This is a genomic window from Blastococcus sp. SYSU D00669 (genome assembly GCF_054050715.1).
Window position 1 is genome coordinate 1 of the sequence record NZ_JBJGZV010000042.1, and the last position, 44,409, is coordinate 44,409.

50 protein-coding genes and 2 pseudogenes are annotated in these 44,409 nt (G+C 75.6%); 34 read left to right on the plus strand and 18 right to left on the minus strand.

Translation table 11 applies throughout. The features are described from left to right. Positions 1-311: 311 nt before the first annotated feature. Genes fdxA through ACI8AF_RS22695 form a run of 3 tightly spaced genes read left to right on the plus strand, consistent with a single transcriptional unit; the run spans position 312 to position 2,643 of the window. The gene (gene fdxA, locus ACI8AF_RS22685) at positions 312-638 is read left to right on the plus strand and encodes a ferredoxin (protein ID WP_456542027.1); all 327 of its coding nucleotides are present in this window, start codon (positions 312-314) and stop codon (positions 636-638) included. A 32-nt stretch (positions 639-670) separates the two neighbouring features. Then, positions 671-1,756, plus strand: a complete 1,086-nt coding sequence (dapC, locus tag ACI8AF_RS22690) for a succinyldiaminopimelate transaminase (RefSeq protein ID WP_456542073.1) — start codon at positions 671-673, stop codon at positions 1,754-1,756. After that, positions 1,753-2,643 carry an aminoglycoside phosphotransferase family protein gene (locus ACI8AF_RS22695; protein ID WP_456542028.1) on the plus strand — a complete coding sequence of 297 codons (891 nt, stop codon included), beginning with the start codon at positions 1,753-1,755 and terminating at the stop codon, positions 2,641-2,643. The genes dapC and ACI8AF_RS22695 overlap by 4 nt, the downstream gene beginning before the upstream one ends. A gap of 10 nt (positions 2,644-2,653) precedes the next feature. Here ACI8AF_RS22695 and ACI8AF_RS22700 read toward each other — a convergent pair whose 3' ends face one another. The 3 genes and pseudogenes from ACI8AF_RS22700 to ACI8AF_RS22710 form a co-directional block, all read right to left on the minus strand. Then, positions 2,654-4,045, minus strand: coding sequence for a zinc-ribbon domain-containing protein (locus ACI8AF_RS22700; RefSeq protein ID WP_456542074.1), 1,392 nt, complete (start codon positions 4,043-4,045; stop codon positions 2,654-2,656). A gap of 66 nt (positions 4,046-4,111) precedes the next feature. Beyond that, positions 4,112-4,255 (minus strand): annotated as a pseudogene (locus tag ACI8AF_RS22705) (zinc-ribbon domain-containing protein); the annotation flags it as partial. A 270-nt stretch (positions 4,256-4,525) separates the two neighbouring features. Continuing rightward, positions 4,526-5,188, minus strand: a complete 663-nt coding sequence (locus ACI8AF_RS22710; protein ID WP_456542029.1) for a hypothetical protein — start codon at positions 5,186-5,188, stop codon at positions 4,526-4,528. A 121-nt stretch (positions 5,189-5,309) separates the two neighbouring features. Between ACI8AF_RS22710 and ACI8AF_RS22715 the strand changes: the two genes are divergently transcribed. Next, entirely contained in the window at positions 5,310-6,416 is a 1,107-nt protein-coding gene (locus ACI8AF_RS22715) for an alpha/beta fold hydrolase (RefSeq protein WP_456542030.1), read from the plus strand. A gap of 57 nt (positions 6,417-6,473) precedes the next feature. On the opposite strand, the gene ACI8AF_RS22720 is transcribed toward ACI8AF_RS22715, so the two are convergent. Together ACI8AF_RS22720 and dapD are read right to left on the minus strand one after the other, a co-directional pair. After that, positions 6,474-7,841, minus strand: a complete 1,368-nt coding sequence (locus ACI8AF_RS22720) for a TrpB-like pyridoxal phosphate-dependent enzyme (RefSeq protein ID WP_456542031.1) — start codon at positions 7,839-7,841, stop codon at positions 6,474-6,476. A 90-nt stretch (positions 7,842-7,931) separates the two neighbouring features. Continuing rightward, positions 7,932-8,915 carry a 2,3,4,5-tetrahydropyridine-2,6-dicarboxylate N-succinyltransferase gene (gene dapD, locus ACI8AF_RS22725; RefSeq protein WP_456542032.1) on the minus strand — a complete coding sequence of 328 codons (984 nt, stop codon included), beginning with the start codon at positions 8,913-8,915 and terminating at the stop codon, positions 7,932-7,934. A gap of 73 nt (positions 8,916-8,988) precedes the next feature. On the opposite strand from dapD, the gene dapE reads away from it, so the two are divergent. Genes dapE through ACI8AF_RS22745 form a run of 4 tightly spaced genes read left to right on the plus strand, consistent with a single transcriptional unit; the run spans position 8,989 to position 11,752 of the window. Continuing rightward, entirely contained in the window at positions 8,989-10,095 is a 1,107-nt protein-coding gene (dapE, locus tag ACI8AF_RS22730; protein ID WP_456542033.1) for a succinyl-diaminopimelate desuccinylase, read from the plus strand. Beyond that, the gene (locus ACI8AF_RS22735; RefSeq protein WP_456542034.1) at positions 10,092-10,940 is read left to right on the plus strand and encodes an LOG family protein; all 849 of its coding nucleotides are present in this window, start codon (positions 10,092-10,094) and stop codon (positions 10,938-10,940) included. The genes dapE and ACI8AF_RS22735 overlap by 4 nt, the downstream gene beginning before the upstream one ends. A gap of 1 nt (position 10,941) precedes the next feature. Further along, positions 10,942-11,301, plus strand: a complete 360-nt coding sequence (locus ACI8AF_RS22740) for a DivIVA domain-containing protein (protein ID WP_456542035.1) — start codon at positions 10,942-10,944, stop codon at positions 11,299-11,301. Continuing rightward, positions 11,294-11,752, plus strand: coding sequence for an SRPBCC family protein (locus ACI8AF_RS22745; protein WP_456542036.1), 459 nt, complete (start codon positions 11,294-11,296; stop codon positions 11,750-11,752). Before ACI8AF_RS22740 ends, ACI8AF_RS22745 begins: the two co-directional genes overlap by 8 nt. Positions 11,753-11,771: 19 nt before the next feature. Here ACI8AF_RS22745 and ACI8AF_RS22750 read toward each other — a convergent pair whose 3' ends face one another. The 3 genes from ACI8AF_RS22750 to ACI8AF_RS22760 are packed head-to-tail and all read right to left on the minus strand — an operon-like array spanning position 11,772 to position 13,157. Further along, a complete protein-coding gene (locus ACI8AF_RS22750) occupies positions 11,772-12,266 on the minus strand; it encodes a Clp protease N-terminal domain-containing protein (RefSeq protein ID WP_456542037.1) in 495 nt (164 codons plus the stop codon). Positions 12,267-12,280: 14 nt separating this feature from the next. Continuing rightward, the gene (locus ACI8AF_RS22755; RefSeq protein WP_456542038.1) at positions 12,281-12,505 is read right to left on the minus strand and encodes an RNA polymerase subunit sigma-70; all 225 of its coding nucleotides are present in this window, start codon (positions 12,503-12,505) and stop codon (positions 12,281-12,283) included. Between the two features lie 4 nt (positions 12,506-12,509). Further along, positions 12,510-13,157, minus strand: a complete 648-nt coding sequence (locus ACI8AF_RS22760) for a TetR/AcrR family transcriptional regulator C-terminal domain-containing protein (RefSeq protein ID WP_456542039.1) — start codon at positions 13,155-13,157, stop codon at positions 12,510-12,512. Between the two features lie 37 nt (positions 13,158-13,194). Here ACI8AF_RS22760 and ACI8AF_RS22765 point away from each other — a divergent pair, with 37 nt between their 5' ends. Next, positions 13,195-14,214, plus strand: a complete 1,020-nt coding sequence (locus ACI8AF_RS22765; RefSeq protein ID WP_456542040.1) for an ATP-binding cassette domain-containing protein — start codon at positions 13,195-13,197, stop codon at positions 14,212-14,214. After that, on the plus strand, positions 14,211-15,059 hold the full coding sequence (locus ACI8AF_RS22770) for an ABC transporter permease (RefSeq protein WP_456542041.1): 849 nt from the start codon (positions 14,211-14,213) through the stop codon (positions 15,057-15,059). The genes ACI8AF_RS22765 and ACI8AF_RS22770 overlap by 4 nt, the downstream gene beginning before the upstream one ends. Before the next feature lie 5 nt (positions 15,060-15,064). Here the strand turns inward: ACI8AF_RS22770 and ACI8AF_RS22775 are convergent, their stop codons facing one another. Genes ACI8AF_RS22775 through ACI8AF_RS22785 form a run of 3 tightly spaced genes read right to left on the minus strand, consistent with a single transcriptional unit; the run spans position 15,065 to position 16,028 of the window. Further along, a complete protein-coding gene (locus ACI8AF_RS22775) occupies positions 15,065-15,187 on the minus strand; it encodes a hypothetical protein (RefSeq protein ID WP_456542042.1) in 123 nt (40 codons plus the stop codon). 12 nt (positions 15,188-15,199) lie between these two features. Continuing rightward, the gene (locus tag ACI8AF_RS22780; protein ID WP_456542043.1) at positions 15,200-15,691 is read right to left on the minus strand and encodes a LysE family translocator; all 492 of its coding nucleotides are present in this window, start codon (positions 15,689-15,691) and stop codon (positions 15,200-15,202) included. 10 nt (positions 15,692-15,701) lie between these two features. Beyond that, positions 15,702-16,028, minus strand: a complete 327-nt coding sequence (locus ACI8AF_RS22785) for a hypothetical protein (RefSeq protein WP_456542044.1) — start codon at positions 16,026-16,028, stop codon at positions 15,702-15,704. A 73-nt stretch (positions 16,029-16,101) separates the two neighbouring features. On the opposite strand from ACI8AF_RS22785, the gene ACI8AF_RS22790 reads away from it, so the two are divergent. The 14 genes and pseudogenes from ACI8AF_RS22790 to ACI8AF_RS22855 all read left to right on the plus strand — a co-directional run bounded on the left by ACI8AF_RS22790 (position 16,102) and on the right by ACI8AF_RS22855 (position 27,794). Next, positions 16,102-16,998 carry a DMT family transporter gene (locus ACI8AF_RS22790; RefSeq protein WP_456542045.1) on the plus strand — a complete coding sequence of 299 codons (897 nt, stop codon included), beginning with the start codon at positions 16,102-16,104 and terminating at the stop codon, positions 16,996-16,998. Between the two features lie 33 nt (positions 16,999-17,031). Beyond that, positions 17,032-17,586 carry a DNA-3-methyladenine glycosylase I gene (locus tag ACI8AF_RS22795; RefSeq protein WP_456542046.1) on the plus strand — a complete coding sequence of 185 codons (555 nt, stop codon included), beginning with the start codon at positions 17,032-17,034 and terminating at the stop codon, positions 17,584-17,586. A gap of 118 nt (positions 17,587-17,704) precedes the next feature. After that, a complete protein-coding gene (locus tag ACI8AF_RS22800; RefSeq protein WP_091115270.1) occupies positions 17,705-17,872 on the plus strand; it encodes a DUF3117 domain-containing protein in 168 nt (55 codons plus the stop codon). Between the two features lie 86 nt (positions 17,873-17,958). Next, positions 17,959-19,443 (plus strand): leucyl aminopeptidase family protein, encoded by a 1,485-nt coding sequence (locus ACI8AF_RS22805; protein WP_456542047.1) that lies wholly within the window; start codon positions 17,959-17,961, stop codon positions 19,441-19,443. Beyond that, entirely contained in the window at positions 19,440-20,210 is a 771-nt protein-coding gene (locus ACI8AF_RS22810; RefSeq protein ID WP_456542048.1) for a crotonase/enoyl-CoA hydratase family protein, read from the plus strand. The genes ACI8AF_RS22805 and ACI8AF_RS22810 overlap by 4 nt, the downstream gene beginning before the upstream one ends. Further along, positions 20,207-21,682 (plus strand): hypothetical protein, encoded by a 1,476-nt coding sequence (locus tag ACI8AF_RS22815; protein ID WP_456542049.1) that lies wholly within the window; start codon positions 20,207-20,209, stop codon positions 21,680-21,682. The genes ACI8AF_RS22810 and ACI8AF_RS22815 overlap by 4 nt, the downstream gene beginning before the upstream one ends. A gap of 5 nt (positions 21,683-21,687) precedes the next feature. Further along, positions 21,688-21,888 carry an antitoxin gene (locus ACI8AF_RS22820; protein ID WP_456542075.1) on the plus strand — a complete coding sequence of 67 codons (201 nt, stop codon included), beginning with the start codon at positions 21,688-21,690 and terminating at the stop codon, positions 21,886-21,888. 365 nt (positions 21,889-22,253) lie between these two features. Beyond that, a pseudogene (locus tag ACI8AF_RS22825) lies at positions 22,254-22,940 on the plus strand (DUF222 domain-containing protein); the annotation flags it as partial. A 229-nt stretch (positions 22,941-23,169) separates the two neighbouring features. Further along, entirely contained in the window at positions 23,170-24,012 is an 843-nt protein-coding gene (locus tag ACI8AF_RS22830) for an alpha/beta hydrolase (RefSeq protein ID WP_456542050.1), read from the plus strand. A gap of 121 nt (positions 24,013-24,133) precedes the next feature. Then, on the plus strand, positions 24,134-24,541 hold the full coding sequence (locus ACI8AF_RS22835) for a YciI family protein (protein WP_456542051.1): 408 nt from the start codon (positions 24,134-24,136) through the stop codon (positions 24,539-24,541). Next, positions 24,538-25,695 (plus strand): RNA polymerase sigma factor, encoded by a 1,158-nt coding sequence (locus ACI8AF_RS22840; protein ID WP_456542052.1) that lies wholly within the window; start codon positions 24,538-24,540, stop codon positions 25,693-25,695. Before ACI8AF_RS22835 ends, ACI8AF_RS22840 begins: the two co-directional genes overlap by 4 nt. A gap of 44 nt (positions 25,696-25,739) precedes the next feature. Continuing rightward, positions 25,740-25,928 carry a hypothetical protein gene (locus ACI8AF_RS22845; protein ID WP_456542053.1) on the plus strand — a complete coding sequence of 63 codons (189 nt, stop codon included), beginning with the start codon at positions 25,740-25,742 and terminating at the stop codon, positions 25,926-25,928. A gap of 85 nt (positions 25,929-26,013) precedes the next feature. Beyond that, positions 26,014-26,970 (plus strand): ATP-binding cassette domain-containing protein, encoded by a 957-nt coding sequence (locus ACI8AF_RS22850; protein WP_456542054.1) that lies wholly within the window; start codon positions 26,014-26,016, stop codon positions 26,968-26,970. Next, on the plus strand, positions 26,967-27,794 hold the full coding sequence (locus ACI8AF_RS22855; protein WP_456542055.1) for an ABC transporter permease: 828 nt from the start codon (positions 26,967-26,969) through the stop codon (positions 27,792-27,794). The genes ACI8AF_RS22850 and ACI8AF_RS22855 overlap by 4 nt, the downstream gene beginning before the upstream one ends. Here ACI8AF_RS22855 and ACI8AF_RS22860 read toward each other — a convergent pair whose 3' ends face one another. Together ACI8AF_RS22860 and ACI8AF_RS22865 are read right to left on the minus strand one after the other, a co-directional pair. Continuing rightward, positions 27,795-30,995: a BTAD domain-containing putative transcriptional regulator gene (locus ACI8AF_RS22860; RefSeq protein WP_456542056.1), complete on the minus strand. Its 3,201-nt coding sequence runs from the start codon at positions 30,993-30,995 to the stop codon at positions 27,795-27,797. It lies immediately after the preceding gene. 13 nt (positions 30,996-31,008) lie between these two features. After that, a complete protein-coding gene (locus ACI8AF_RS22865; RefSeq protein WP_456542057.1) occupies positions 31,009-32,502 on the minus strand; it encodes a phytoene desaturase family protein in 1,494 nt (497 codons plus the stop codon). 127 nt (positions 32,503-32,629) lie between these two features. Here ACI8AF_RS22865 and ACI8AF_RS22870 point away from each other — a divergent pair, with 127 nt between their 5' ends. Then, positions 32,630-33,019 carry a hypothetical protein gene (locus ACI8AF_RS22870; protein ID WP_456542058.1) on the plus strand — a complete coding sequence of 130 codons (390 nt, stop codon included), beginning with the start codon at positions 32,630-32,632 and terminating at the stop codon, positions 33,017-33,019. An 85-nt stretch (positions 33,020-33,104) separates the two neighbouring features. Further along, on the plus strand, positions 33,105-33,797 hold the full coding sequence (locus ACI8AF_RS22875) for a DUF6766 family protein (protein ID WP_456542059.1): 693 nt from the start codon (positions 33,105-33,107) through the stop codon (positions 33,795-33,797). Here ACI8AF_RS22875 and ACI8AF_RS22880 read toward each other — a convergent pair. Beyond that, positions 33,794-34,861 (minus strand): spore photoproduct lyase family protein, encoded by a 1,068-nt coding sequence (locus ACI8AF_RS22880; RefSeq protein WP_456542060.1) that lies wholly within the window; start codon positions 34,859-34,861, stop codon positions 33,794-33,796. The two genes, ACI8AF_RS22875 and ACI8AF_RS22880, sit on opposite strands and share 4 nt — an antisense overlap. A gap of 235 nt (positions 34,862-35,096) precedes the next feature. Here ACI8AF_RS22880 and ACI8AF_RS22885 point away from each other — a divergent pair, with 235 nt between their 5' ends. Genes ACI8AF_RS22885 through ACI8AF_RS22900 form a run of 4 tightly spaced genes read left to right on the plus strand, consistent with a single transcriptional unit; the run spans position 35,097 to position 37,003 of the window. Continuing rightward, the gene (locus ACI8AF_RS22885) at positions 35,097-35,381 is read left to right on the plus strand and encodes a hypothetical protein (RefSeq protein WP_456542061.1); all 285 of its coding nucleotides are present in this window, start codon (positions 35,097-35,099) and stop codon (positions 35,379-35,381) included. Beyond that, positions 35,374-35,649: an SH3-like domain-containing protein gene (locus ACI8AF_RS22890; RefSeq protein WP_456542062.1), complete on the plus strand. Its 276-nt coding sequence runs from the start codon at positions 35,374-35,376 to the stop codon at positions 35,647-35,649. Before ACI8AF_RS22885 ends, ACI8AF_RS22890 begins: the two co-directional genes overlap by 8 nt. After that, positions 35,649-36,239: a nitrile hydratase subunit alpha gene (locus ACI8AF_RS22895; RefSeq protein WP_456542063.1), complete on the plus strand. Its 591-nt coding sequence runs from the start codon at positions 35,649-35,651 to the stop codon at positions 36,237-36,239. The genes ACI8AF_RS22890 and ACI8AF_RS22895 overlap by 1 nt, the downstream gene beginning before the upstream one ends. 2 nt (positions 36,240-36,241) lie before the next feature. Next, a complete protein-coding gene (locus tag ACI8AF_RS22900) occupies positions 36,242-37,003 on the plus strand; it encodes a LamB/YcsF family protein (protein ID WP_456542064.1) in 762 nt (253 codons plus the stop codon). 3 nt (positions 37,004-37,006) lie between these two features. On the opposite strand, the gene ACI8AF_RS22905 is transcribed toward ACI8AF_RS22900, so the two are convergent. Both ACI8AF_RS22905 and ACI8AF_RS22910 read right to left on the minus strand, forming a co-directional pair. Next, entirely contained in the window at positions 37,007-37,738 is a 732-nt protein-coding gene (locus ACI8AF_RS22905; protein ID WP_456542065.1) for a GAF domain-containing protein, read from the minus strand. Between the two features lie 63 nt (positions 37,739-37,801). Then, on the minus strand, positions 37,802-38,998 hold the full coding sequence (locus tag ACI8AF_RS22910; RefSeq protein ID WP_456542066.1) for a PP2C family protein-serine/threonine phosphatase: 1,197 nt from the start codon (positions 38,996-38,998) through the stop codon (positions 37,802-37,804). A 225-nt stretch (positions 38,999-39,223) separates the two neighbouring features. On the opposite strand from ACI8AF_RS22910, the gene ACI8AF_RS22915 reads away from it, so the two are divergent. After that, positions 39,224-39,844: a 5-oxoprolinase subunit B family protein gene (locus ACI8AF_RS22915; RefSeq protein WP_456542067.1), complete on the plus strand. Its 621-nt coding sequence runs from the start codon at positions 39,224-39,226 to the stop codon at positions 39,842-39,844. A 1-nt stretch (position 39,845) separates the two neighbouring features. Continuing rightward, positions 39,846-40,697: a 5-oxoprolinase subunit C family protein gene (locus ACI8AF_RS22920; protein ID WP_456542068.1), complete on the plus strand. Its 852-nt coding sequence runs from the start codon at positions 39,846-39,848 to the stop codon at positions 40,695-40,697. Here the strand turns inward: ACI8AF_RS22920 and glgA are convergent. Next, a complete protein-coding gene (gene glgA, locus ACI8AF_RS22925; RefSeq protein ID WP_456542069.1) occupies positions 40,681-41,856 on the minus strand; it encodes a glycogen synthase in 1,176 nt (391 codons plus the stop codon). The two genes, ACI8AF_RS22920 and glgA, sit on opposite strands and share 17 nt — an antisense overlap. 72 nt (positions 41,857-41,928) lie before the next feature. Between glgA and glgC the strand changes: the two genes are divergently transcribed. Next, on the plus strand, positions 41,929-43,149 hold the full coding sequence (gene glgC, locus ACI8AF_RS22930; RefSeq protein WP_456542070.1) for a glucose-1-phosphate adenylyltransferase: 1,221 nt from the start codon (positions 41,929-41,931) through the stop codon (positions 43,147-43,149). A 7-nt stretch (positions 43,150-43,156) separates the two neighbouring features. On the opposite strand, the gene ACI8AF_RS22935 is transcribed toward glgC, so the two are convergent. After that, a complete protein-coding gene (locus ACI8AF_RS22935) occupies positions 43,157-43,819 on the minus strand; it encodes an O-methyltransferase (protein WP_456542071.1) in 663 nt (220 codons plus the stop codon). A gap of 201 nt (positions 43,820-44,020) precedes the next feature. On the opposite strand from ACI8AF_RS22935, the gene ACI8AF_RS22940 reads away from it, so the two are divergent. Next, positions 44,021-44,409, plus strand: a 389-nt coding sequence (locus tag ACI8AF_RS22940) for a sigma-70 family RNA polymerase sigma factor (protein ID WP_456542072.1), incomplete at its 3' end; no start/stop codon positions are given.

Below are 44,409 nucleotides of genomic sequence, written 5' to 3' on the forward strand. Positions count from 1 at the left end.
GGGTGGCGCCCAGCGCCACCCGCAGCCGGTGCAGCAGGGAGTCCAGCGCGGCCTGCGCGTCGTACGGCGAACCGGGCAGGACGGCCCGGCGGCCGGGCAGGGCGGCACGCGGCACCGGCGGGCGGAGGAACGCCCCCGGTGCGCCGTCGTGCCGGGCCCTGGTCACGCGGACCGTTTCGGCAGTGGCGCGCGCCACGTGAAGCCGGTGCGGCGCAGGCCACCCCTCCGGGGGAGACGCGGACCGGTCGTGCCGGGGCGGTACGCGCAGGTGATACTTATGGCGGCAACAACGCGCCCCGGGAGGACCCACCGTGACCTACGTCATCACCCAGCCCTGCGTCGACGTGCTCGACAAGGCGTGCATCGACGAGTGCCCGGTGGACTGCATCTACGAGGGCGACCGGATGCTCTACATCCACCCCGACGAGTGCGTGGACTGCGGCGCCTGCGAGCCGGTCTGCCCGGTGGAGGCCATCTACTACGAGGACGACGTCCCGGACAAGTGGAAGGACTTCTACAACGCCAACGTCGAGTTCTTCTCCGACCTGGGCAGCCCCGGCGGTGCCGCCAAGACCGGCAAGATCGCGAAGGACCACCCGCTGGTGGCCGCGCTGCCGCCGCAGGGCGAGGGCCACTGACCAGGGCTGACGCCGGAGCGGCCGCCCGCCGGCTGCCCGACTTCCCCTGGGACGCGCTCACCGAGGCGCGGGCCCGCGCGGCCCGGCACCCCGGCGGGGTGGTCGACCTGTCCATCGGGACGCCGGTCGACGACACCCCCGCGGTCCTCGAGCACGCCCTCGGGGCGGGCGCCAACGCGCCCGGGTACCCGACGGCGCTCGGGACCACGGCGCTGCGCACGGCGGCCGCCGACTGGCTGCGCCGGCGGCTCGGGGTCGTCGTCGCCGACCCGCAGGGCCCCGACCCCTCGGTCATCCCCACCGTCGGCTCCAAGGAGCTGGTCGCGCTGCTGCCCACGCTGCTCGGGCTGCAGGGCAGCGGCACGGTCGTCGTCCCCGAGGTCGCCTACCCGACGTACGAGGTCGGCGCGGTGCTGGCCGGGCTGGCGGTGCGCCGCTCCGACGTCCCGCCGGACGACGCGACGGGCGTGGTGCTCGTCTGGCTGAACTCGCCGGGCAACCCGCACGGACGGGTGCTCGGCGACGACGAGCTGCGGGCCTGGGCGGCCTGGGGGCGGGCGCACGGGGTGCCCGTCGTCGCCGACGAGTGCTACGTGACGCTCGGCTGGGACGTCGAGCCGCGCTCGCTGCTGCACCCGTCGGTCGCCGGCGAGGACCACAGCGGCCTGCTCGCGGTCCACTCGCTGTCGAAGCAGTCGACCGCCGCCGGGTACCGCGCCGGCCTGCTCTCCGGCGACCCTTCCCTGGTGCGGCGGGCCTGGGAGGTGCGCCGCCACCTGGGGCTGCTCGTACCCGGCCCCGTGCAGACGGCGATGACCGCGGCGCTGGCCGACGACGCGCACGTGGCCGACCAGAAGGAGCGCTACCGGGCGCGCCGGTCGAAGCTGCTGGCCGCGGTGCGGGCGGCGGGCGCGCGGGTCGACCACTCCGAGGCCGGGCTCTACCTGTGGGTCACCCGCGACGAGGACTGCTGGACGACGATCGGCTGGCTGGCCGACCGCGGCATCGTGGCCGCGCCCGGGACGTTCTACGGCCCGGCCGGCGCCCGGCACGTCCGCCTGGCGCTGACCGCGACCGACGAGCGCATCGACGCGGCCGTGGAGCGCCTCACCGCGTGAGCGTCGTCGTCCCGCCCCGGCTGCGGACGGCGATGACCGCGCTGCACGGCGCGCACGGCGCGGAGTGGTGCGACCGCCTGCCGGCGCTGGTGCACGAGCGGGCCCGCGCGTGGGGGCTCGCCCTCGACGAGCCCTTCCCCGCCGACTACCACTGGGTCGCCCCCGGCCGGCGCGGGACCGAGGAGGTCGTGCTCAAGGTCGGGATCCGCAACGCCGACCGCGACGTCGAGCGGGAGGCGGGCATCCTGCGCGCCTGGGGCGGGTCGGGAGCGGTGCGCCTGCTGGTGGCCGGCCTCGACTCCCCGGACGCCGTCGCGCTGCTGCTCGAGCGGGTGCGGCCGGGCTCGGACCTCGACGGCGAGCCGGACGACGAGGCGTTCCCGCTGCTCGGGGCGGTGGCGCGCGCCCTGCACGCGGCGGTCGGGGTGCGGCCGGCCACCGCGGTCGAGCCCGCCGAGCTGGCCGACCTCGCCGCCGGGCACCCGCTGCTGCCGGCCCGGCTCACCGCGGCGGCGGCCCGGCTGCGCGAGGAGCTGCTGGCCACCGCCGGCACGCCGGTGCTCTGCCACGGCGACCTGCACCACGGCAACGTGCTGCGCGGTCGCGACGGCGCGGTGGCGATCGACCCGCGCGGGGTGTGGGCCGAGCCGGCGCTGGACGTCGCCGTCGCGATGCTCAACCCGCTGGGCACGCTGCCGCGCGAGCCCGCCCGGCTGGCGGCGCTGCTGGAGCGGCGGCTGGGGCTCGTCTGCCCCGCGATGGGCGTCGACGCCGACCGCGCCCGGGCCTGGACGGCGGTCTACGCGGTGACGTCGGCGCTCTGGTCGGCGCAGGACGGGCTCGGCGTCGAGGAGGAGAGCCTCGCCGTCGCCGCCGTCCTGCTGTGAGTCGGGTTCGTCAGCGCCTCCTGGCGTTAGAGCTCGTCCGCCGACGTGCGAGGGCACAGGGACGGCAACCAGCCGTCGGGTTGCTCGTCCTGGCGGTCGCCCGCGCCTGCCACGGCCTCCCGCAGTGGGGGCAGCGCCAGAGGCACATGGCGCGGCTGCTGGGGCGGAGTTGGTCGAGGCCGACACCAGGGTGGGTGATGTTCTCGAGGAACTGATCGACGAGCCCTGGGTTCCGGTCGGCGAAGCTTTCGCCCGGATCGGGCGGTCTGGGCCTGCCGCGTCGCCCCTCCGCGCTCCTGGAGGGACCGCCCTCCCGGCATCCGGCTCGAGGCTTGTTGTGCAGGGTCTGCGGGGTGGCGGTCCACGGGCGCCCGCAGTGCGGGCACGTCCACCGGCACCGGTCGATGCTGTTGGGCTTGAGATCGTAGGGGCCGAGCCCGGGATTGGTCTGGTCCTCGACGAAGTGCCGCACGAGGTCGGGATGCAGGTCTCCGAAGCTCCGGCCGGGGGCTGGCCGTGCTCCCTTGGTTGCACCGCGGCGGTACGAGCACGGGGGGCAGCCGGTCCCCAGAACCGTGCGGTTGGCGATCCTGGCCTCCCACTCGTGCCCGCAGTCCGGGCAGCGCCAGAGAGCCCGGTCGTCCCCGGAGGGAGCCACCTCGGCCGCGGTGAGCTCCGGGCGGTCCACGACCTGGACGAGCTGCGCCGCGATCGACGGGTGCTCGGAGAGCAGACTTCGCTCGCGACTTCCTGACCGGAGCCGTCGCCATCGCAGGTCTCCGCGGACGAGGGCAGCGGCTCGTGCCTCCGCGTCTGGAACGTCCAGTCGGACCTGCGGCCAGAACCGCTGCAGGGCTTCGATCACCGCCGTCGCCCAGAGCCAGGGGTCCTCCTCGGTGTCGGAGGTGAGCAGCACCTGCTGCCCGGCGGCGGCACGAGAAGCTGGGAGCAGGCCGAGGACCGGTGGACGCACCCGGACGTACCGTTCGCCGGCGAAGCGCTCCAGTTTGCGGAGGTCTCGGCGCACGGAGTCGTCGTCGCCGTGCCACCTGGTCGGGTCCAGATCGCACAGCAGGTCGGCTCCGGCGATGAGGAGGTCGACGTTCTCGACGGCTGAGCGGTCGAACCTCGGGCGGCGCGCACCCACGACGACCTCGAGGCCGGTCGCGAGCTGCACGAGCTCGGCCACCTGGTGCTCCAGGCGGCTGCTCCAGAGCCCGGCCAGGCAGACAGGGCACTGCGTCCGGTACTTCACGCGCTGTCGGGCGACCGTCTGCCACTCGTGCCCCTGTCGGCACCGCCACACGATCCGGTCGTGGGATCCGCTCGGGGTGCTGTGCACGTTCCTGTCCGGCCGCGTCAGGTTCGCCACGAACTCCCGGACCAGGTGCTCCGAGATCACGCTGAGGGCCGGCGTCTTCGCCGGTCGCTCCCGAGCCGCGCGGATCCCTCGTCGGTGCGCGCATGCCGGACACCCTGAACGACGCTTCGTTCGATTCGCCACCGAGGTCACCCACTCCTCGGAGCAATCGGGACAGCGCCAGCGGCAGCGTGCTCCGCTACCGGCGAGAAGGTCCTGAGGCCCGTAGTGCGAGGGCGCTCCATCGACCACCGAGACGAACGAAGCCGCGATGTCCGGGTGCTGGGCAGCCAGTCCGATCGCGCGAGCTCTCAAGGCGCGCGGGTCCAGATCCCACCTGCGTGCGAGCAGTCACACCGAGTCCGCGCTGCGCCCGTAGAGGGCTCCGACCTGCTCCGGGGTCAAGCCGCTCGAGAGCAGGCGGACCAGTTCATCGCGATCGAGAGAAGTTCGACCAGCGTGCTCGCTGTCGCCGACCCCGCTCACGAGGCGATGCTGCGCCGAGCGTCCGACAGTTCCGGGTCAGGGGTTGCACGGCAGATCGCCTCCCTGGAGGCCGGCGGTCAGCTCTTCTGCCAGCGTGGACCACTTGCCGTAGGCATACGGGAACGCGCTGCGCTGAACGGCGTCGGCGACCAAGGTCAGCTCGCCGGTCTGCCAGTCGGGGACCTGGACGAGGCCGTCGTAGAACTTCCCGGCCGCGTAGACCGGGTCCTGCACCTGCTCCGGCGTGCCCCAGCCCATCGACGGCCGCTGCTGGAACAGGCCCAGGGAGTCGCGGTCGCCGTAGTCGAGGTTGCGCAGCCGCGACTCCTGCATGGCGGTGGCCAGCGCGATGACGACGGCCCGCTCGGGCAGGCCGCGGTCCCAGCCGACCTGGGCGATGGTGCGCGCGTTGGCGATCTGCTCGGCGGTGAGCGTGATGCCGGTGGCGGGGAGGGTGCACTGGGCGGTGGCCACGGGCACGTCCTGCCCGTCGGCGTCCCAGGCGAACCCCACGAGCACGACCAGCGCGATGAGCAGCGGCGGCCACCACTGGGCGGGCTTCAGCCTGCGGAGCGAGAAGCCCTTGCCGCGGCCCTTCGCCGCCCGGCGCACCGGACGGCGGCGGACCCCCGGTCGCGCCGCCGTCCTCCTGCGGGGGCCGGCCGAGCTGCGGCGGGTCACCGTGCGTGCGGGGCTCATCACCGTCGACTGTAGGTGCGGAAGCTGTCAGTCCCGGGCACCGAGGAGGTCGCGCCGGACACCTGTCGCCCGGCGCCGGCGGTCGTTACGGTGGGCCGCCGTCCACCGACGAGGAGCCCGCATGAGCGACCACCTGCTGCCCGGCATCACCGCGACCCGGATCGAGACCCCCCGGCTGACCCAGCAGGTGCTGGCCGCCGAGGGCACCGAGATCGCGGGCCCGGGGGAGGCGGTGCTGTTCGTCCACGGGAACGTCAGCTCGTCGCTGTTCTGGCAGCAGCCGCTGCTCGCCCTGGCCGAGACCGGCCGGGTGCGGGCGCTGGCGGTCGACCTCCGCGGCTACGGCGACACCGACCCGCTGCCGATCGACGCCCGCCGCGGGCTGCGCGACTGGGCCGACGACGTCGCCGCCCTGGTCGACACCCTCGGCCTGGACCGCGTGCACCTCGTCGGCTGGAGCATGGGCGCCGGCGTCGTCCTCCAGCACCTGCTCGACCACCCCCAGCAGGTCGCCTCGGTGGCGCTGGTCGCCCCGGTCTCGCCCTACGGCTTCGGCGGCACGGCGGGCGCCGAGGGGCGGCGTGTGCACGAGGACGGCTGCGGCTCCGGTGCCGGCGCGGCCAACCCCGACTTCGTCGCGGCCATCGCGGCCGGCGACACCACCGCCGACAGCCCCACCAGCCCGCGGTCGATCCTGCGCGCGTTCTACGTCGCGCCGGGCTCGCTGCCGCTGGACCCCCAGCTCGAGGACGTGTTCGTCGCCTCGATGAACAGCACGCGCACCGGCGTCGACCACTACCCGGGGGACGCCGTCGCGACCGGGACGTGGCCGGGCGCGGCCCCGGGGGAGCGGGGCGTGCTCAACACGATGGCGCCGACGGTCTGCGACCTCTCGGGCATCGTCGACCTGGAGCTCAAGCCGCCGGTCCTGTGGATCCGCGGCGACGCCGACCAGATCGTGTCGGACACCTCCGCCTTCGACCTGGCCTTCCTGGGCTCGCTCGGCGCCGTCCCCGGGTGGCCGGGTGCCGAGGAGTTCCCGCCCCAGCCGATGGTCACCCAGACGCGTGCCGTGCTCGACCGGTACGCGGCCACCGGCGGCGCCTACCGCGAGGTGGTGCTCCCCGACGTCGGCCACTCGCCGCACGTCGAGCGCCCGCAGGAGTTCGTCGTCGCGCTGCTCGAGCACCTCGACGTCCCCGCCCAGCAGCCCGCCCACCTCACCTGAGTGCTCCATCGCGATCAAGCACCCGTGCTCGATCGCGATGGAGCACCGTCAGGCCCCTCAGAGCGGGACCTTCGGGAGTTCGCTGAGGGGGCCGGCGAAGCGCTCGTCGGGCACGTCCTCGTCGACCATCCGCCCCGACAGGTAGGCGTCGTAGGCGGCCAGGTCGAAGTGGCCGTGCCCGCACAGCGCGGTGAGGACGACCTTCTCCTCGCCCGACTCCTTGCAGGCCAGCGCCTCGCGGATGCAGGCCGCCAGCGCGTGCGTCGGCTCGGGCGCGGGCACGATCCCCTCGGTCCGCGCGAACTGGAGCGCCGCCGCGAAGCACTCCGTCTGCGGCAGGGCGAGGGCCTCGATCAGCCCGAGCTCGTAGATGTGCGACAGCAGCGGCGACATGCCGTGGTAGCGCAGCCCGCCGGCGTGGATCGGGTCGGGGACGAACCGGTGGCCGAGGGTGTGCATCTTCATCAGCGGCGTCATGCCGCTGGCGTCGCCGAAGTCGTAGGCGTAGGTGCCGCGGGTCAGCGACGGGCAGGACGCCGGCTCGACCGCGCGGATCGTCGGCGACATCCGGCCCGCCATCTTCTCGCGCAGGAACGGGAAGGCCAGGCCGCCGAAGTTCGAGCCGCCGCCGGTGCAGCCCACGATGACGTCGGGCCGCTCGTCGACCGCGGCCAGTTGCAGCAGCGCCTCCTCGCCGATCACCGTCTGGTGCAGCAGCACGTGGTTGAGCACGCTGCCCAGGGCGTAGCGGATCGACGGGTCCTGCGCGGCGACCTCGACCGCCTCGCTGATCGCGATGCCCAGCGACCCGGGGTGCTCGGGGTCGCCGGCGCGGATCGCCTTGCCGGCCTCGGTGAGGTCCGACGGCGAGCGGTGCACCTGCGCCCCGTAGGTCTGCATCATGATCCGCCGGTAGGGCTTCTGGTCGTAGGAGGCGCCGACCATCCACACCTCGCACTCGAGCCCGAACAGCGAGGTGGCGAACGCCAGCGCGGTGCCCCACTGGCCGGCACCGGTCTCCGTCGTCAGCTTCCGGACCCCGGCCTGCGCGTTGTAGTACGCCTGCGGCACCGCGGTGTTCGGCTTGTGCGAGCCGGCCGGCGAGACGCCCTCGTACTTGTAGTAGATCCGCGCCGGGGTGCCGAGCGCCTTCTCCAGCCGGTGCGCCCGGTACAGCGGCGAGGGCCGCCACAGCTTGTAGACGTCGAGCACCTCGCCGGGGATGTCGACGTAGCGGTCGCCGGTGACCTCCTGGGCGATGAGCTCCATGGGGAACAGCGGCGCCAGGTCGTCCGGTCCGACCGGCTGCAGCGTGCCGGGGTGCAGCGGTGGCGGTGGCGGGCTCGGCAGGTCGGGGACGACGTTGTACCACTGCGTCGGCAGCTGCGACTCGTCCAGCAGGATCTTGTGCTGCATCCCGGCCATGGGTGCCCTCCGTCCACGAGTGGCGGCGAGCCTAGGGCCACTGCTTTCGGTGCGGAAAGCGGTTCCGCTTTCCGCACCGAAAGCGGGGGTTCAGTTGGCGTGGAGGGCGGCGTTGAGCTCGCCCCAGCTGCCGGTGCGCGGCAGCACCTCCAGCGCGCCGCTCACGCTGTTGCGGCGGAACAGCAGGCCGTCGCGGCCGGAGAGCTCCAGCGCCTTGACCACCGACCCGTCGGGCAGCGTCACCCGCGACCCCGCCGTCACGTAGCAGCCGGCCTCGACGACGCAGCCGTCGCCTAGGGAGATGCCGATGCCGGCGTTCGCGCCGAGCAGGCAGCCGCTGCCGATCGAGACGACCTGCTTGCCGCCGCCGGACAGCGTCCCCATGATCGAGGCGCCGCCGCCGATGTCGCTGTCCGGGCCGACGACGACGCCGGCGCTGATCCGCCCCTCGACCATCGACGGGCCGAGCGTGCCGGCGTTGTAGTTGACGAAGCCCTCGTGCATGACCGTCGTCCCCTCGGCCAGGTGCGCGCCGAGCCGCACCCGGTCGCCGTCGGCGATCCGCACCCCCGCCGGGACGACGTAGTCGACCATCCGCGGGAACTTGTCGACGCCGAAGACGGTCACGTGGCCGTGGGCGGCGCGCATGCGGGCCGCGCGGGCCTGCACCTCGGTGGCCGGCACCGGCCCGGCGCTGGTCCAGGCCACGTTGGTGAGCAGCCCGAAGACGCCGTCCATGTTCGCCCCGTGCGGCCGGACGAGCCGGTGCGAGAGCAGGTGCAGCCGCAGCCACACGTCGTAGGTGTCGGCCGGGGGAGCGGAGAGGTCGGCGATGCTGGTGTGCACCGGGATGACCTGCACGCCGCGGGCCTCGTCGCTGCGCACGAGCCCGGAGTAGTCCGGCCCCAGGGCGCTCCCGAGCTCGAGGGTGCCCATCTGGTGCGTGCCGGTCGGGCCGTCGTCGGCGCCGAGCCGGGGGGAGGGGTACCAGACGTCGAGGACGGTCCCGTCGACGGTCACGGTGGCCAGGCCCACGCCGGAGGCGGAGGCGGTCGCTGCGGCGGCGTTCGTCACGGGGGACGACGCTACCCAGGCGCACCGGGAGTCCTCCGGCCGGAGCCCGGCGGCGCCCGTAGGCTCGGCGGTCGTGGGTGACATCGCGAAGCTCGACCTCTCCGCCGACGTCCTCGAGCTCACCCGCGCCCTGGTCGACGTCCCGTCGGTGTCGGGCAGCGAGCAGGCGCTGGCCGACGCCGTCGAGGCGGCGCTGCGCGACCTCGGCGGCCTGGAGGTCGAGCGGGTGGGCGACGCCGTCCTCGCCCGCACCGACCTCGACCGGCCCACCCGCGTCGTCCTGGCCGGGCACCTCGACACCGTCCCGATCGCCGACAACGTGCCCAGCCGGCTCGCGGACGGCGTCCTGCACGGGTGCGGGACCTCGGACATGAAGTCGGGGGACGCCGTCATGCTCCGGCTGGCCGGCCGCTTCGGGGTGCCCGGCGCCGAGCCGGCGCACGACCTCACGTTCGTCTTCTACGACAACGAGGAGGTCGAGTCGGCGCGCAACGGCCTCGGCCGGGTGGCCCGCGAGCGGCGGGGCTGGCTCTACGGCGACCTCGCCGTGCTGCTCGAGCCCACCGACGGCGAGGTCGAGGCCGGTTGCCAGGGCACGCTGCGGGCCGTGCTGGAGGTGCCCGGCCGGCGCGCGCACAGCGCCCGCAGCTGGCTGGGGGTCAACGCGATCCACGGCGCCGCGCCGGTCCTCGCCACGCTGGCCGCCTACCAGGCCCGCTGGGTCGAGATCGACGGCTGCACCTACCGCGAGGGGCTCAACGCGGTCCGGATCGAGGGCGGCGTGGCCGGCAACGTCGTCCCCGACGTCTGCCGGGTCACCGTGAACTTCCGCTACGCACCCGACCGCGACGAGGACGCCGCCGAGGCGCACGTGCGCGAGGTGTTCGCCGACGCGCTCGCCGCCGGGGCCACCCTGGAGGTCGTGGACAACGCCGGCGGGGCGCTGCCCGGGCTGGGCGAGCCCGCGGCCGCCGCGTTCGTCGCGGCGGTCGGCCGCCCGGCGCGCGCCAAGCTCGGCTGGACCGACGTCGCCCGGTTCGCCGCCTTCGGCATCCCGGCGGTCAACTACGGCCCCGGCGACCCGCAGCTCGCCCACACCCGGGAGGAGCACGTCCGCGTCGACGCGCTCCAGCCCGTCGAGGACGCCCTCACCGCCTACCTGTCCGGGAGCAGTGCATGACCGATTCACCCGACGGCCGCCGTCCCCGCCCGACGCGGCACCGCGGCCCGATCATGCTGCGGGGCGGTGAGCCGGACCCGACGATGCAGGGGACGACGACCGACCAGCGGCTGCTCGACCGGCGCGGGCCGACCGACTGGGTGCACACCGACCCGTGGCGCGTGCTGCGCATCCAGTCCGAGTTCGTCGAGGGCTTCGGGCTGCTCGCCGAGCTGCCGCGGGCGGTGAGCGTGTTCGGCAGCGCCCGCACACCGCGCGACCACCCGCACTACGCGGCCGGGGTGCAGCTGGGCGCCGCGCTGGTGCAGGCCGGCTACGCGGTCATCACCGGCGGCGGCCCCGGTGCGATGGAGGCGGCCAACCGCGGCGCCTCGGAGGCCGGCGGGCTGTCGGTCGGCCTGGGCATCGAGCTGCCGTTCGAGCAGGAGCTCAACGAGTGGGTCGACGTCGGCATCTCGTTCCGCTACTTCTTCGTGCGCAAGACGATGTTCGTCAAGTACGCGCAGGCCTTCGTGATCCTGCCCGGCGGGTTCGGCACGCTCGACGAGCTGTTCGAGGCGCTCACCCTGGTGCAGACCCGCAAGGTCACCCGGTTCCCGGTCATCCTCTACGGCTCGGAGTACTGGACCGGGCTGGTCGACTGGGTGCGGACGACGCTCGTCGAGCAGGGCACGATCAGCCCGGGGGACGTCGACCTGCTGCACGTCACCGACGACGTCGACGAGATCGTGCGGGTCATCCAGGAGGCCGAGTCCGCCCGCGCGGCGGCCGGCGACAACGGCGGCGGCATGCGCGCCCCCGCGCGGATGGACGAGATGCCGGCCGGGGGGCCGGTCGAGGCCTGACGTGCTCTCGTTCGTGCTCTTCGTCGTCGGGGTGCTGCTGGTGGGCGGCCTGCTCTTCCTCGGCGGCTCGGTGCTGCTCGGCCGCGGCGAGACGCAGCCGCCGGCCGAGCTGGACCGCTCGCCGGTGGAGCTGCCCGACGACCGGCCCGTCGTCGGCGACGACGTCCGCGCGCTGCGCATCTCGGTCGCGCTGCGCGGCTACCGGATGACCGAGGTGGACTGGCTCATCGACCAGTTCGCGCAGACCCTCGACGAGCGCGACGAGGAGATCGCCGCGCTGCGGGCCCGGCTGGCCGAGCGGGACGACGACGGCGAGCAGCCCGCGGGCGGCGGCGACGACGAGGAGCACGCCGGTGCCTGAGCTGGTGGAGAGCATCGACGTCGACGCGCCGCCCGAGCGGGTGTGGGCGGCGCTGACCGACTGGGTGCGGCAGGGGGAGTGGATGCTCGGCACCGACGTCCGCCCCGTGGTCGGGCCGGCGCGGGGCGTCGGCGGGCGGCTGGTCGCGGTGACCGGCCCGCGGCTGCCCCGCGGCCGGCGGGTCGGCGTCGTCGACACGTTCGAGATCACCCGCTGGGAGCCGCCGACGCGGGTCGACGTGCTGCACACCGGCCGCGTGGTGCGCGGGCCCGGCAGCTTCGAGGTGCACCCCCGCGGCGAGCACTCGACGTTCGTGTGGTCGGAGCAGGTCGACCTGCCCCTCGGGGCGCTGGGCCGGCTCGGCTGGCCGCTGGTCGCGCCGGTGATCCGCGCCGGGTACCGGGCGTCGCTGCGCCGGTTCGCCGAGCTGGCCCGCACCTACCCCGGCTGAGGCCCCGTCCGCCGCCGGGTCAGCCCAGGCCGACCTCGGCGAGGGCGGCGGCACGCAGCTGCGCGCGGTCGACGCCGAGCTCGGTGAGCGCCCGGGCTGCGGTGCCGCGCTCGAGGTCGCACACCGCCGCGACGACGTGCGCCCCGCGCAGCCGCGCCGGCCGGGCCGACTTCGCCAGCCGGACGGCCTCCTGGAAGACCTGCTGCGCCTGCGGCGTCGACCGGAACGGACCGGCCGCGGGTGCCTGCAGCCCGTCGTCGACCGGACCGGCGTCGACCCCCACCGCGGCCAGCGCGCGCTCGTGCGCCCGCTCGACCGCGGCGCGCAGCCGCGCCTGGTCGACGCCCACCTGCACGAGCGCCCGCGGTGCGGTGCCGTCGGGCAGCGCGGCCGCGGCGAGGAGCAGGTGCTCCGGGCCGGGCAGGTCCTCCCCGGCGGCGCGGGCCTCGGCCTCGGCGCCGGTGAGCAGCTGCTTGATCGTGCGCACGTCGCGGACGGCGTCGACGAGTCCCATGGGAACCTCCCGGTTCATCGGCCGCGGCGCGCGCGGACCTCGGCGGCGAACTTCTTGTGGGCGGCCTGGGCGCTGATCCCGAGGGCCTCGCCGACCTGCGCCCAGGTCCAGCCCCGGGCGATCGCCTCGGCGACCGCGGCCGACTCCAGCCGGCCGGCCAGCCGCCGCAGGGCGACCACCGCGGCCAGCGCGGTCTCGGGGTCCTCCGGGCCCGGCAGCGCTCCCGGATCCACGGTCATCAACTTAGGTTGATGACGGGGATTCGTCAACCTGGGTTGATGAGGCGCGGCGCTCCAGGCGCACCCGCAGGCCGTCGAGCATCAGCGCCAGGCCCTCCTCGAACCGCTCGTCGTCGTCGCCGACCGTGCACGCGGCCGCGCCGATGAGCGGGAAGCGGGTGCGGTCGCCGGTGGGGAAGTCCTCGGCCGGGCGGTCCTGGGCCGCCTGCGTCTCGAGGGCGTCCCCGAGCAGGTAGGAGCCGAGCGCGGTGAGCACGCGCACGGCCTCGCCCGGCTCGAGGCCGGCCGCCACCAGCACGCGCAGCGTGCTCTCGATCCCGGGCAGGGCCTCGTCGGTGGGCCGGTTGCCGGCGACCACCTGCACGCTGTCGCGGTGGGCGAGCAGCAGCGCCCGCCGCAGCCGGATGCTCTGGGCGAGCCACTCCCAGACCGACTCGCCCTCCCGCGGGGCGCGGGCGCTGTCCGGCACCTCGGCCAGCACCTGCTCGGCGACCAGGTCGAGCAGGTGGCGCTTGTCCTTGACGTGCCAGTACAGCGTCGGGGCGCTCACCCCCAGCCGGGCGGCCACCGCGCGCAGCGTGAGCCCGGGCAGCCCCTCGTCGTCCAGCACCTCGACGGCGGCGCGGACGACGTCCTTCCGGGACAGTGGCACGGTTGACACTCTAACGGTGTTAGAGGACGCTGCGGGAGTGACTCTAACGGCGTTAGGGAGCCCGACGGGTGATGCCGCGGTCGACCGGCCACCGGCCGTCGAGGCCAGCGGGCTGGTCAAGACCTACGACGAGGTGGAGGCGGTCCGCGGCATCGACCTGGCCGTCCGGGCCGGGGAGGTGTTCGGCTTCCTGGGCCCCAACGGCGCCGGCAAGTCGACCACCATCAAGATCCTCTGCACCCTGCTGCGGCCCACTGCCGGCACCGCCCGGGTGGCGGGCTTCGACGTCGTCCGGGAGCGGGACGACGTCCGCCGGCACATCGGCCTGGTCTTCCAGGAGACGACGCTCGACGACCACCTCACCGCCGAGCAGAACCTCCGCTTCCACGCCGACATCTACGGCATGCCCAAGGCCGCCGTCGGCCCGCGGATCGACACGGTGCTGGAGATGGTCGGCCTGACCGACCGGCGCGGCTCGAAGGTGCGCACCTTCTCCGGCGGCATGAAGCGGCGGCTGGAGATCGCCCGCGGGCTGCTGCACTCGCCGCGCGTGCTGTTCCTCGACGAGCCGACGATCGGCCTCGACCCCGAGTCCCGGGCCACGCTGTGGCGCTACGTCGACCAGCTGCGCGCCGAGGAGGACATCACGGTCTTCCTCACCACGCACTACATGGACGAGGCCGAGCGCTGCGACCGGATCGCGATCGTCGACGCCGGGCGGATCGGTGCGCTGGACACGCCGTCGGCGCTCAAGGCCAGCGTCGGCCACGACCGGGTGCGGGTCGTCACGTCGGACGACGACGCGGCGGAGGCGCTGGTCCGGGAGCGGCTCGGCGTGGAGACCACGCGCGAGGGCGGCGCGCTGGTCGTCCTCACCCCCGACGGCGAGGAGTTCGTGCCGCGGCTGTTCGAGCTCGGCCTGACCGTGCGCTCGGTGAGCGTCTCGCGGCCCACGCTGGACGACGTCTTCCTCGCCTACACCGGCGCGCGGATGGCCGACCGCCAGGCCGCCGCCGGCCCGCACTGGATGGCCCGGGCCATGGGAGGACGGCGATGACGACGACGATCGCACCGGTCCAGGTCGCCGCCCGCGGGCTGCGGCACGAGCTGCGCGCGGTGAAGGTGGTCTGGTACCGCGACCTGCTGCGCTTCCGCACCGACCGCGGGCGGATCCTCTCCTCCTTCGCGCAGCCGCTGCTCTTCCTGTTCGTGCTCGGCCAGGGGCTGGGCGCCACGCTCGGCGCCCGAGGGTTCGGCGGCGCCGACTACTCGACGTTCCTGTTCCCGGGCGTGCTGGCCACCTCGGTGATGTTCACCGCCGTCTTCTCGGCCATCTCCATCGTGTGGGACCGCGAGCTGGGCTTCCTCCGCGAGATGCTGGTGGCGCCGGTGAGCCGCACCAGCATCGTGCTGGGCAAGGCGCTCGGCGGCGCGACCGTGGCCACGCTGCAGGCGCTGGTGCTGCTGGCGCTGGCCCCGCTCGTCGGCGTCCCGTACGCGCCGCTGGTGGTGTTCGTGACGGTGCTGCTGCTGTTCCTCGTGGCGTTCACGATCACCGCGCTGGGCCTGGTGCTCGCCGTCCGGGTCGACCAGATCCAGACGATCATGCCGCGGGTGCAGCTGCTGCTCGCGCCGCTGATGTTCCTGTCCGGGGCGTTCTTCCCGGTGAGCGCGGCGCTGCCGGCCTGGCTGCACGTGCTGGCCCTGGTCAACCCGGTCACCTACGGCGTGGACGCCGTGCGGCGGGTGGTGCTCAGCTCGGTCGACGGCACGCAGGAGGCCGACATCGCGCTGCAGTGGGGCTCCTGGACGGTGCCCGTCTGGCTCGACGTCGTCGTCGTGGCCGGCACCGGCGGGCTGCTGCTCGCGTTCGCCGCCTGGCTGTTCAGCCGCCCGGAGTAGCACCGTCAGGTGCGCTCGGTGGCCAGCCGGGCGCCGAAGCCGAGCAGGGCGACGCCGGTCGCGGCGTCCAGCGACCGGCGCACCCGCCGGCGGGCCAGCCAGCGCCGCGCCCGCGCGATGACGGCCACCAGCAGGACCAGCTAGGCCAGGCTGAGCGCCGCGTGCGTCACCGCGTACAGCAGCAGCGACCACACCGGGGCGTCCGGGCCGAGGAACTGGGGCAGCACCGCCAGGTAGAAGACCAGCACCTTCGGGTTGGTGACGTTGGAGAGGAAGCCCTGCCGCCAGCCGGCGAGCGCCGCGCCCGAGGCGGGCTGCTCGTCGGGGGTGTCGGGGTAGACGCCGCGCACCGCCGAGCGCAGCGCCTGGACGGCGAGCCAGACCAGGTAGGCGATGCCGGCGCAGCGGATGGCCTGGAACAGCGGCTCGACGGCGACGATGACCGCCGCCAGCCCGGCCGCCGCGGCCGCGCCCTGGACGACGTTGGAGCTGGCGACCCCGGCCGCGGACCACCACCCGCGCCACCGGCCGCCGACGAGCGCGTTGCGGACGACGACGGTGAAGTCGGCGCCGGGCACGAGCACCAGCAGCGTCGCGAGGACGACGAAGGAGGCGTAGGCCGGCCAGTCCACGCGGACCAGCCTAAGAGCCCCCGACGAACGCCAGCGCCTCCTCGGCCAGGGCCAGGTCGGACTCCGGGGTGCCGTGGTCGAGGGCGACCCACTCGCGCATCGGGGTGCCGTTGGCCGCGGCGAACGGCAGCCCGGTCCCCGCCGCGACCAGGCCCTCCACCCGGTGCCGCGGCAGCTTCAGCACCACCGCGCCCCCCACCACCATCGCGAAGATCGAGCCGTGCACGGTGAGCGCGGCCGAGCCGAACCCCCGCCGCCCGCTCGAGCCGGGCGGCCCGACGCCCGGCCGGGTGGACAGGGCCTCCACCAGGGCGGCGAAGCGCTGTTCGGGGTCCACGGGCACGATCCCAGCGCTTTCCGGCAGGAATGCGCAACGTGGACCGGGGCTCCCGGTTGCGAGGATCGGGCCCGTGAGTCGTCGGGGCTGGGTGCTGTTCGTCGCCATGTCGGTCATCTGGGGCGTGCCGTACCTGCTGATCAAGGTGGCCGTGGAGGAGCTCTCGCCGGTCATGGTCGTCTTCGGCCGGTGCGTCGTCGGCGCCGCGCTGCTGCTGCCGTGGGCGCTGGCGAAGGGCTGGGTCCGCCCGGCGCTGCGGCACTGGAAGCCGCTGCTCGCCTTCACCGTGCTGGAGATGACCGCGCCCTGGCTGCTGCTCTCCTACGCCGAGCAGACCCTGACCAGCTCGCTCACCGGGCTGCTCATCGCCACCGTGCCCTTCGTCGCCGCCGTCGCCGCGCGGGTGGTCGGCGACGAGGACCGGCTGACCCCCGTCCGGCTGCTCGGCATGGCCATCGGCGTGGTCGGCATCGTCGCGCTGCTCGGCCTCGACGTCGGCGGCGCGCACCTGCTGCCGATCGTCGCGGTCGCCTTCGTCGTCGTCTTCTACGCGGTCGCGCCGATGATCGTCAGCCGCCGGCTCCCGGAGGTGCCCGGCGTCGCGGCCAGCGCGATCGCGCTGACGGTCACCGCGGCCGTCTACGCCCCCTTCGCCGTCCCGCAGCTGGGCGAGGCGGTGGCCGCGCCGCCGTCGGCCCTGTTGTCGGTGGTCGCGCTCGGCGTCGTCTGCACCGCGCTGGCGCTGGCGGTGTTCTTCCTGCTCATCCGCGAGGTCGGGCCGCAGCGGGCGCTGGTCATCACGTTCGTCAACCCGGCGGTCGCCGTCCTGCTCGGCGTGCTGCTGCTCGACGAGCCGTTCACCCTCGGCATCGCCCTCGGCCTGCCGCTGGTGCTGGTCGGCTGCGTGCTGGCCACCCGGCGCAACGCGCCCCGGCCGGTCGCCGAGCCGGTGGAGGCGGCGGTGCCCTGAGTCCCGTCGCACCTACTGGCTAGCGTGCCCGGCGTGGACGACGGACGAGAGCGCTGCGCCTGGGCGACGAGCACCCCGGAGTACGTGGCCTACCACGACCAGGAGTGGGGGACGACGCTGCACGGCGACGACGCCCTCTTCGAGCGGCTCTGCCTCGAGGCGTTCCAGTCGGGCCTGTCGTGGATCACCATCCTGCGCAAGCGCCCGGCGTTCCGCGCCGCGTTCGCCGGCTTCGACATCGACGCCGTCGCGGAGTTCACCGAGGACGACGAGGCGCGGCTGATGGCCGACGCGGGCATCGTCCGCAACCGCGCGAAGATCACCGCCGCCGTCCGCAACGCCCGCGCCGCCCGGGAGCTGCCCGAGGGCCTCGACGCGCTGCTGTGGTCCTTCGCGCCGTCCGCTCCGCGGCCGCGGCCGGCCACGCTGGCCGACGTCCCGGCGACCAGCCCGGAGTCCACCGCGATGGCCAAGGAGCTCAAGAAACGGGGCTTCGTCTTCGTCGGGCCGACCACCGCCTACGCGCTCATGCAGGCCACGGGCATGGTCGACGACCACGTGGCGTCCTGCTTCCGGGCGACCCCCTGAGGGGGCTCGTGTTGGACGGAAGCTCCCGATACGGGATCATTGACCCGGAGCACTGCAGCGACGGACGCCGCCCGCTCTCCTTCGGAGGAGATGCGGACGGCCGGCGAAGGAGGCACGCATGGCGGCCATGAAGCCGCGCACGGGTGAGGGTCCCCTCGAAGTCACCAAGGAGGGCCGTGGGCTGGTCATGCGCGTACCGCTCGAAGGCGGCGGTCGCCTGGTCGTCGAGCTGTCGCCGGACGAGGCGCAGGCGCTGTCCGAGGCCCTGAAGGGCGCGACCAGCTGACTCCCTCCGCGAGCCTGCCCCCGGGCAGCCCCGCGCAGGACGACACGGCCCCGGCCGCCGGTACTCCGGCGACCGGGGCCGCGCCGTTGCCGCGGGTCGAGGTCCAGAGCACCCTCCCGGCCCTGACCGGGGACGACGTCCTCGCCGTCCCGGTCGGGACGCGCGGCGCGCTGCCGGCCTGGCTGCCGGCCGACGTCGACCGCGGGTTCCTCGCCGGCGTGCTGGCCGACACCGGCAACGGCGGCAAGCCCGGCGGCCTCACCGACGTGCCCGTGCCCGGCCGCCGGCCGCGCTCGGTCGTCGCGGTCGGCGTCGGCGACGCCACGCTGCCCGACGTGCGCGGCTACGCCGCCGCCGCGGTGCGCCGTGCGCAGACCCTCGCCGAGCACGGCGCCCGCCGGCTCGTGCTGCCGCTCGACACGACCGTCGCGCCGGCCGGTGCCGACGAGGTGCGCGTCGCCGTCGAGGCCGCGCTGCTGGCGAGCTACCGCTTCCGCGAGACCTCGAAGCCGCACCCGCCGCGGCTGCCGGAGGTGGTCGTGGTGGCCACCGACGCCGACGACCCGGCCGTGGTCGCCGCCGCCCGCGCCGGGCAGGTCGCCGCCGAGGCGGTCGCCTGGGCGCGCGACCTGGTCAACACCCCGAGCAACACGAAGAACCCCGGCTGGCTCGCCGCCGAGGCGGGGGAGCGGCTGGCCGGCCTGGACGACGTCACCGTGCACGTGCTCGACGTCGACGACCTGCGCGCCGGCGGGTTCGGCGGGGTGCTGGCGGTCGGCGGCGGCTCGGCCACACCGCCGTGCGTGGTGGTGGCGTCCTACCGGCCCCCGGGCGCCCCCGCGGCCCACCCGGTGCTGGTCGGCAAGGGCATCACCTACGACACCGGCGGGCTGTCGATCAAGCCCAACGCCGGCATGCGCGAGATGAAGACCGACATGGCCGGGGGCGCCGCCGTGCTCGCCGCGGTCGACGCGGCCGCCCGGCTGCGGCTGCCGGTGGCGGTCACCGCCGTCGTCCCCGCGGCCGAGAACGCGGTGTCCGGGTCGTCGTACCGGCCGGCCGACGTCGTCCGGCACGTCGGCGGCCGGACGACGGAGGTGCTCAACACCGACGCCGAGGGGCGCATGGTGCTGGCCGACGGGCTGGCCTACGCGCGGCTCGAGCTCGGCGCCACCGCGCTGGTCGACATCGCGACCCTCACCGGGGCCATCCGGATCGCGCTGGGCGCGAAGACCGCCGGGCTGTTCACGAACTCCGACGGGCTGGCCGAGGCGCTGACCACGGCCGGCGGGCACGCCGGCGAGGCGATGTGGCGGATGCCGCTGCCCGAGGAGCACGTCGACCTGCTCGAGAGCCCGGTCGCCGACGCGAACAACGCGCCGGGCAACCCGGGCAGCAGCACGGCGGCGCTGTTCCTCCGGCCGTTCGCCGGCGACCTGCCCTGGGCGCACCTCGACGTCGCCGGCACCGCGCGGGCCGGCTCCGACGACGGCGAGATCGTCAAGGGCGGCACCGGCTACGGCGTGCGCACGCTGCTGCGCTGGCTCGAAGCGGGGGCGCCGGCCGCATGACCGACGCCGTCACCGTCGAGCGCGACGGGCCGGTCACCACGGTGCGGCTGTCGCGGCCGCACGCCCGCAACGCCGTCGACGGGCCGACCGCGGCGGCGCTGGCCGACGCGTTCCGGGCGTTCGACGCCGACGACGGCGCAGCGGTGGCCGTGCTGCACGGCGAGGGCGGCACGTTCTGCGCCGGGGCCGACCTGCGCGCGGTCGGCACGCCCACCGGCAACCGCACCGAGCCCGACGGCGACGGGCCGATGGGGCCGACCCGGCTGCGGCTGTCCAAGCCGGTGATCGCGGCGGTCGCCGGGCACGCCGTCGCCGGCGGGCTCGAACTCGCGCTGTGGTGCGACCTGCGGGTCGCCGACGAGACGGCGGTGTTCGGCGTCTTCTGCCGGCGGTGGGGCGTGCCGCTGATCGACGGCGGCACGGTGCGGCTGCCGCGGCTGATCGGCGCGAGCCGGGCGATGGACCTGGTGCTCACCGGCCGCCCGGTCGACGCGGCGGAGGCGCTCGCGATCGGGCTGGCCAACCGCGTCGTCCCGGCGGGCGAGGCGCTCGCCGCCGCGCAGGGGCTGGCCCGGCAGCTCGCCGCGTTCCCGCAGACGTGCCTGCGCGGCGACCGGGCCTCGCTGCTCGAGCAGGAGGGCCTCGACGAGGCCGCGGCGCTGGCCGACGAGTTCCGCCACGGGCAGGTCGCCCTCGCCGTCGACGCGCTGCCCGGGGCAGCGCGGTTCGCCGCCGGCGAGGGACGCCACGGAGAGGGAGTCGCATGACTGACGACACCGGCGTCGTGTTCCCGGCCGGGTCGGACGGACGGCGGAGCACCGCCGCGCTGGGGCGGGCGGTGGTGGCCGACGCGCTGCGGCCGGTCGACCCCGCCGGCGCGCTGGCCGCCGAGCAGGAGACCAACTGGCGGGCGGGCTACCTCGTGCACTTCCGGCGGCTGGTCGAGGCGGGGCTCGCCTCCGGCGACGCCGCCCGGACGATCGCCGCGGCAGGGTTGACGTCCCTGCACGAGCGGATGTGCGTCGTCCTCCCCGACGGGGAGGAGACCGTGCTCGACCGCTGGGCGGCCACGCCCTCGCCGCGGTCGCTCGACACCGTCGAGGTGCGCGGCACCGGCGCCCGCGAGGAGGAGTTCTCGCTGCCCTACGGCGGCACGCGGCTGCGCGGCGACGACCTGCTGCGCCGGCTGGACGCGTGGACCGAGGCGGGGGTGCTCGAGCCGTCGGCGGCCGAGGCCGTGCGGGCGGTCGTGGCGCACCCGGAGTGGCTGCGGCTGCCCGACCACACCGTCGCCGTCCTCGGGGCCGGCGCCGAGATGGGCCCGCTGCCGTCGCTGCTGCGCTGGGGCGCGCGGGTGGCCGGCGTCGACCTGCCGCGGCCGCCGCTGTGGCAGCGGGTGGTCGAGACCGCGCGGCGCAACGCCGGCATGCTGCTGCTGCCGGTCACCTCAGGCGGCGACCCCGACGACCGCCAGGTGGCCGGGCACGCCGGCGCCGACCTGGTCACCGAGGTGCCGGCGGTGGGGGACTGGCTGGCCGGCCTGCCGGGGACGCCGGTGCTCGGCAACTACGTCTACGCCGACGGCGCGGCCAACGTGCGGGTGTCGGTGGCGGTCGACGCGCTGACGCTGCGGATGCAGGAGGCGAACCCGTCGACCGCGCTGGCCTTCCTGGCGACGCCCACCGACGTGTTCGCCGTCCCGGCCGAGGCCGTCGCCCACTCGGTGCGCGCCTACGACGGCCGCTCGGGGCGCGCCAAGCTGGTGTCGCGGCCGCTGCGCACGCTGTCGGCGGGCCGGCTGCTGCGCCGTGCCTACGTGCCCGGCGCCGACCCGGGGATCAGCGACGTGCTGGTCGCCCAGCAGGGCCCGAACTACGCGTTGGCCAAGCGGCTGCAGCGGTGGCGCGCGACGACGGCGCGGGCGGCCGGCGCGACGGTGTCGATGAACGTCGCCCCGCCCACCCGGACGCGGTCGGTGGTGAAGAACCGCGCGCTCGCCGCGGCCTACGCCGGGGCGCACCGCTTCGGGGTCGAGGTGTTCGAGCCGTCGACGTCGAACGTGCTCATGGCCGCGCTGCTGGTGCACGACCTGCACACCGGCGGCGGGCCGGCGCACGAGCACCCGTGGCAGGACGAGGCGCACGACGCGGTGCACGGCGGCCTGTGGCGCATGCCGTACGCCGCGCGCAGCGCGCTCGGACTCGCCGCGCTGCTGGGCTACGGTTCGGCTCGGGGGTGAGCGCGATGGTCGACTTCGGCAAGCTCGGCCAGCAGCTGACCGACCGCCCCGACAGCGACGAGGGCGAGAAGAAGAGCGACGACGGCCTCGACAAGGCGGCCGGGTTCCTCGACGAGAAGACCGGCGGCAAGCACGCCGACCAGATCGCCGAGGCGCGGGAGTTCGCCGACGAGCACGTCGGCAGGAAGGACGGCGACCGGCGCTGAGCCGCGCACTCGGTGCGGGTCGACGGCCCGGGACCGTCGCCCGCCTGATTCTCCGATCGGTGCTGGTCAGCGACCCGGAACTGTCATGACCGCTGCGTAGCTCGCGGGTATGCAGCGGATCGCGGGCACCTCCGTGCAGGAGGGGGTGCTGATCGACTGGTTCGTCGACCAGCCGGCCCCCTCGCGCGGGTGCCGGTGGAGTGGATGACCCAGGAGCAGGTCGCCGCCCGCTGCAGCGGACCGACCGCGACCGCGCCCGGGCGGCCGCCCGCGAGGCGGCGCTGATCGCCCGGTTCGCCGCGCACGAACCCGACGGCGACGACCGGGCACCCGGCACGCCGGGTGCGCGGTCCCGGCTGTGGCGGGTGTCGGACCAGGAGGTTGCCGGGGTGAGCGAGTTCGCCCCCTCGCACCTGGGGGCGGTGGTGCACGTCAGCCCGGGGACGGCGGCGCACCGGATGCGGCGGGCGTTCACCTGGCGCGACCGCCTCCCGCGCACGCTGGCCGCGTTGGCCGCCGGTGAGCTGGACGAGCGGCGCGGGCAGGTCCTCGCCGACACCCTGGTGCACACCGCCCCCGCCCTGGCCCGCCGGGTGGAGGCGATCGTGCTGCCCGAGGCGCCGGAGCTCACGTTCGCCGGGCTGCGGTCGCGCATCCTCGAGGTGCTGCCGGAACTGGACCCGCGGACGGCGGAGGAGAACCGGGCGCGGGCGCAGCGGGACGCCGACGTGTTCGTCGAGCCGGCCGGGGAGGGCATGGTCGCCCTCGGCGCGCGGCTGCCCGCCGACGAGGCCGCCGAGGCCGCCGAGGCCGCCGAGGCCCTCGACCTCATCGGCGCCCTCGCGGCCGCCGCCAAGGCCGACGGGGACGCGCGGCCGATCGGGCAGCTCCGCGCCGAGATGTACTCCCTGCTCACCCGCGGTGCGGCCGCCGGCCTGCTCGGCGCCCGCGCCCGCCTGCTGATCACCGCCTCGCTGGAGACCCTGGAGGGCACCTCGACGGCGCCGGGAGCGGTGAACGGGCAGGCGATCACCCCGGCGCACCTGGCCGAGCTGCTGCGCCACCTCGGCGCGCTCGGGCTGACCACCCCCGAGGACGGCGAACCGGCGTTCGCCCGGACCGACGAAGCCGGTCGGCTGCTGGGCACCGTCACCGCCGCCGAGCTGCAGCGCCTGGTCCGCGGGTCGCCGGGCCCGGAGGCGCGCACCGATCCCTGGCCGTCGATCGTCCGGACCGGGACACTGTCCGTCCCGACTCCACCTGACCGGAGGGGAGATCGCCGTGGCCTCGATTTCCGAGCGGGAGAACCGGGAGATCCAGGCGGCCAACGCCTCGGGCAACGTCCCCGTCGTCCTCATCCACGGCCTCTGGCTGCTGCCGAGCAGCTGGGCCAACTGGGTGACCTTCTACGAGGAGGCCGGCTACGCACCGCTGACGCCGGACTGGCCGGACGACCCGGAGACGGTCGCCGACGCCCGGGCCGAGCCGGAGGTCGTGGCCGGGAAGACCCTGGAGCAGGTCGCCGAGCACACCACCGAGGTCATCGAGGCCCTGGACCGGAAGCCCGTCGTCATGGGCCACTCGACCGGTGGCCTGCTGGCGCAGGTGCTGGCGGGCCGGGGTCTCGCCGCCGTCACGGTGGCCATCGACCCGGGGGTCTTCCGCGGCGTCCTGCCGCTGCCGCTGTCGGTGCTCAAGGGCGTGGGCCCGTTCCTGGTCGACCCCCGCACGCGCCGCCGTGCGCTCACGCTCACCTACGACCAGTTCAGGTACGGCTGGGCGAACGCCCTCGACGAGCAGGAGGCGAAGGAGCTGTACGAGACGTACCACGTCGCCGGCTCCGGCATCTCCCTCGTGCAGATGGGCAACGCCAACCTCAACCCGTGGACCGAGGCGAAGGTGGACACGAAGAACCCCGACCGCGGCCCCCTGCTCATCATCGAGGGCGAGAAGGACCACACGATCCCGTGGGCGATCGCGAACGCCGCCTACAAGCTGCAGAAGCGCAACCCGGGGGTGACCGAGATCGTGAAACTCCCGAACCGCGGCCACTCCCTCACGATCGACCACGGCTGGCGCGAGGTCGCCCAGACGGCGCTCGACTTCGCCCGGCGGTTCACCTGAGGGCCGCCGGCCGGAGAAGCCGGGAGAATCTCGAGCGGCGATGTCGAGAACGCAGGAGCGGCTCCGTCCTCGGGGTGCACGCGGTCACGATGGGCCGCGACCAGCACCGAGGAGAACCACGATGGCCAAGTACCTGCTGCTCAAGCACTACCGCGGCGCCCCGGCGGCGGTGAACGACGTCCCCATGGACAAGTGGACGCCCGAGGAGATCTCGGCCCACGTCCAGTACATGCACGACTTCGCGGCCAAGCTCGAGGGCACCGGCGAGTTCGTCGACGGCCAGGCGCTCGCCCCCGAGGGCAGCTGGGTCCGCTACGACGGCGAGGGGCGCCCGCCGGTCACCGACGGCCCGTTCGCCGAGACCAAGGACCTGATCGCGGGCTGGATGATCATCGACGTCGACAGCCACGAGCGCGCCGTCGAGCTGGCCGGCGAGCTGTCCGCGGCTCCCGGCGCGGGCGGGCAGCCCATCCACGAGTGGCTCGAGGTGCGGCCCTTCCTCACCGAGCCGCCCACCATCACGGAGTGACCACCGCGTTGGACGACGTCCTGCTCCGGACGCTCACGCCGGAGGTCCTCGGCATCCTCGTCCGCCGCGGAGCAGACTTCGCGGCGGCCGAGGATGCCGTGCAGGACGCGCTGGTCGAGGCGGTCCGGGTCTGGCCGGCCGACCCGCCGCGCGACCCGAAGGGCTGGCTGGTCACCGTCGCCTGGCGCCGGTTCCTCGACGCCACCCGTGCCGACACCGCCCGCCGCCGGCGCGAGGACCTCGTCGACGAGGAGCCGGCGCCCGGCCCCGTGTCGGGAGCCGACGACACGCTCCGGCTGTACTTCCTCTGCGCCCACCCGTCCCTGACGCCGTCCTCGGCGGTCGCGCTCACGCTGCGCGCCGTCGGCGGGCTGACCACCCGCCAGATCGCCCAGGCCTACCTGGTGCCCGAGGCGACCATGGCCCAGCGCATCAGCCGCGCCAAGCGCACCGTCTCCGACGTCCGCTTCGACCGGCCCGGTGACGTCGCCACCGTGCTGCGCGTCCTCTACCTGGTCTTCAACGAGGGCTACTCGGGCGACGTCGACCTCGCCGCCGAGGCGATCCGGCTCACCCGGCAGCTCGCGGCCGCGATCGACCACCCCGAGGTCGCGGGGCTGCTCGCCCTGATGCTGCTCCACCACGCCCGCCGCGCCGCCCGCACCGCGCCCGACGGCAGCCTCGTGCCGCTCGCCGAACAGGACCGCGACCGCTGGGACACGGCGCTCATCGCCGAGGGCGTCGAGATCCTGCAGGCCGCCCTCGCCCGCGACCGGCTCGGCGAGTTCCAGGCCCAGGCCGCCGTCGCGGCACTCCACGCCGACGCGCGCACCGCCGAGGAGACCGACTGGGTGCAGATCGTCGAGTGGTACGACGAACTCGCGAAGCTGACCGACAGCCCCGTCGTCCGGCTCAACCGCGCGGTCGCCCTCGGCGAGGCCGACGGACCGCGCGCCGGCCTGGCGGCGCTCGCGGCGCTGGACGACTCGCTGCCCCGCCACACCGCGGTCGCGGCCCACCTCCACGAGCGCGACGGCGACCTGGCGACGGCGGCGCGGCTGTACGCCCAGGCCGCGCACGAGGCGCCCAACCTCGCCGAGCGCGACCACCTCACCCGCCAGGCCGCCCGGCTCAACGCCGCCCGCGGCCGCTGACACCGGCTCGACGCCGCACCGGGCGGGGGCGCACCCTCGGACGCGTGGAGACGCTGGACATGGTCGGCGCGATCGTCCTCGGCCTGCTCCTCCTCGCGGCGGTCCTCGGCGGCCTCGTCTGGCTCGACCGCGGGCCCGTCGGCGAGCACGGGCGGACCCTGGTCAAGGGTCCGCCGCGGGACGACGAGGACGACGACGTCCCACCGGACGACGGGCCCGCTGACATGCGCTGACCCCGCCCGCCGGGCCGTGTCAGCGCCGTGTGCGCCCGGCGCCAGCGCCCTCTCCCATCGTCGACGCCGACGAAGGGAGACATCCATGACCTACGGGATCGAGGCCGAGGGCCTCACCAAGCGCTTCGGCGACACGCAGGCGCTGGCCGGCGTCGACCTGGCCGCCCGCGAGGGCACCGTGCTCGGCGTCCTGGGACCCAACGGCGCCGGCAAGACCACCGCCGTCCGGGTGCTCGCCACCCTGCTGCGTCCCGACGCGGGCACCGCCCGCGTCGGCGGCTTCGACGTCCTGGCGGAGCCGGCCGAGGTCCGCGCGCGCATCGGCCTCACCGGCCAGTACGCCTCGGTCGACGAGGACCTCACCGGCACCCAGAACCTGCTGCTCATCGGCCAGCTGCTCGGCCTGCGCACCGTCGAGGCGCGCGCCCGCGCCGCCGAGCTGCTCGCCTGGTTCGACCTCACCGAGGCCGCCGGCCGGGTGGCGAAGACCTACAGCGGCGGCATGCGCCGCCGCCTCGACCTCGCCGCCAGCCTGGTGGGCCGGCCGTCGGTGATCTTCCTCGACGAGCCCACCACCGGCCTCGACCCCGCCAAGCGCGAGGAGATGTGGGACGTCGTCCGCCGCGTCGTGGCCGACGGCGCCACGGTGCTGCTGACCACGCAGTACCTCGAGGAGGCCGACGCCCTCGCCGACGAGATCACCGTCATCGACCACGGCCGCGTCATCGCGCACGACACCCCCGACGGTCTCAAGCACCACGTCGGCGGTCAGCGGCTGCGCGTCCGGCCCGTCGACGCCGCCCGCGTCGACGACGTCCGCCGGCTGCTCGCCGAGCTCACCCGGTCGGTGCCCGAGCTCAGCAACCGCGGCGAGCTCACCTGCCGGGTGGACGACGACTCGCTGCTACCCGAGCTGGTCGGCCGGCTGCAGGCCGCCGGCATCCCGGTCAGCGAGCTCTCGCTGCACCTGCCGAGCCTGGACGAGGTGTTCTTCACCCTCACCGGCCGGCCCACCGACGAGACCCCCGAGGAGGCGGCATGACCCTCACCACCGCACCCGCCGGTACCGCCCGGCCGGCACCGCTCGCCGACGGCGGCGCCCCGGCCACCAGCACCCTCTGGCGGCAGGCCCGCGTGCTCGCCCGCCGCAGCCTGATCAAGACCTGGCGCACGCCCGAGGCCCTGGTCGACGTCACGCTGCAGCCGATCATCTTCCTGGCCCTGTTCACCTACGTGTTCGGCGGCGCCATCGCCGGCGGCTCGCAGGAGGACTACCTGCAGTTCCTGCTCCCGGGCCTGCTCGGGCAGACGATCGCCATGGCCAGCGTCTCGCTCGGCCAGAACCTCAACAGCGACATCGAGAAGGGCGTCTTCGACAGGTTCCGGTCGCTGCCCATCGGCCGCTCCGCCCCGCTGATCGGTGCGGTGCTGGCCGACCTGGTCCGCTACCTCATCCTGTTCGCCGTCATGATCGGCGTCGGCACGCTCATGGGCTTCGAGCCGACGAGCTGGGCCGGCGTCCTGGCCTCGCTCGCGCTGTCGACGGGCTTCGCGCTCTGCTTCGGCTGGATCTCGGTCTACATCGGGATGGTCGCCCGGACCCCCGGCGCGGTGCAGGGGATCATGTTCCTGCTGATCTTCCCGCTGGCGTTCGGCAGCAACGTGTTCGTCTCCACCGAGACCATGCCCGGCTGGCTGCAGGCCTTCGTCGAGGTCAACCCGATCAGCCACCTGGTCAGCGCCGTCCGCGGCCTCATGGTCGGCGGCCCGGTCGCGGGGAACCTGCTCTGGACGCTGGTCTGGATGGCCGGCCTGCTGGTGGTGTTCATGCCGCTGGCGGTCCGCGCCTACCGCCGCCGGGCGTGATCAGCCGGTGAGCCGGTCGGGGTCGAGGGCCGCGGTGGCGGCGTCGGCGTCCAGCCCCCGCCCCTCGGCGTAGGCCACCTCGTACCCGTCCCCGAGAGCCGCGCGCAGGGACCCGACCAGCTCGGTGACCGCCGAGCTGGTCGGGTCCTCGGCGCCGCGCAGCCGGGTCGCGGCGCCGAAGGCGACCGCGGCCTCGCGGTGCCGGCCGAGGGCCCGGGCCAGCAGCGCGGTGGACAACCCCACCGAGGCGACGATCGGCCGGTCCCCGGTCAGCAGCGCGTGCCGGTAGCCCACCCGCAGGTGCTCGACCGCCTCGTCGACCTTGCCCAGCCGGAGCCCGAGCGCGGCCGCCGTCCCGTGCCCGATCGCCCCGCTGTGCGCGTCGAGCAGCGACGGGTCGTCGAGCCCGCACAGCCGCGCGCGCAGCCAGGCGTACGCCGCCCGCACGCCGGCCTCGTCCTCCGCCGCGACCGCGATCGCGCCCTCGGTCGCCGCTACGAGGACGCCGTGCAGCAGCTCACCCGACCGGAAGCGGTTCTGCGCCCGCATCGCGTCGAGGTGCCGCCGCGCCCCGTCGACGTCGCCGGCCCGCAGCCGCAGGTCGGCCAGCCGCATGGTGACCAGCAGGTCGTCGGACGTCTCCGAGCCCAGCGACCGGATGCACGCCTGCGCCCGCTCGTAGTCCTCCGCCGCCCCCCGCAGGTCGCCGTCCACGGTGCGCACCTGCCCCCGGGCCGACAGCAGCGCGGCCAGCCCCCAGCGGTCGCCGATCGCCTCCCACTCGGCCACGCCGGCGTCGGCGTCGCGGCGCATGAGGGCGATGTCCCCGTCGTTCTCCGCGTAGGCCAGCCGCGCGAGCCGGCCCGCCGCGCGCACCCACGGGTCCGGGTCGCCCAGCGCCTCGCCGAGGGCCGCGTCGGCGCGGTCCCGCTGCTCGCCCATGAACAGCAGGAGCGGCCGCACCACCTTGGCCGCCGCGTGCCCGTGACCCGGCGACCCCAGCCGGTCGGCCAGCGCCGCGAACTGGTCCTGCCTGGCGCGCAGGTCGCTGGGGTGGTTGTCGACGGTGAACCCGAGCAGCGCCTGCAGCGCCTCGACCAGCACGCCGTCGGGCGCCTCCCGCGCGCCGGGGACGGCGAGGGCGAACGTCGTCCAGCGGGTCGCCTCCTGCCCGCTCTCCCGTAGCAGCCAGTACCAGCCGAGGTGGACGACGAGCTCGGCGGCGGCGGTCGCGTCCCCCGTGTCGCCGAGGAACCGCAACGCCGCCAGGACGTCGTCGCGCTCGGTGTCGAGCACGCGCAGCGCGTCGAGCTGCTCGGGCCCGCGCAGCCGGGCGTCCTGCCGCCGGACCACCGCGCGGAACCGGTCCGCGTGCGCCGTCCGGGCCGCGGTGACCACGCCGTGCTCGGCCAGCCGCTCGGCGCCGTACTCGCGCAGGGTCTCCAGCATGCGGAACCGCGTGCCGTCGGCCGTGCGGGCGGCGATCAGCAGCGACTTGTCCACGAGCGCGTGCAGGACGTCGGCCAGGTCACCCGCCGCGCCGCCGCCCCGCCAGCTCGGCGCGACGGCCGCGACCGACTCCTCGGTGGCCCCGGCGGCGAAGACCGAGAAGTGCTCGGCGACCTCGCGCTCCAGCGGGGTCAGCAGGTCCCAGCTCCACTCGACGACGGCGCGCAGCGTGCGGTGCCGCGGGGTCGCGGTGCGCCGTCCGCCGGTGAGCAGCCGGAACCGGTCGGCCAGCCGCTCGGCCACCTCGGCGGGGGAGAGGACCCGCAGCCGGGCGGCGGCCAGCTCGATGGCCAGCGGCAGGCCGTCGAGCCGGCGCACGATCTCCACCACGGCGTCGTCCAGCCCGACGCCGGGGTCGACCGCCCGCGCCCGGTCCAGCAGCAGCCGCACCGCCGGGCTGGCCCCCGCCTCGGCGGCGGGCGCGCCCTCGGGCGGCACGGCCAGCGGCCCGAGCGGGTGGAGCAGCTCGCCCTCGATCGCCAGCGGCTCGCGGCTGGTGGCCAGCACCCGCACACCGGGGCAGCGGCCGAGGACCTCCGCGACCACCTCCGCGGCGGCGTCCACGAGGTGCTCGCAGTTGTCCACGACCAGCAGGCACGTCGCCGTCCGCAGCCGCTCCAGCAGCCGCTCGCGGGGGTCGCGCCGCTGGTACTCGGTCACCGGGTCGGGGAGGACGATCTCGCGCACGCCGAGACCGTCGAGCACCGCCTGCCAGACGCCGCTCGGCTCGGTGACCGGCGCCAGCTCGACCAGCCACACGCCGTCGGGCGTGGGCACCTCCGGGGCGGCGGCCACCCGCGCGGCGACCTCCCCGGCCAGGCGGGTCTTGCCGGAGCCGCCCGCGCCGACCACGGTCACCAGCCGCCCGGCGGCCAGCCGCTCCCGCACGGCGCGGACGTCGTCCTCCCGGCCGACGAAGCTGGTGACCGCGGCCCGCAGGTTCGTGGGCACCTCCGCGGGCCGGTCGGCGGCCCGCAGCAGCTCCAGGTGCCGCGCGCGCAGCACCGGCGACGGGTCGGTGCCGAGCGCGTCGGCCAGCGTGGCGCGCACCCGCTCGTACGCCGCCAGCGCCTCGGCCGGCCGGCCGGCGGCGGCGAGGGCGTCGACCAGCGCGCCGGCGAGGTCCTCGCGCAGCGGGTGGGCGGCCGCCAGCTCCTCCAGCAGCGGCACCACCTCGGCGGCGCGACCGTCGCCCCGCGCGAGGCGGGCCTGCTCGAGCACGACCTCCAGCCGCAGGTCGTCGAGCGCCGCCCGCCGTCCCGCCGCCTCCGGGGAGTCGTCGCCCGGCAGCGGGGTGCCGCGCCACAGCGCGGCGGCCTCCGCCAGCGCGGCGGCCGCCGCGGCCGCGTTCCCGGCGGCCCGTAGCCGGCGGCTCTCGGCGACCAGCCGCTCGAACCGGACGGCGTCGACGTCCTCCGGCGCGACCGCCAGCCGGTACCCGGCGGCCGACTGCTCGACGAGCTCCGGCCGGCCCAGCGCCCGGCGCAGCCGGGAGACCAGCGACTGCAGGCTGTTGGCCGGGTCGGCGGGGGGGGCCCCGCCCCACACCGCCTCGGCGAGCGCGCCCGCGGAGACCCAGCGGCCGGGCTGGAGCGCCAGCGCGGTCAGCAGCTGCAGCAGGCGGGCACCGGGCACCGGGACGATCCGCCCGCCGTCGCGGACCTCCAGCGGCCCCAGGTATGCGACCTGCACGCCGCCGAGTCTGTCAGGCCGGGCCGACCAGGCCCGCCACGATCTCCGCCGAGAGCGCCACCAGCGGCAGGCCGCCGCCGGGGTGCGCCGAGCCGCCGACGAGGAATAGGCCCGGCACCGGCGAGGCGTTGGCCGGCCGCAGGAACGCCGCCCGCGTGCCGTTGCTCGACGTCCCGTAGATCGAGCCGCCGACGCTGCCGGTGTCGCGCTCGAGGTCGGCCGGGGTGCGCGTGACGCACCACTTCACGCGGTCGCGCACGTCCAGCCCGCGGCGGGCCATCGTCTCCAGCACCCGCGCCGCGTAGGCGTCGGCGAGCCCGGGTGCGGTCCAGTCCACCCCGGCCGCCGGGTCGTGCCGGGGGGCGTTGACCAGCACGAACCACGACTCGCCGTCGCCGACCGGCCGGGTCGCCGGGTCGTCCGGCGCGCTGACGTAGACGGTCGGGTCGGGCACCGGCCGCGGCGCGCCGCCGATCCCGAAGACCGCGTCGAACTCGGCGTCGTAGTCCTCGGGGAACAGGACCGTGTGGTGCGCCAGCCCCGGGGTCCGCCCGCGCAGCGCGAGCAGCAGCACGAACCCGGACAGCGACGGCGTGGCGCGGGCCAGCCCCGCGCGCACCGGCCGGGTGCGCCGGTCGGCGGGCAGCAGGTCGCGGTAGAGCGCGGCCGCGTCGCCGGCCGAGACGACGACGTCGGCGGGGACGACCTCGCCGGTGGACAGCCGCACCCCGCGCGCACGGCCGCCGTCGACGACGACCGAGGCCACCGGCGACGACGTCCGCAGCTCGGCGCCCCGCTCGACCGCCCGCTCGGCGACGGCGAGACCGAGCCGGCGCAGCCCGCCGCGCACGTACCAGGAGCCGAAGCGCTGCTCCGCGTACGGGACGGTGGCGAGCACCGCCGGCGCCCGCCGCGGGTCGGAGCCCGAGTAGGTGGCGTAGCGGTCGAGCAGCGTGCGCAGGTGCGGGTGCCGCAGGTAGCGCCCGCCCAGGCCGCGCAGCGTCTCCCAGGGCGCGACGGTCGCGACGTCGGCCGGCCGGCGGGCCAGCCGGGCCAGCGTCGCCGCGCCGGCCAGCGGGGAGCGCAGGAACGGCTGCTCCGACACCCGCCACATCTGCCCGGCCCGCTCCATCAGCGCCGTCCACTGCGCGCCGGCGCCGTCGCCCAGGGCGTCGTCCAGCGCGTCGGGCACGGCCGCGGCGCGGCCGGGCACGGTCAGCCGGGTGCCGTCGGTGAAGCGCAGCTCGGCCGCCGGGTCGAGCGGCACCAGGTCGAGGACGTCGTCCAGCGGTGCGCCGGTCGCGGCGAACAGGTCGCGGTAGAGGTGCGGCAGCGTGACCAGGCTGGGGCCGGTGTCGAACCCGTGGCCGTCGCGGGCGACCCAGCCGAGCTTGCCGCCGACCTCCGGGGCCCGCTCCAGCACGGTGACGGCGTGTCCGAGCGCGGCCAACCGGGCCGCGGCGGCCAGCCCCCCGAGCCCGGCGCCGACGACCGCCACCCGCGCCACGGCGACCACGGTAACCGGAGGCCGTCGCCTGGCCGGGTGAAGATCGTTTGGCCGTCGAGCAACCCCGGGTAGCGGACGAGGGCCCGGTCGAGACGACGGCCGGAGCGCTGCTGCTGCAGGAGGACGGATGCGCAGGCTCTCCGCGCTTCTCGCCGGGGCGGGGGCCCTGGCGCTGCTCACCGGCTGCGCGAGCGCGGCCGAGCCCGACGTGGGCGACGTGGCCACCGCGTTCGAGGACCCGGCCGCCGACCCGCAGGCCCGCTGCGACCTGCTGGCGCCGGCCACGCTCGCGACGTTCGAGTCCGAGGAGTCCGCCTCCTGCCCCGAGGCGATCGGCGACGTGCCGCTGCCGGGCGGCGAGGTGACGGCGGTGGAGGTGTGGGGCGGCGACGCCCAGGTGCGGCTCGGCGGCGAGACGGTCTTCCTCACCGAGACCGACGCCGGCTGGAAGGTGACCGCGGCGGGCTGCGAGCCGCAGGGCGACGCGCCCTACGAGTGCGAGGTGGAGGGGCCGTGAACGGTGTGCGGGCGGTCTTCCTGGCCTACCTGGTCGTGATCGCGCTGGGCATCGCCTACGCGTTCGTGCTGGGGGCGATCGGGCGATGACGGTCGAGGAGCCGAGCTACGGATTCCTGCGCAACAACGCGCTCAGCCTCGCCTTCGGCACGCTGTTCCTCGTCACCCTCGTCGGGCAGGCGATCTCGGGCACGGCCGACTTCAACGCCCAGCAGCTGGCCGACGGCCTGGAGCCGGTCGGGTTGCTCGACTACGTGACGTCGTCGTCGTTCATGGTCGACGTGATGGAGAACTGGCAGTCGGAGTACCTGCAGTTCTTCCTGTTCATCTTCGCGACCGTCTGGTTCGTGCAGAAGGGCTCCACGGAGTCGAAGGAGCCGGGTCAGGAGGGCCCCGAGAGCGACGAGGAGCAGAAGGTCGGCCGGCACGCGGACGAGGACTCCCCGGCGTGGGCGCGGGTCGGTGGCTGGCGGACGGCGCTGTTCTCCCGCTCGCTGGGCCTGCTGATGGGCGCGCTGTTCCTGCTCACCTGGGTGGCCTCGGCGGTGACCGGCTGGGCGGCGTTCAACAGCGAGCAGCTCGGCCAGCGGCAGGACCCGGTGAGCCTCCTCGGCTACCTCGGCGAGGCCGACTTCTGGAACCGCTCCTTCCAGAACTGGCAGTCGGAGATGCTCGCCGTCGGCTCGATGGCGATCTTCGCCGTCTACCTGCGCCAGCGCGGGTCGCCGGAGTCCAAGCCGGTCGGCGTCGCGCACGCCGACACGGGCCAGTCCGGCTAGAACGCGTAGCGGATGGTCAGCCAGGGGGCGTGCGCGGCGACGAGGTCGCGCAGCCGCTCCACGCCGGCCCGCTTGACGTCGTTGCGGTAGCGGACGTTCCACCGGCCGTTCTGGCTGCGCTTGGGTTGCTGCAGGTCGGGCCGCCACAGCAGCTCCTCGGCCTTCGGGTGCCAGCCGAGGTTGACCTGGTGCAGGTCGCGGTTGTGCGTCAGCAGGATGACCTCGGCCGCGGCCTGCGCCTTGGCCCGCGGCGACAGCTCGTCGTCCAGCCGGTCGAGCAGCGCCGCCCAGTCGGCCTCCCAGCCCTCGCGGAGGATCACCGGCGACAGGTTGAGGTGGACCTCGTACCCGGCCTCGACGAAGTCGTCGACGGCGGCGATCCGCTCGGCGACCCGGCTGGTGCGCACGTCGACCACGCGGGCGTCGTCGTCCGGCATGAGGGAGAAGCGCACCCGGGTGCGGCCCCGCGGGTCGAGGTCCAGCAGCTGCCGGTTGACGTACTTGGTCGCGAACGACGCCTTGGCCGTGGGCAGGTCGCGGAAGGTGGCGACCAGGTCGGCGACGTTGTCGCTGACCAGGGCGTCGACCGAGCAGTCGCTGTTCTCGCCGATGTCGTAGACCCAGCTCTCCGGATCGCACTGGTCCGGCTCGGTCTTGACGCCCTGCCGGCTCACGTGGCGGCGCAGGTACCGGGTGATCTGCTCGATGTTGGTGAAGACGGTGATCGGGTTGGCGTAGCCCTTCTGCCGCGGCACGTAGCAGTAGGCGCACGCCATGGCGCACCCGTTGGCGGTCGAGGGGGCGATCCAGTTCGCCGAGCGGCCGTTGGGCCGCGGGGTCAGCGACTTCTTCACGCCCAGCACGAGGGTCTCGGTCTTCACCCGCACCCAGCGCTCGACGTTGCCCTCGTTGCCGTGCAGCTCGGGGATCTTCCAGTGCGAGTCGACCTCGACCACCTCGGCGTCGGGGAAGCGGTCGAGGACGTCGCGGCCGCGGGGGGAGGCGAGCGCGGCGGGTTCGGCGTAGACCGTGCGGACCTGGAGGAGGGCGGGTGCGGCGGGCACGACATGTGCAGCGCCGTGCGCCGACCAGGGATTTCGGGTCAGCGCGTGGCGGTCGACACCACCCGCGAGCCCTGCCGCGCGCGTCGAGCGGCACGAGACGACCTCTGCGGTCTCGGGGCTCTCCCGCCCCGGAAAGCCCCGAGACCGCAGAAGTCGCGGTCCGGGGTGAGCCGCTCCGGTCAGCGGGCCGGCGGTCGTGGGCCGGTGCCGTCCGCGGGTGCGGTAGGAACGACGGGTGGCACGCATCAACGACGTCGGCGGGATGTCCGGCTTCGCCGCGATCGCCGAGGAGCCCGACGAGCCGCCTTTCCACAGCGACTGGGAGGCGCACGTCTTCGCGCTCAACGGCGCGCTGATCAAGCGGGGGGTCTACAACCTCGACGAGTTCCGCGACGCGATCGAGCGGATGCCGCCGGCCGACTACCTGGCGGCGTCGTACTACGAGCGGTGGTTCGCCGCGATCCGCACGCTGCTGGTCGAGAAGGGCGTGGCGACGGCGGAGGAGCTCTCCGGTGCCTGACCGGTTCGCGCCCGGCGACCGGGTGCGCACCCGCGCGGTCGACCCGCCCGGCCACACCCGGCTGCCGCGGTACGCCCGGGGCGCCGTCGGCGTGGTGGTGGAGCCGGCCGGGCGCCACCCGCTGGCCGACGACCGGGCGCGCGGGCTGAGCCCGGAGCCGCAGGGCGTCTACCACGTGCGGTTCGCGGCCCGTGACCTGTTCGGCGACGGCGACCACTCGGTGACCGTCGAGCTGTGGGAGCAGTACCTGGAACCGGTGGAGGGGTGATGAGCGGCGAGCACGCGAGCGCGGCGATCTCCGCGGAGGTGCGGCACGTGGAGGCCCTCCTCGAGGACCGCGGCCTGCTCGCCCCCGGCGAGATCGACACCCGCATCGACGAGTTCCTCGCCGGCGGCTCACCGGCCAACGGCGCGCGGATCGTGGCCCGGGCGTGGACGGACCCCGGCTTCGCCGAGCGGCTGCTCGCCGACGCCAACACCGCGATCCGCGAGGTGGGCCTGTCGATGTCCGGCGGCCTGCAGGAGCAACGGCTGAAGGTCGTCGCCAACACCGCCAACGAGCACAACGTCGTCGTCTGCACGCTGTGCTCCTGCTACCCGATCGCGCTGCTCGGGCCGTCGCCGAGCTGGTACAAGAGCGAGGCCTACCGCTCGCGGGTGGTCCGCGACCCGCGCGGGGTGCTGCGCGAGTTCGGCCTCGAGCTGCCGGCGTCGACCTCGATCGCGGTCTGGGACGCCAGCGCCGAGTCGCGGTACATGGTCGTGCCGCGCCGCCCGGCCGGCACCGACGGGCTCGGCGAGGAGGAGCTGGCCGGCCTGGTCACCCGCAAGGGCCTGATCGGGACGGCGGCGGTCTGACCGTGCCGGCGATCGACCTGAACGCCGACCTCGGCGAGGGCTTCGGCGTCTGGACGCTCGGGGACGACGACGCGCTGCTCGGCGTCGTCAGCAGCGCCAACGTCGCCTGCGGGTTCCACGCCGGCGACCCCTCGACGATGCGCCGGGTGTGCGCCGGCGCCGTCGCCGCCGGGGTGGCCATCGGCGCGCAGGTCTCCTACCGCGACCTCGCCGGCTTCGGCCGCCGGTTCGTCGACGTCGCCCCCGCCGAGCTCACCGACGACGTCCTGTACCAGCTGGCCGCGCTCGACGGGATCGCCCGGGCCGGCGGCGGGCGGGTGGCCTACCTCAAGCCGCACGGCGCGCTCTACAACGCCGTCGTCACCCACGAGGCGCAGGCCCGGGCGGTGGTCGACGCGGTCACCGCCTACGACCCCGCGCTGCCGGTGCTCGGGCTGCCCGGCTCGGTGCTGCTGCGCACCGCCGGGGCCGCGGGCCTGCGCACCGTCGCCGAGGGCTTCGCCGACCGCGGCTACACCCCGGAGGGCACCCTCGTGCCGCGCCGCTCGCCGGGGGCGCTGGTCGAGGACCCCCGGGCGGTCGCCGAGCGGGCGGTCCGCATGGCCGCCGAGGGCGTGGTCGTCGCCGTCGACGGGACGACGGTCGACGTGGCGGTCGACTCCGTCTGCGTGCACGGGGACACCCCCGGCGCGGTGGAGCTGGCGCGCGCCGTGCGGGCGGCGCTGACCGGGGCGGGGCTGACGATCGCGCCGTTCGCCGGGTGAGCGTCAGTCCTCCGGCGGGCGCAGCTCCTGCGGGTCCAGCTTCTCGGCGACCACGTCGGCGGCCACGTCGTCCACGGTGCAGCCGGACGCGTAGGCCGCCCCGCGCAGCAGGTCGAGCGCGACCTCCGGGGTGACCTCGAGGGCGAGCGCCACCGCGCCCATGGCCTCCCAGACCAGCGACCGGCGCTCGGCCGACGGGCCGTGCAGCCAGTCCGGGCCGCGGCTGGGCTCCCAGGTCGACCAGACGGCGGTCTCCGACAGCGCCGAGGTGACCAGGTCGCCGACCGCCATGGCCTCGAAGACGTCGATCTCCGCGACGCCGTCCTCCCGCGCCAGGTACAGGTCGATCGCGCCCAGCCCGGAGATCGCCTCGCGCAGCGGGAGGGCGACCACCGCGCAGTAGGGGGTGCGCTCCTCCAGCAGGTCGGTGAACGTCGGCCAGCGGCGGCGCAGGTCCTCGTGCAGCGCGAAGACCGGTTCCCGGGACTCCTGGGCGGTCGTGCACGGGCCCTCGCCGACGGTGAACTGCAGCCGCTCGGCGACGGCGGCCTCCTCGGAGCTGGCACCGAGCGGGATCCGCTGCCCACCCCGGTCCGCCAGGCTGATCCCGGCGCCGTCGACGGGCAGCATCCGGGCGCAGGCACGGGCGAGCCGGACCGGCAGGAGCTCGGGCCCCTGGAAGCCCGGCTCGCTGACCGAGTCCAGCGCGTCCTCGAACCGGCCGGCGATGGTCACCCCCCTGCGGTGCCCCGCGAGGGGGGCCCTCACGCCTCGGGAGCGACCCCGACCGGCGGGCGGTCAGAGCCGCAGCTGGTCCTCCCGGCCGGTGCGCCACTCGGCCAGCACGATCGTCGCGTCGTCCTGGAGGCGTCCCGCCTGGTGCTCCATGACGCTGGCCATCAGCCGCCGGAGGGTCTCCGGCGGCGGGTCGCCGGCGGACTCGGCGCGGACGACGAGGTCGGCCAGCCGCTCCTCGCCGAAGAACTCGCCCGCGGGCGAGCGGGCCTCGACGATCCCGTCGGTGTAGAGGATGAGCCGGTCGCCGGGCTGCAGGTGGAGCGACGACTCGTCGGGCGGACGGTGCTGCAGACCCAGGGGGCGGGCCGGGGGGCGAGCGCCGGGCCGGACCAGGTGACCGTTGCGCACGATCAGCGGCGGCGGGTGCCCGGCGTTGATCCAGCGCAGGTGGCCCGTGTCGAGATCGAGCCGCGCGAGCACCGCGGTCGCGAACTGGCTGCCGGCGAACTGCCCGGAGATCACCCCGTCCATCAGGGTGGCCACCTCCGGCAGCGGCAGACGGCGCCGCCGGCCGGCTCGGTAGGCGGCGATCGCCGCGGTGGCCAGCAGAGCCGCCGGCATCCCGTGGCCCACGGCGTCGAGGACCATCAGCTCGGCCACCGGTCCGTTGACGGCGTAGTCGAAGGTGTCGCCGCCGATCTCGTACGAGGGCTCCAGCGCGCCGGAGATCACCACGGACTGCGTGCCGTAGGTCAGCGGCGGCAGCAGGTCCCACTGCAGCTCGGCGGCCAGGTCCATCGTGCGGTCGCGCCGCAGCCGCGCGAACACGTCGCTGTACGCGTCGCGTGTCACGGTCAGCTCGGCGACCAGCGAGGCGTAGGAGCGGCACTCGTCCTCGAGTTCTGCGTCCACGTCGCCGTCGAAGACCAGTTCCAGGACGCCCACCCGCTCGGCTCCGTCGAGCAGCGGCACCCACAGGGTCGTGGCGCCGGAGCGGACGACCTGCACCCGGCGGAAAGCCCGTCCACCGACAGAGCGCTCCACCCCGAGCGGCGCGCGCGCGGGGGTGTCCTGGCCCTGCACCGGCACCAGCGACTGCTGCTCGTAGTCGGCGAGGTAGACGACCGCCTCGCGGGCGCCGAGCATGGACGCCCGGTCGGTCACGACGGCGCCCAGCCGGTCGGCGGGCAGGTGGTGGGACGCGCGCAGCAGGGATCGGACGGGGTCCCGATCCCTGGGTGGCGTCCCGGTGGTCATGGTGGGCCAGGATCGCACCCGGGCGCCCGGCCTGCGACTTCTGCGTCGTCAAGGTACCGGCGGCCCGCCGGCCCGGCTCTGCCGGCGACCAGGCCGGCGCCGAGCGCGGTCGCCGCCGGCACGAGCCGGTACCTCCGCAGCCGTCGCGTGCGCGGCATCCTGGAGGGGGTCGCGCGGCCGGCCACCTCCGACACGCGAACGGGTGGCGTGGCCGATCATGGGGGAGTGAGCGACGGCATCACCGTGCTGCCCTGCGGCGACCGGGCGCTGCTGGTCGAGGTCGCGGGGGCGGCGGAGGTCGCCGCCGTCCGGACGGCGCTGGCCGCCGAGCCGCTGCCGGGGCAGGTGGACCTGGTGCCCGCCGCCCGCACCGTGCTGGTGCTGCTCGACCGCGCGCCCGCCGACACCGACGCCGCCCGGTTGCGCCGGCTGCCGCTGACCGGGGACGCCGGCGCCGCGGCGGGACGGGAGGTCGAGCTGCCCGTGGTGTTCGACGGGCCCGACCTCGACGACGTCGCCGAGCTGACCGGCCGGCCCGTGCGGCGGCTGGTCGAGGAGCTGACGGCCGCCGAGCTGACCGTCGCGTTCGGTGGCTTCGCGCCCGGCTTCGGCTACCTCACCGGGCTGCCCGAGCACCTGCACGTGCCCCGCCGGGGCACGCCCCGCACGCGGGTGCCGGCCGGCGCGGTGGGCCTCGCCGGGCCGTTCGCCGGCGCGTACCCGCGCGCCTCGCCCGGCGGCTGGCAGCTGGTGGGCCGCACCGACGCCGTCCTGTTCGACGTCGACCGCGACCCGCCGGCGCTGCTCGCCCCCGGCACGCGCGTCCGGCTCACCGAGGTCGGCTGAGGTGCTCCGCGTCGTCGCGCCCGGCCCGCTCGCCACCGTGCAGGACGCCGGGCGGACCGGCTACGCCGGGATCGGGGTGCCGCGGTCGGGCGCCGCCGACCGCGCCGCGCACGACCTGGCCAACCGGCTGGTCGGCAACCGGCCGGGCGCGGCCACCGTGGAGGTCACCGCCGGCGGGCTGCGGGTCCGCGCCGAGCGCGCGCTGCTGGTGGCGGTCACCGGCGCGCCGGCCCCGCTGACCGTCGACGGCCGCCCGGCCGCGGGCAACGCGCCGCTGCCCCTGCCCGCCGGCGCCGAGCTCGCCCTCGGCGTCCCGCCGGTGGGGCTGCGCTCCTACCTGGCGGTGCGCGGCGGCGTGGACGTGCCGCCCGTGCTCGGCTCGCGCAGCACCGACCGGCTCAGCGGCCTCGGCCCGGAACCGCTGCAGGCCGGCGACCTCCTGCCGGTGGGCCGGGACGCCGGGGAGGAGCCCGTCGTCGACGTCGCCCCGGTGGCCGCGCCGTCGGCCCGCCCCGTGCTGCCGGTGCTGCCCGGGCCGCGCCGCGACTGGCTGACCGACGAGGCGTGGACCCGGCTGGTCGGCGCGGAGTGGACGGTCAGCGCCGACAGCGACCGGGTCGGGCTGCGGCTGGGCGGCCCGCGGCTGGAGCGCGCCCGGGACGGCGAGCTGCCCAGCGAGGGCCTGGTGCCCGGCGCCGTCCAGGTGCCGCCCGACGGTGCCCCGGTGCTCTTCCTCGCCGACCACCCGGTGACCGGCGGCTACCCGGTGCTCGCCGTCGTCACCACCGCCGGGCTGCCCGCCGCCGCCCAGCTCCGCCCGGGCGACCCCGTGCGCTTCAGGCCCGCCCGTTGAGGATCTCGGTGTAGAGCCCGACCGTCTCCTGGGCGATGGCCGGCCAGCCGAACTCGGTGAGCACGCGCTCGCGGCCGGCGGCGCCCATCTGCGCCGAGCGCACCGGGTCGCCCAGCAGCTCGGCGATCCGCGCGGCCAGGCCGGCCTCGAACGCGGCGGCGTCGGCCGGGTCGTAGGGCACGAGCACGCCGGTCGCGCCGTCGGCGACGACCTCGGGGATGCCGCCGACCGCGCTGGCCACCACGGCGGTGCCGCACGCGGCGGCCTCGAGGTTGACGATGCCCAGGGGCTCGTACACCGACGGGCAGACGAAGACCGTGGCGCCGGAGATCAGCGGGACCAGGTGCTCGCGCGGCAGCATCGCCTCGATCCACACCACCCCGCCCCGGCGGGCCTGCAGCGCCGCCACCGCGTCGGCCACCTGCTGCCGCTCGGCCGGGGTGTCGGCGGCGCCGGCGCACAGCACCAGCTGCCCCGCCTCCGGCGGCAGCTGCTCGGCGGCGGCGAGCAGGTGGGTCAGCCCCTTCTGCCGGGTGATCCGGCCGACGAACAGCGCGTACGGCCGGTCGGGGTCCACCCCGAGCGAGCGGACGACGTCGGGTGCCGGGGTCGGCCGGTAGGCCTCGGCGTCGACGCCGTTGTGGACCACGTGCACCCGAGCCGGGTCGAGCTCGGGGTAGACGGCGAGGACGTCGTCGCGCATGCCGCGGCTGACCGCGATCACCGCGTCGGCGGAGAGGTAGGCGGTCCGCTCGACCCACGAGGAGAGCCGGTAGCCGCCGCCGAGCTGGTCGGCCTTCCACGGCCGGCGCGGTTCGAGGGAGTGCGCGGTGACGACGTGCGGCAGCCCGTGCACCAGCTGGGCGAACATGCCGGCGGCGTTGGCGTACCAGGTGTGGCTGTGCACCAGGTCGGCGCCGGCCAGCGCGCCGGCGATCTCGACGTCCACGCCGAGCGCCTGCAGCGCCCCGTTGGCCTGCGCCAGCCCGGCCGGGACGCCGTGCCCGACCGCGTCCGGCCGCTCGCCGCCGAAGCAGTGGACGTCGAGCTCCGGCCCCGCCGGCAGCGACCGCAGCGCCGCCACGAGGTGCTCGACGTGGACGCCCGCGCCGCCGTAGACGTCCGGCGGCCACTCCCTGGTGACGATCCCGATGCGCACGGCGTCACCCTAGGGGGCGGAACCGGCGGACCACGTGGCGCGGACCACGTGCCGAGCGGCTACGTTGCGAGCATGCGCGGCGGTCCACGGGTGCTCGGCATCGTCCTGGCGGGCGGTGAGGGCAAGCGGCTGGCCCCCCTCACCCAGGACAGGGCCAAGCCGGCGGTGCCCTTCGGCGGCAACTACCGGCTGATCGACTTCGTGCTGTCGAACCTGGTGAACGCCGAGGTCCGGCAGATCGCCGTCCTCACCCAGTACAAGAGCCACAGCCTCGACCGGCACATCACCACGACGTGGCGGCTCTCGCAGCTGCTCGGCAACTACATCACCCCGGTGCCGGCGCAGCAGCGGCTCGGCCCGCGCTGGTACACCGGCAGCGCCGACGCGATCCTCCAGAGCCTCAACCTGGTCTACGACGCGCGGCCCGACATCGTGCTGGTCTTCGGCGCCGACCACGTCTACCGGATGGACCCGGCGCAGATGGTCGACCAGCACCTGCAGACCGGTGCCGGGGTGACCATCGCCGGGCTGCGGGTGCCGCGGGCGGAGGCCACCGGCTTCGGCGTCATCGACGCCGACGCCGAGGGCCGGGTGCGCGGCTTCCTGGAGAAGCCGGCCGACCCGCCCGGGCTGCCGGACTCGCCCGACGAGAGCTTCGCCTCGATGGGCAACTACTGCTTCACCACCGACGCGCTGATCGAGGCGCTGCGCGCGGACGCGACCGACGAGTCCTCCGCCCACGACATGGGCGGCTCGATCATGCCGATGCTCGCCGAGCAGGGCGAGGCGTGGGTCTACGACTTCTCCACCAACATCGTCCCCGGGGCCACCGAGCGCGACCACGGCTACTGGCGCGACGTCGGGACGATCGACTCGTACTTCGACGCGCACATGGACCTCGTGTCCGTGACGCCGATCTTCAACCTCTACAACGACCGCTGGCCGATCCTCACCCTGCCGCCGCAGCTGCCGCCGGCGAAGTTCGTCCTCGGCGGGCGGGCCGAGGAGTCGATGGTCAGCGCCGGCACCATCATCGGCGGCGGCTCGGTGCACCACTCGGTCATCTCGCCGGGGGTGCGGGTCGAGCGCGGCGCGCGGGTCGAGGACAGCGTGCTCATGGACGGCGTGCAGATCGGCGAGGGCGCCTACGTCCGGCGCGCGATCCTCGACAAGAACGTCGTCGTCCCCGCGTGGGCGCGGATCGGGGTCGACCACGACGCCGACCGCCAGCGCTACCACGTCTCCGACGGCGGCGTGACCGTGCTCGGCAAGGGCGCCGTCGCCTCCGTCTGAGCCGCGGTCAGGACCCGGCGGGCTTGCTCGCCACCAGCAGGCCGCTGCCGACCGGCAGGACGGCGGACAGCAGCCCCTCGTCCTCGCGCACGGCCCGCGCGAGCTCGCGCCAGGCCACCGTCTGCGGATCGCGGGCGGTGCGGTCGGCCACCCGGCCGCCGGCCAGCAACCCGTGGCAGACCAGCGCGCCGCCGGGGCGGACCAGGTCGAGCAGCGCGGCCAGCTGGGCGCTGTACTCGCGCGGCGGCCCGGCGCAGCTGACCAGGTCGTAGGCGCCGGGGGAGAGCCGGGGGAGCACCTCCGCCGGGGTGCCGAAGATCAGCCGGGTCCGGCCCTGCGGCACGCCCGCCTCGAGGAACGCCTTGCGGGCGGCGCGCAGCTGCTCCGGGTCGCCGTCCAGGGCGGTGAGGACGCCGTCGGGGCGCATCCCGCGCAGCAGCCACAGCCCCGAGATGCCGCCGCCGCCGATCGAGACCACCGAGCGGGCGCGGCCCTGGGCGGCCAGGACGGCGAGGGCGGCGCCGGCGGCCGGCTCGACCGGCACCGCGTCCACGCGGTGCGCCAGGCGGGCCCGGGCGGCGACCAGCGCGGCCGACTCGGGAGCGAAGCGGTCGGCGTAGGCCTGCGCCTGGAGCTGGGCCTCGGCCCACGACGATCCACCGGCGCTCATCACCGGCCGAGGGTAGTGGCCGACCCCCGCCACCAGCGGCGAGGCGAGGGGCCGGTGTGCCCGCCTGGGAGTTCCCTGTGGGCGGGAACACCCCTCCGGGGCTCGTCCGTTGACACCGTCGTGCGCCTGAAGCGAGCACCGTCCGCCGACCCCGCGCCCGCCGACGAGGTCGCGGTGGCGCCCGTGCGGGATGCTGACCCCGTGACCGGGCCCGTCGTCGCCGAGGGGTGGGTCGCGCCGAGCTGGGAGCAGGTCGTGCGCGAGCACTCGGCGCGCGTCTACCGGCTGGCCTACCGCCTCTCCGGCAACGCCCAGGACGCCGAGGACCTCACCCAGGAGACGTTCGTCCGGGTGTTCCGGTCCTTGGCGAACTTCGAGCCCGGCACGTTCGAGGGCTGGCTGCACCGGATCACCACGAACCTGTTCCTGGACATGGTCCGGCGCCGGCAGCGGATCCGGTTCGACGCCCTGCCCGAGGACACCGAGCGGCTGCCCGGCTCGGCGCCGAGCCCGGAGCAGGTGTACGCCGACACGCACCTGGACCCGCAGATCCAGGCGGCGCTGGACGCGCTGTCGCCGGTGTTCCGGGG

What these genes read in the sequence shown, in the direction of transcription:
- ACI8AF_RS22710 (WP_456542029.1), bottom strand. Translation starts at nt 5,188, where the DNA reads ATGAGCCCCGCACGCACGGTGACCCGCCGCAGCTCGGCCGGCCCCCGC.
- ACI8AF_RS22715 (WP_456542030.1), top strand. Translation starts at nt 5,310, where the DNA reads ATGAGCGACCACCTGCTGCCCGGCATCACCGCGACCCGGATCGAGACC.
- ACI8AF_RS22720 (WP_456542031.1), bottom strand. Translation starts at nt 7,841, where the DNA reads ATGGCCGGGATGCAGCACAAGATCCTGCTGGACGAGTCGCAGCTGCCG.
- ACI8AF_RS22735 (WP_456542034.1), top strand. Translation starts at nt 10,092, where the DNA reads ATGACCGATTCACCCGACGGCCGCCGTCCCCGCCCGACGCGGCACCGC.
- ACI8AF_RS22750 (WP_456542037.1), bottom strand. Translation starts at nt 12,266, where the DNA reads ATGGGACTCGTCGACGCCGTCCGCGACGTGCGCACGATCAAGCAGCTG.
- ACI8AF_RS22755 (WP_456542038.1), bottom strand. Translation starts at nt 12,505, where the DNA reads ATGACCGTGGATCCGGGAGCGCTGCCGGGCCCGGAGGACCCCGAGACC.
- ACI8AF_RS22770 (WP_456542041.1), top strand. Translation starts at nt 14,211, where the DNA reads ATGACGACGACGATCGCACCGGTCCAGGTCGCCGCCCGCGGGCTGCGG.
- ACI8AF_RS22800 (WP_091115270.1), top strand. Translation starts at nt 17,705, where the DNA reads ATGGCGGCCATGAAGCCGCGCACGGGTGAGGGTCCCCTCGAAGTCACC.
- ACI8AF_RS22810 (WP_456542048.1), top strand. Translation starts at nt 19,440, where the DNA reads ATGACCGACGCCGTCACCGTCGAGCGCGACGGGCCGGTCACCACGGTG.
- ACI8AF_RS22815 (WP_456542049.1), top strand. Translation starts at nt 20,207, where the DNA reads ATGACTGACGACACCGGCGTCGTGTTCCCGGCCGGGTCGGACGGACGG.
- ACI8AF_RS22820 (WP_456542075.1), top strand. Translation starts at nt 21,688, where the DNA reads ATGGTCGACTTCGGCAAGCTCGGCCAGCAGCTGACCGACCGCCCCGAC.
- ACI8AF_RS22835 (WP_456542051.1), top strand. Translation starts at nt 24,134, where the DNA reads ATGGCCAAGTACCTGCTGCTCAAGCACTACCGCGGCGCCCCGGCGGCG.
- ACI8AF_RS22850 (WP_456542054.1), top strand. Translation starts at nt 26,014, where the DNA reads ATGACCTACGGGATCGAGGCCGAGGGCCTCACCAAGCGCTTCGGCGAC.
- ACI8AF_RS22855 (WP_456542055.1), top strand. Translation starts at nt 26,967, where the DNA reads ATGACCCTCACCACCGCACCCGCCGGTACCGCCCGGCCGGCACCGCTC.
- ACI8AF_RS22870 (WP_456542058.1), top strand. Translation starts at nt 32,630, where the DNA reads ATGCGCAGGCTCTCCGCGCTTCTCGCCGGGGCGGGGGCCCTGGCGCTG.
- ACI8AF_RS22875 (WP_456542059.1), top strand. Translation starts at nt 33,105, where the DNA reads ATGACGGTCGAGGAGCCGAGCTACGGATTCCTGCGCAACAACGCGCTC.
- ACI8AF_RS22895 (WP_456542063.1), top strand. Translation starts at nt 35,649, where the DNA reads ATGAGCGGCGAGCACGCGAGCGCGGCGATCTCCGCGGAGGTGCGGCAC.
- ACI8AF_RS22910 (WP_456542066.1), bottom strand. Translation starts at nt 38,998, where the DNA reads ATGACCACCGGGACGCCACCCAGGGATCGGGACCCCGTCCGATCCCTG.
- glgC (WP_456542070.1), top strand. Translation starts at nt 41,929, where the DNA reads ATGCGCGGCGGTCCACGGGTGCTCGGCATCGTCCTGGCGGGCGGTGAG.
- ACI8AF_RS22935 (WP_456542071.1), bottom strand. Translation starts at nt 43,819, where the DNA reads ATGAGCGCCGGTGGATCGTCGTGGGCCGAGGCCCAGCTCCAGGCGCAG.